The organism is Pigmentiphaga sp. NML080357 (assembly GCF_002188465.1).
In the GTDB taxonomy this organism is placed as follows: domain Bacteria; phylum Pseudomonadota; class Gammaproteobacteria; order Burkholderiales; family Burkholderiaceae_B; genus Pigmentiphaga.
The window spans coordinates 57,324-114,418 of record NZ_NINW01000041.1; the positions used below are offsets into that span (position 1 = coordinate 57,324).

Genomic DNA, 57,095 nt, shown 5'->3' on the forward strand with positions numbered 1-57,095 from the left:
CTCGCTGTTCGTCAATGCCGCGGTCTGGGGTCTCCTGATCACCGGCCGGCTGTATGCGGCGCAACAGGGCTCGGGCCTGCAGGCCGCGCTGGCGGGACTCATCGAGAAAGGCGGGGAGCCCCTGGTGCGGCGCGCGGTGGATGCGGCCATGCGCATGCTGGGCGAGCAGTTCGTCGCCGGCCGCAGCATCGACCAGGCGCTGGACCGCGCCCGCGGGCAGGAAGAACAAGGCTACACCCACTCGTACGACATGCTGGGCGAAGCGGCCGTGACCGACGCCGATGCCCAGCGCTACATGCAGGCGTACGAGCACGCCATCCATCGCATCGGCCAGGCCTCGCGCGGCAAGACGCCCTACGACGGACCCGGCATCTCGATCAAGCTGTCCGCACTGCATCCCCGCTATGCACGCAGCCAGCGGGAACGGGTACTGGACGAAATGTATCCTCGCCTGCTCGCGCTGGCCCGGAGCGCGCGGGGTTACGACATGGGCCTGAACATCGACGCCGAAGAAGCCGCGCGCCTGGATCTTTCGCTGGACCTGCTGGAGCGGCTCTGCGCCGATGCCGGACTGGCCGGCTGGCATGGCCTGGGCTTCGTGGTGCAGGCCTACCAGAAACGCAGCCTGCGCGTCGTCGACCATCTCGTTGCCCTGGCCCGCGCCAGCGGGCACCGGCTCATGGTCCGCCTGGTCAAGGGTGCGTACTGGGACAGCGAAATCAAGCTCGCCCAGGTCCAGGGCCTGGACGACTATCCGGTCTATACCCGCAAGCCGCATACCGACATCGCCTATCTCGCGTGCGCGCGCAAGCTGCTGGCCGCATCCGACGCCGTGTTTCCGCAGTTCGCCACCCACAATGCCCACACCCTGGCGACGATCTACCACCTCGCGGATCCCGGGAGCTTCCGCCCTGGCCAATACGAGTTCCAATGCCTGCATGGCATGGGCGAACCGCTCTACGAGCAGGTCGTCGGCGCTCCTTCGGATGGCGGGCTGGGCCGCCCCTGCCGCATCTACGCGCCGGTCGGTCCGCACGACACGCTGCTGGCCTACCTGGTGCGGCGGCTGCTTGAAAACGGCGCCAACACCTCCTTCGTTCACCGGATCGCCGACCGCGAGATCCCGCTCGAGGTCGTGCTCCAGGACCCGCTGGCGTCCGTGCGCGACATCGGCGCAAGCGGCGGCGACATCGGCACCCCGAATCCGCGCATACCGCTTCCGCGCGATCTCTACGGCGCGGAACGCGCAAATTCGCGAGGACTGGACTGGTCCAGCGAAGCCGTCCTGCTGCAGCTCTCGCACCGGTTGGCGGGTGCCGGATCGCGAACCGCTGTCGCTCGCCCCATGCTGGACGACGACGTCGCACCCGCATCGCGCCGCGAAGTCCGCAATCCGGCCCATCGCGCCGACGTGGTGGGCCACGTGCAGGAAGCCTCGCCTGCCGACGTCGATGGCGCCCTCGACCGCGCCGCCCATGCATCCCGGCTGTGGCAAGGCACCGCCCCTTCCGAGCGTGCGGCCATCCTGGAACGGGCGGCCACGCGTATCGAGGACGACAGCGCAGCCTGGATGGCGCTGCTGGTGCGCGAAGCCGGCAAGACCCTGCCCAATGCCTCGGGCGAAGTCCGCGAGACCGTCGACTTCCTCCGGTACTACGCGGCCGGGATACGCGCCGGCTTGGACCATGCCTCGCATCGCCCCCTGGGCATCGTCGCCTGCATCAGCCCCTGGAATTTCCCGCTGTCCATTTTTACCGGACAGGTCGCGGCGGCGCTCGCCGCGGGCAACGCGGTTCTGGCCAAGCCGGCGGAACAGACGCCGTTGATCGCGGCCCGCGCCGTGCAAGCCTTGCGGGACGCCGGCGTTCCGCCCGGCGCACTGCAATTGCTGCCCGGACGCGGCGAAACCGTCGGGGCCCGGCTGGTGGCCGATCCCAGGGTGCAGGGCGTCCTGTTCACCGGCTCGGTGGCGGTGGCTCGCGGCATCCGCGCCGCGCTGTCGGAGCGCCTGGGCAGCGACGGACGGTCCGTACCGTTCGTGGCGGAAACGGGAGGCCTGAACGCCATGGTCGTCGATTCGTCGGCGCTGGCGGAACAAGTAGTGGCCGACGTGCTGGAATCCGCCTTCGACAGCGCCGGCCAGCGCTGCTCCGCGCTACGGCTGCTCTGCGTCCAGGAAGACATTGCCGACCGTGTGCTCGCCATGCTGCGCGGCGCCATGAACGAATATCGCATTGGCCGGCCCGACCGCCTCGCCACCGATGCGGGTCCCGTTATCGACGACGAGGCCCGCGACGACATCGAGCGCTACATAGCCGGCATGCAGGCGGCCGGCCGCCCTGTCTTCCGGGCCTGCCGCATGGACGCGGCGGAATGCCGGCACGGCAGCTTCGTCGTGCCGGCGCTGATTGAACTGGATCGGCCGGAAGCGCTGCGCCGCGAAGTGTTCGGGCCTGTCCTGCACGTGGTGCGGTTTCCGGCGCGCCAGCTCGACAGCCTGCTGGACCGGATCAATGCGCTCGGCTATGGCCTGACGCTCGGCCTGCACACGCGCATCGACGAAACCGTCGCGCTGGTCGTGGAACGGGCGCGGGTGGGCAATATCTACGTGAACCGCAACATGGTGGGCGCGGTCGTGGGGGTACAACCGTTCGGCGGCGAGGGGCGCTCGGGAACCGGTCCCAAGGCGGGCGGCCCTCTCTACCTGCTGCGCCTCCTGTCCACGGCGCCACGGGATGCGGCCTTGCGCGCCATGGCCCGCCGTCCCCCGGCGCCCGCATGGCTACGTCCGCCATCGGGGCATCCCGCCTTGCCGGCTCTGCAGGCCTGGGCGCGGGAGCGCGGCATGGGGGAACTGGCAGCCCGCTGCGAGGTGTTCGCGGCTCAAGCGGCCGGGCTGTCCGCAATCGCGCTTCCCGGCCCCACCGGCCAGCTCGATGTGTATGCGCTACGCCCGCGCGAGGCGATATTGTGCGTGGCGGACGAAGCTCCCGACATGCTGGTGCAGCTGGCCGCCGTCCTCGCCACCGGCGCGTCGGCGCTCTGGCCCTCCAATCACCAGGCGGCCGCCTTGCACGCGTCGCTGCCCGCGCCAGTCGCGCAGCGGATCGCCGTGGTGGATCCCGCGTCGGCCTCGTTCGACGCGGCGTTGGTGCATGCGGTGGGCAACCGGCTACGTTCGGTGATGCGCCAGCTCGCCCGGCGCGAAGGCGCGATCGTGCCGGTCGTGGACCTCGCGCCCGGCGATGCGGACGTCCCGCTGGAACGCCTGCTCGTGGAACGCGCCATCAGCATCAATACTGCCGCGGCGGGCGGTAATGCGAGCCTGCTGGCATCGGAATGACCGGCAAAGGCGCCCGCTGCGGGGGGCCCCATCCGATAACGAAAAGAAACGAACCGAAAATCTGCCGGCGTGGTATGTTGTAATCGTCACGCACCTTCCATCCCGCGGTCGATTGCCGCCTAGGAGGAGGAAAGCGGGACCCGGGCCGTCGCGGGACGCAACGCGCCGACGGGTCGCGCCGACCGAAGGTATGCATACGAAGGCTCCAACAGCCCAGGCCCGTCCCGGCCCGTCTTACCGGGCCCCGCGGCCCCTTACTCGCCCATTCCACGCCCTCCCCCCGCGGCAGTTCCCCCGACGCTCAGCTTTACCCCTCTTCGCTGCTTCCCGGCCGGTCTACCCGACTCGGCCTTCACGGCGCCTTGCGACGCGGACCTGCGTCGCGCCTACCCCTTGCGCGCCTCACTTCAGACTGCGAGTGCATCATGAGCGCACATCCCATCGATACCGCCGTCACCCTGGACGACAAATACACGCGGCCGCGCGGCCGCGTGTACATGACCGGCACCCAGGCGCTGGTGCGCCTGATGCTGGCGCAAAAGCAGCGCGATGAAGCGGCCGGGCTGAACACGGGCGGCTTCGTCTCCGGCTACCGGGGCTCGCCGCTCGGGTCGGTCGACCTGGAAATGTGGAAGGCGGCCCCGCACCTGGAGTCCCACCGGATCAAGTTCGTGCCCGGACTGAACGAAGAACTGGCCGCGACCTCGGTTTGGGGCACGCAGATGGTCAGCCTCGACCCGAAGGCGACGGTCGACGGCGTATTCGCCCTCTGGTATGGCAAGGGACCGGGCGTAGACCGCTGCGGCGACGTCTTCAAGCACGGCAACATCGCCGGCTGCTCCAGGCACGGAGGCGTCGTGCTGGTGGCGGGCGACGACCATGCCTGCAAGTCCTCCACGCTGCCCCACCAAAGCGAGCACGCTTTCATCGCCGCCATGATCCCGGTCCTGAATCCGGCCGGGGTGCGCGAATTGATCGAGTTCGGCCTGCACGGCTACGCGATGTCGCGCTACTCGGGCTGCTGGATCGGCCTGAAGGTGGTCAGCGACACCGTGGAGTCGTCCACCTCCATGGACATCGATCCCATGGCTGTCGAGATACGCGTGCCCGACACCTATCCGATTCCCGACGGCGGGTTCCACATCCGCTGGCCGGACCCGCCACTGGAACAAGAGAACCGGCTGCAGCGCGAGCGCCTGTATGCGCTGCTGGAATACGTGCGGCAGAACGGGCTGAACCGCCAGGACTGGGAGGCGCCCGGCGCCAGGCTCGGCATCGTGACCACCGGCAAGAGCTATCTCGACGTGCGCGAGGCACTGTCCATGATGGGCATAGACGAGGCCGCGGCCCGGGACATGGGGCTGCGCCTCCTGAAGATAGGCGTTTCCTGGCCGCTCGAACCGGAATGCATCTGCGAATTCGCCGAAGGGCTGGACGAAATCCTCGTGGTCGAGGAAAAGCGCCAGATCATCGAATACCAGATCAAGGAGCACCTGTACAACGCCGCCATCGCCGCGCGGCCGCGAGTGGTCGGCAAGTATGACGAAACGGGCGAATGGGTGCACGTCCCGCACGACGGCATCCTGCTCTCGCCCAACGGCGAACTGACGCCGGCGGCCATCGCCGGCGTCATCGCCTCGCGCATCGCCAAGGTCATCGGCGCCGAGGCCCTCGGGCCGAGCGCCCGGCCGTATCTCGCCGCCCGCAAGCCGGCGGAGGGCTTCACCCGTCCCGCTCAGGGGACGCCGCAACGCCTGCCCTATTTCTGCTCGGGCTGTCCGCACAACACTTCCACCAAGGTGCCCGAAGGCTCGCGCGCGGTGGCCGGCATAGGTTGCCACTACATGGCACAGTGGATGAACCGCCGGACCGAAACGTTCACACAGATGGGCGGCGAAGGCGCGACCTGGATCGGCCAGGCCTTCTTCACGGATACGCCGCATATCTTCGCCAATCTGGGCGACGGCACCTATTCCCACTCGGGGTCGCTGGCGATCCGGGCCGCGGTGGCCGCCGGCGTCAATATCACCTACAAAATCCTCGTCAACGACGCGGTGGCCATGACCGGCGGACAACCGGTGGAAGGCGCGCCCACGGTCCCGCAGATACTGCAGCAGATGGTTGCCGAGGGCGTGCCCCACCTCCGCCTGGTCGGCGACGATCCCGACGCGCTGGCCGAGCTGCCCGGACTGCCGGCGGGCATCGCCATCAGCCATCGCGACAAAATGGACGATATCCAGCGCGAATTGCGGAACAAGCCCGGCGTGTCGGTCATCGTCTACGTGCAGACCTGCGCCGCGGAAAAGCGCCGTCGGCGCAAGCGCGGCAAGCTCGCCGACCCGCCGCGCCGGGTCGTCATCAACGAAGAAGTCTGCGAGGGCTGCGGCGACTGCGGCGTACAGTCCAACTGCGTGTCGATCCAGCCGCTCGAAACGCCGCTGGGCCGCAAGCGCACCATAGACCAGAGCTCGTGCAACAAGGATTACTCGTGCCTGAAAGGCTTTTGCCCCAGCTTCGTCACGGTCGAGGGGGGGCGCCTGCGCAAGCCCGCCAGAAGCGCCGCGCCGCTGCCTACCGGCCTTCCGGCGCCGCGGATACCGGGACTGCATGAACCCTGCAACATCGCCATCACAGGCGTGGGCGGCACGGGCGTCATCACGATAGGCGCGCTGATGGGCATTGCCGCGCACCTCGAGGGCAAGGGCGTGGTGGTGCTCGACATGGCCGGGCTCGCGCAGAAAGGCGGGGCCGTCATGTCGCACGTCAGGCTGGCCGCCACGCCCTCGGCCCTGCACGCCACTCGCGTGCCGGCGGGCCGGGCCGATCTCATCCTCGGATGCGACCTGATGGTGGCCGCTTCGCTCGACGCTCTCGACATGATGTCGCCGGTGCGGACCCGGGCGGTGATCAACGCGGACGTAGCCCCCACCGGCGCGTTCACCCAGGATCCGGACTGGGCGATTTCGCCGCAGGCGATGCTGGAACAGGTCCAAGGGGCGACTCGCCACCTGGAGTCCCTCCAGGCCGGCGCCCTGGCGACCGCGCTGATGGGCGACTCCATCGCCACCAACGTCTTCATGCTGGGCTACGCGTGGCAGAAGAGCTGGATCCCCCTGGAGGAAAGCTCGCTGATGCGCGCCATCGAACTCAACGGCGCGGCGGTCGAGATGAACAAGGCCGCCTTCGCGTGGGGCCGCCAGGCCGCGCTCGACCCGGCGGCGGTCGCGGTGGCGGCAGGCCTGCGCCAATCCGGCACGGTGGTGATGATGCCGCCACGCACCCACTCGCTGGACGCGCTGCTCGCCGACAGGACGGCGCGCCTGACAAGCTATCAGCACGCGGCGTACGCCCGCCGCTACGAAGCCTTCGTGCGCGAAATCGCCGCCCAGGAAGCGGCGCGCACCGGCGGCACCCGCTTCGCGCGCGAAGTCGCCATCAGCCTCTACAAGCTGATGGCCTACAAGGACGAGTACGAAGTCGCCCGCCTGTTCGTCGGCACGGGATTCTTCGACCGCCTCGCCCGCCAATTCGAAGGCGGCTACAGCCTGCGTTTCCATCTCGCCCCGCCGCTGTTCGCCCGGCGCGACGCCCACGGCCACCTGATGAAAAAGGCGTACGGCCCCTGGATGCGTCATGCCTACGCGGTGCTGGCCAAGGCCAGGTTCCTGCGCGGCACGCCTTTCGATCCCTTCGGCTACACGGCCGAGCGGCGCGCGGAACGGGCGGCCATTCCCGACTATCAGGCGTCGATGCGGCGGGTGGCGGCCAAGCTCGCGCCTGAACGCCTGGAGACGGCGCTCGAACTGGCTCGCCTGCCGCAGGAGGTCCGGGGCTACGGACATGTGAAGGCCGAACAGGCGAGGCAAGCCGAGCTGCGTCGGCGGCAATTGCTCGCGCGCCTGGAAGCCGAGCCTGACACGCGGAACCGGCCGGCCCCGCATGAAGCGGCCTGACCGGGCAAAGAACGAAAAACGACTGAGGAGGCTCGCATGGCACGCTTGAACGGACCGGACTTCGGCCTGAACGACACGGTGGACATGCTGCGCGAGATCGTGCGCGGCTTCGCGGCCGGCGAGATCGCACCGCGCGCGGCGGCCATCGACCGCGACAACGAGTTTCCCGCCGACCTGTGGAAGAAAATGGGAGACCTGGGCCTGCACGGGCTGACCGTGGCGGACGAGTACGGCGGGACCGCGCTGGGCTATCTCGCCCATATCGTCGCCATGGAAGAGATCTCGCGCGCGTCGGCGGCCGTCGGCCTTTCCTACGGCGCGCATTCCAACCTGTGCGTGAACCAGCTGCACCGGCACGGCACGGCCGGCCAGAAAGCCCGCTACCTGCCCAAGCTCGTGGCGGGCGAACACGTCGGCGCCCTGGCGATGAGCGAACCCGGCGCGGGGTCGGACGTGGTAAGCATGCGGCTGCGCGCCGACAAGCGCGGCGACCGCTACGTGCTCAACGGCTCGAAGATGTGGATCACCAACGGCGGCGATGCCGACACGCTGATCGTCTATGCCAAGACCGCCCCCGAGGAGGGCGCGCGCGGCATTACGGCCTTCATCGTCGAAAAGGGCTTCGCCGGACTGAGCTTCGGCGCCAAGCTCGACAAGCTGGGCATGCGGGGCTCCAACACCTATCCCGTGTTCTTCGACCACTGCGAGGTTCCGGAGGAAAACGTCCTGGGCGGCGTAGGCGACGGCGTGCGGGTCCTGATGAGCGGGCTGGACTACGAGCGAGCCGTGCTGGCCGGCGGGCCGCTGGGCATCATGGCCGCCTGCATGGACGCCGTGCTCCCCTACCTGCACGAGCGCAAGCAGTTCGGACAAAGCATAGGGGAGTTCCAGCTCATGCAGGGCAAGGTGGCCGACATGTACACCGCCTGGCAGGCGTGCCGGGCCTATGTCTACGCGGTGGGACGCACGTGCGACGGCCCCGGTCCGGGCCGCGCGCTGCGAAAGGACGCCGCGGGCGCCATCCTGTACGCGGCCGAGAAGGCAACCTGGATGGCGGGCGAAGCCATCCAGGCCCTGGGCGGCAACGGCTACATCAACGACTATCCGACGGGGCGCCTGTGGCGCGACGCCAAGCTCTACGAAATAGGCGCCGGCACGAGCGAGATCCGGCGCATGCTAATCGGCCGGGAGCTGTTTGCCGAATCTCGTTGATCCTTCCAGGGGAGCCACACGCCATGCACGATGCTCTGCCAAGCAGGATCGATACGCGCAGCGCCGAATTCCAGGCCAATGCCGCCGCCATGAAAACGCTGGTTGCCGACCTCCGGGCCAAGGCCGCGCAAGTGTCCCTCGGGGGCGGCGAGGCGGCGCGCGCCCGGCATACCGCCCGCGGCAAGCTCCTGCCGCGCGATCGGGTACGGCAGCTGCTCGACCCGGGCTCGCCGTTCCTGGAAATCGGCCAGCTGGCGGCGTGGGACATGTACGAGGGCGAGGCGCCCTCGGCAGGGCTGATCGCGGGCATAGGCAGGGTGCACGGCGTCGCCTGCATGGTGGTGGCCAACGATGCCACCGTAAAAGGCGGCACCTACTACCCCATGACGGTAAAGAAACACCTGCGCGCGCAGGAGATCGCCGAGGCCAACCGCCTGCCCTGCATCTACCTGGTGGACTCGGGCGGCGCCTTCCTGCCCAGGCAGGACGACGTGTTTCCCGACCGCGACCATTTCGGGCGCATTTTCTACAACCAGGCAAACATGTCCGCGCAGGGTATCGCGCAGATCGCGGTCGTCATGGGTTCGTGCACGGCCGGCGGCGCCTACGTGCCGGCCATGAGCGACGAAACCGTCATCGTCAGGAACCAGGGCACGGTCTTCCTCGGGGGTCCGCCGCTGGTGAAGGCCGCCACCGGGGAGGAAGTGAGCGCCGAGGACCTCGGCGGCGGCGACGTGCATACGCGCATCTCGGGCGTGGCCGATCATCTTGCCGAGAACGACGCCCACGCGTTGCACCTGGCGCGCCGCATCGTCGCCAACCTGAACCGGCCTCCGCCGGCGCTGCCGGCCTCGGACGGCATCGAGGAGCCACGCTACGATCCCGCGGAAATCCATGGCATCGTCCCGCAGGACACGCGCAAGCCCTACGACGTGCGCGAGATCGTCGCCCGGCTGGTGGACGGATCTCGTTTCGACGAATTCAAGGCCCGCTACGGGCCGACCCTGGTGACCGGCTTCGCCCGCCTCTACGGCATGCCGGTCGGCATCCTCGCCAACAACGGCATCCTGTTCTCGGAATCGGCGCTCAAGGGGGCGCATTTCATCGAGCTTTGCGCGCAGCGTTCCATCCCCCTGCTCTTCCTGCAGAACATCAGCGGCTTCATGGTCGGGCGCAAGTACGAAAACGGCGGCATCGCCAAGGACGGCGCCAAGCTGGTGACCGCCGTGGCCACCGCCCGGGTGCCCAAGCTCACGGTGGTCACGGGCGGCAGCTTCGGCGCCGGCAACTACGGCATGTGCGGCCGGGCCTATTCGCCGCGCTTTCTGTGGATGTGGCCCAATGCCCGCATCAGCGTGATGGGAGGCGAGCAGGCCGCCTCGGTCCTGGCCACCGTGCGGCGCGACGCGCTGCAGGCCCGCGGCGAGTCGTGGAGCGAGGCCGACGAGGCCGCGTTCAAGGAGCCGATACTGCGGCAATACGAGACCCAGGGCCATCCCTACTACGCCACCGCGCGGCTCTGGGACGACGGCGTGATCGACCCGGCACAGACGAGGCGCGTGCTGGGCCTGTCGCTGTCGGTGGCGCTGAACGCGCCCGTTGCGCCGACGCGCTTCGGCCTGTTCCGCATGTAGAGGCTGTCCATGTTCGAGAAGATATTGATCGCCAACCGTGGAGAAATCGCCTGCCGCGTCATCCGCACCGCGCGCGCCCTGGGCATATGGGCGGTGGCCGTGCACTCGGATGCCGACCGCGATGCCCGGCATGTGCGCATGGCGGACCAGGCAGTGGCCATCGGCACGGACGCGGCACGCCGCCCGTATCTCGATATCGGCGCGATCCTCGACGCCGCGCGGCGGACCGGCGCCCAGGCCATCCATCCCGGATATGGCTTCCTGTCGGAGAACGCGGAATTTGCCGATGCCTGCGCACGATCGGGCATCGCATTCATCGGGCCGCCCGCCGAAGCGATACGCGCCATGGGCAGCAAGGACGCGGCCAAGGCGATGATGGAGCGGGCCGGCGTCCCCGTCACGCCCGGCTACCATGGCGCGGACCAGGACGCCGCCCTGCTCGCCGAGCAGGCGGCGCGCATCGGCTATCCGGTGCTGATCAAGGCGAGCGCGGGCGGCGGCGGCAAAGGCATGCGCCGGGTCGACCGGCCCGCCGATTTCGCGGGCGCGCTTGCCTCCTGCCGGCGCGAGGCCGCGGCCGCCTTCGGCGACGATCGCGTGCTGGTGGAAAAATACATCGAACGGCCGCGCCACATCGAATTCCAGGTCTTCGGTGACAGCCACGGCAACTACGTCCACCTGTTCGAACGCGATTGCTCGGTACAGCGGCGCCACCAGAAAATCCTGGAGGAAGCGCCCGCCCCCGGCATGACGGCGCAGCGGCGGGCCAGCATGGGCCATGCCGCGGTGGAAGCCGCGCGCGCGGTCGGCTATGTCGGCGCCGGCACCGTGGAATTCATCGTCCGCCCCGACGGCGAGTTCTATTTCATGGAGATGAACACACGGCTCCAGGTCGAGCATCCGGTGACGGAAATGATCACCGGGCTGGACCTGGTCGAATGGCAGTTGCGCATCGCCGCCGGCCAGGCGCTGCCCTTGCCGCAGGAAGCCATCCCGCTGCGCGGGCATGCGCTGGAAGCACGCATCTACGCAGAGGATCCGGACAAGGACTTCCTTCCCTCGACCGGCATGCTGCGCCGCCTGGCCGAACCTCGCACCGGCCCCGATGTCCGCGTGGACTCGGGCGTCGAGCAAGGCGACGCCATCACGCCGCACTACGATCCCATGATCGCCAAGCTCATCGTGCGGGGCGACGACCGCCCGCAGGCGCTGGCGCGCATGCGCCAGGCGCTTGCCCAATACCGCATCGCGGGCGTGGCCAACAACGTCGACTTTCTCTCGCGCCTCGTCGCCACGCCCGCTTTTGCGCAGGGCGATATCGACACCGGCCTCATCGAGCGCGAAGCGGCACTGCTCTTCGCCCCCCGCCAGCCGCCGGAAGAAGCATGGCTGGCCGTGGCGCTGGCCGAAGTCCTGCGCGCCCGCGCCGCGGCCTCCCCGCTTCGTCGTTCGCCGTGGGAGCCGCACGATGGCTGGCGGCTGAACGGTCCGGCCGAGCGCCGGATGCGCCTGCGCCATGGCGGCTCCGAGCGGGCGGTACTCGTGCGTACCGCGGAAGCGGGCTATGAACTGGAGCTCGATGGCAGGACGATAGCCGCACGCGGCGAACTCGATTCCCAAGGAGAACTATCCGCGACGCTCGGCGCGGATACGTTCCGCACCACGGTGCTGGCCGAGGGCAGCGACCGCCTGGTGTTCCTGGCGGGGCGGACGTGGCGCCTGGCCGATGCCGAGTCGCTGCCAGGCTGGACGGGCGGCGACGAAGCCCCGGGTGGACTGAGCGCGCCCATGCCCGGCAAGGTCCTCGCCGTCCTTGCCGAGCCCGGCCGTCTGGTGGAACCCGGCCAGCCCCTGCTGATCCTGGAAGCAATGAAGATGGAACACGCAGTCGCCGCGCCCCGGCGCGGCAAGGTGGTGGCCTTCCGCGTGGCACCGGGCGACCTCGTGGCCGAAGGCGACGAACTCGTGGATTTCGAGACGGAACCTGCGTAACCCGTCCGGCCGGGCAGGCAAGACCGCGCCCTTCCGGCGCGGGTCTCAAGCGGACGCGGCGGGTCCGGGGGCCGTGCGGCGCCGCCGGACCCGCGCGGCGTAAAGCCTGCCGGCCGCCAAGCCGATCACGGCGGCAACGGAAGAAGCCAGCAATACCCCGAGCTTGGCGGCCCCCAGCATGTTGGAATCGTCGAATGCCAGCGTCGCAATGAAAATCGACATCGTGAAGCCGATGCCGGCCAGGCAGCCGACCAGCAGCACGCCGGTCCACGACATCCCGGGCGGCAAGCTGCCCCAGCCCAGGCGCACCGCGAGCCAGCTCGCCGCCATCACCCCGAGAGGCTTGCCGATGACCAGCGCCACCGACACGCCGAGCATCACCGTCATCGAACCCGGCTGGCCGAGATCCACGCCATCGAGGCTCACGCCCGCGTTCGCCAGCGCGAAAAGCGGCATCACTCCATAGGCTACCCAGGGATGCAGGGCCATCTGCACCCGCGTAACCGGAGGAATGAGTTCGCGCTGCGCCCAGCGCAACTCGCGCACCTGCCCGGCAATGCGATGGGCGTCCGCGGTGCCGGACCGACCCAGGAAGTCCGCGGCCCTGCGCAGCATCTCCAGCGGCGATTCGTGGCTGCGCGTGGGCAGGACGGGCGTCATCAGGCCCAGCACCACGCCCGCGAGGGTCGGATGCGCGCCGGTCTTGAGCAGGCCGATCCACAGCACCGCGCCGGGCAGCACGTAGGCATAGGCGGAACCGGCGCCTACCCATTGCAGGCCCAGCACCAGCAGGATGCCGGCGGCCGCCACGGCCAGCCCGCTGTAGTCGAGTCCGCCCGAGTAGAAGGCCGCGATGATCAATACGGCCACGATATCGTCGATGATGGCGAGCGCAAGCAGGAAGATCCGCACATTGCCGGGTATGGACTTGCCGAGCAAGGCCAGCACGCCCACGGCGAACGCGATGTCGGTAGCCGTGGGAACCGCCCACCCGTGGCTCTGCGGCGCCTGCCCGTTCAGCGCAAGGTAGATCAGGGCGGGCACCGCCACGCCGCCCAGCGCCGCGGCCAGCGGCAACGCGGCCTGGCGCAGGCCGGCGAGGGCGCCCTCGTGGATCTCGCGCCGTATCTCCATGCCGACGACCAGGAAGAACACCGTCATCAGCGCGTCATTGATCCAGAAATGGAGCGATTGCGAGACGACGGCATCGCCGATGCCAAAGGTCAACGGCGCATGCCAGAAGGCGTGGTAGCTGGCGGCGAACGGGGAATTCGCCCAGACCAGGGCGGCCGCGGCCGCCACCAGCAGCACGATGCCGCTGACGGCTTCGATGTGGAGGAAGCGTTCGAGGGTGAGCAGGGCCTTGGCGGCCAGATCTTGTGCGCGCGGCACGGGCCGGCGGGGAACATGTCGGTTCATGGAAATATCCAGTCAATACCCGCATCGGCGGCCCGACCGATGCCATGAACCTGTTCCGGGCATGTACAGCCGGAACACCCGGCGCTATTTTATACGACTGGCTGCCTCATACGACTGGCTGCCGCAACGGATCGAAAAGGAGGCCCGATCATGAAAGCCGTCAAGCTCGCCGCGCCCGGAGGACTCGATCATCTCCATCTGGCCAACCTGCCCGACCCGGGCGCGCCCGGTCCCGGGGAAATCCGCGTGCGCCTGCACGCCAGCTCGCTCAATTACCACGACTACCTCGTCGCCCAGCGCACGGATGCGAAGTATTTCGGCCGCATCCCGATGGCCGATGGCGCCGGAGAGGTCGAGGCGATCGGCCCCGACGTGGACGAATTCGCCGTCGGCGATGCCGTGGTCTCCACCTTCTTTCCCCACTGGCTGGACGGTGAGGCCCAGGTCGGCAATTTCTCTACCGTCCCGGGCGACGGGGTGGACGGCTACGCGCGCGAATGCGTCGTGCGCCCCGCCCACTGGTTCACGCGGGCGCCGAAGAACCTCGATCACGCCGAGGCCGCAACCCTCACCACCGCCGGCCTGACGGCATGGCGGGCGCTCGTCTGCGACGGCCGGCTCAAGGCCGGCGACACCGTGCTGGCGCTGGGCACCGGGGGTGTCTCGATATTCGCGCTGCAACTGGCCAAGGCCATGGGCGCGGCGGTCATCGTCACGTCGTCGTCCGACGAGAAGCTGGAGCGGGCACGCGCACTGGGCGCCGATCACACCATCAACTACAAGGCTGACCCGCAATGGGGCGACACGGTCCGCAGGCTCACGGGCGGGGGCGTCGACCACGTGATCGAGGTGGGCGGCCCCGCCACCTTGGCTCAATCCATCAAGGCCGTCCGCATTGCCGGCCACATCTCGCTCATCGGCGTACTGACCGGCGGCAGCGGCGACATCCCCACCGCTGCGCTCATGGCCAAGCAGGCGCGGCTGCAGGGGCTCATCGTGGGCAGCCGGCGCCAGCAGCAGGACATGGTGCGCGCCATCGAGGCCATTGGGTTGCGCCCCGTCATCGACAAGCGCTTCGGCCTGGACCAGCTCGCCGATGCGTTCCGCTATGAAGCGTCGCAAGCGCACTTCGGCAAGATCTGCCTGCAGTTCTAGATCGTGAATCCGTAAGCGCGAACGGCCGGGAAACAGCCACTGACGGAGGCGCCCATGCCGACTCTTCCCTATGCCATTCTCGAGGCCCCTTCTACGCTGGGCTTGGCGACGGACGGCGTAGAGCACTTGCCCGGCCGGCTCCTGGGCCTCGGTCTTGCGGAGCGCATCCGTGCGCGCCGCGCTGGGCGGCTGGCGGTCCCCCCCAAGCACCCCGTCCCCGATCCCCAGACCGGCGTCCTGAATTCCCAGGCAATTGCGGCGTGGTCGCCCAAGCTTGCCGACGCCGTGGAAACGATGCTTGACGCGGGCGAATTTCCGGTTGTACTGGGGGGCGATTGCACGATCGTGCTGGGCTCGATGCTCGCGTTCCGGCGGCGCGGCCGCTATGGCCTGCTCTTCATCGACGGCAACGCCGATTTCTTCCAGCCCGAGGCGGAGCCCAACGGCGAGGGCGCCTCGATGGACCTTGCCCTGGTCACCGGCTACGGCCCGCCGCACCTGACCGACATTGAAGGCCGCTGCCCCCTGGTCCGTCCCGAAGATGCCGTCGCGTTCGCGTATCGCGATCATGAGGACCAGGAGGAGTACGGGAGCCAGCCGCTCCCCAAAGACCTCAAGGCGATCGACCTTCCCGCCGTGCGCGCGATGGGCATCGAGGTCGCGGCGCGCGCGGCGGTCGACCACCTGACGCGAAAGGAACTGGACGGTTTCTTCATCCATCTCGACGCCGATTGCCTCGACGACGCCATCATGCCGGCTGTCGACTTCCGCGTGCCGGGCGGGTTGTCGTGGGCCGAGCTTGGGGCCGTGCTCCGGGTTGCCTTGGCGAGCGGCAAGGCAGCCGGCATCGAGATCACTATCTACAATCCGCGCCTTGACGAGGACGGCGGCGCCGGACGCGGCCTGGCCGACGTGCTGGCCACAGCGCTCGGAACGGCAGCGCCATGAACACGGCGGGCAAAGCCCGCTTTCCGGCGCGGCCGGACGTATTCCGAAAGGCACATCATGAGCCGGCATGCGCCGCTTGCACTTTGTTTCAGTCACGCCTTGCGCCCGCCGCCCGCCGGCGGAAGATACGGAGAAAGCGTTGCCAAGGAGCGAGCATGACCTACGAGTTCTGGTACTGGAACGGCATACCCGGACGCGGCGAGTTCGTCCGCCTGGCCCTGGAAGCAGGCGGCATCCCCTACCGGGAGTGCGCGCGCGAGCAGGGCGTGGAGACCTCCGACCTGGTGGCCGACATGACGGCGGACCGCCCTCATCCGCCCTTTGCGCCGCCCTATCTCGTCGCCGGCGACATGACCATATCGCAGACCGCCAACATCCTCCTCTTCCTGGGAGAACGCCACGGCCTCGCCCCGGCCGACCTGGCTGGGCGGCTATGGGTCAACCAGATCCAGCTCACCATCGCCGACATGGTGGCCGAGGCCCACGACGTGCATCATCCGATCGCCTCGGAGCTCTACTACGAAGAGCAGAAGACCGAAGCCCGGCGGCGGGCCGAGCATTTCCGCGAACATCGCATGCCGAAGTTCCTGGGCTATTTCGAACGCGTGCTGTCCCGGCCGGGCGGCTGGATCGCGGACGGCGGGCGCTGGACCTACGCCGACCTCTCCCTCTATCACCTGGTCGATGGCCTGCTCTACGCCTTCCCCAAGCGCATGTCGACGCTGGCGCGCGATTATCCGCAGGTCATGGCGCTGCATGAGCGCGTAAGCAATCTGCCCGAACTGCAAGCGTATCTGACGAGCGGCCGCCGCCTTCCATGGGGCGACGGCATATTCCGCCACTACCAGGAACTCGATGGCAACTAGCGGCGTTTGCCCGACCGGCACGACAGCGGGTACCCTTGGGCATCGCCTTTGGTCCGCATGTCCATGCCATTCTTCGCCTCCCGCCTGCTGCTCGCCGCCACCGCGCTGGCCGTCCTGCCCGCGCACGCCGAAAGCTTCATCCGCCGCCTGCTCGACAAACCGGTCCCGGGCGGCGTCGCGGTCGTTCCCCTGGGGGACGCCCCGACCGCACCCGTAGTGACCTATCGCGACCGCAGGACGATGGTGCTGCGCGAGGATGCCGGCGAGTGGATCGCCGTCGTCGGCATTCCGCTCGACGCCCAGCCGGGGATCCAGCAGATCTCGGTACAGGGGGAAGGCGGATCGCGCGCGCTGGATTTCCAGGTGCGGGACAAGACCTACGCGGCGCAGCACATCAAGCTCAAGAACAAGCGGCAGGTCAATCCCGATCCGGCGGACCTGGCCCGCATCGAAAAGGAAATGGCCGAGCAGGTCGCCGCCTACCGGACGTTCGGGGCCCACGGACCGAGCAACGTCATGTTTGACCGCCCGGTGAACGGGGGACGCCTCTCCAGCCCCTTCGGCCTGCGCCGGTTCTTCAACGGCGAGGCGCGCAACCCCCATTCCGGCCTGGACTTCGCCGTCCCCGCAGGAACGCCGGTCAGGGCGCCGGCCGCCGGGAAAGTAATACTGGTGGGAGATTATTTCTTCAACGGCAAGACGGTCTTCCTCGACCACGGACAGGGGCTCATCAGCATGTTCTGCCACCTGTCGGCGATCGACGTGCAGCCGGGCCAGGAAGTCGCGCGCGGCGGCGCCGTAGGACGCGTGGGCGCCACCGGACGCGCGACGGGCCCTCACCTGCACTGGAATGTGAGCTTGAACGACGTCCGGGTCGACCCCGCGATATTCATCGGCGCGTTCAAGCCCTGAAGGGCCGCACGGGCGGCCCCCGCGCGGCCGCTATTTGGCCATGTCGCGGGCGCGCTGCGCGAGACCCGGATTCTGTTCCACCGCCTGGCCGATACCGTTGAACTCGTCCACGGTCAGGCCTTCCGCGTGCACCGCGTCGACCATCTTCTCGTCGGCTTCCTTGTGCACCTGCTGCTGGGCGGCGGAATCCGGCGCCGCATGCAGCTTGGGCGTGTACTCCTGCGAGATCATCGCGACCTTTTGCGCGGCACTGACGAACTTGCGCAGTTGATCGTCGGAAACGCCCTGCGTGGGCAGGGGCTGCGACGGAGCGACGCCTTGTGAAGGGGCCGGCGCGGGGGCAGGCGCGGGCGCCTGCCCGGCCGGCTGGGCCAGGGCAGCCGACGCCATTGCGATCAGGCAGGCCCCCAGGGCCGGGACATATGCTCGTTTCATGGCACTCTCCAATTGGGTTCCTAGTACCCCCATGGTGCCAAAGCCTGGGAATCCGCAGGTTGCGGTGTGTATGCGTGGAAGGCGGCCGTGGCCTCACACCCCGTTACATGCCGCGCCTGGGCGGCTTGCCGGCCACGCGCGGACGAGCCGGTACGCGGCGCGGCATGCGGGTGCGCGCGGCGCGAGGCCCGCAATTCCCATGGCGGCCAGCCGGCGGCGGGTGCCGCGCCACCGCTTACATTTGGTGGCGTATGGCCGGCAGGCCGCCGCTAATGCATGCCTGCCGACGCATCCTTGGCTGCGGGACGGCTCGTGCGGCCGATGGAGGTCGCGGGGATCCAGGCCGTTGCCGCCATGACCAGGAGCGAAATGGCCAGTACCGCCCAGAACGTCAGGTGCAGGGAATGCTGCATCGCCTGCTGGATGGCGGGGCTCGCGCCCGCCGCGGACTCCAGCGCGCCCTTCAGTTGTTCCGAAGTGATGGGCGTATCCACCATCGCGCGGGCCAATCCGAAATTGAACACGGCGCCCAACGCGGTCGCGCCTATCGTGCTGCCCAGATTGCGCGCGAAGATGTTCGAGGCCGTAGCGCTCCCGCGCTCGGAGACGTCGACGATCTCCTGGATGAGCACTAGCGAGCACACGCCCATGAACCCCATGCCGAGGCCGACCACCAGCGACCCGGCGCCGGCCAGCACCGGCGAGTTGTCCGGCGCGAGCAGCAGGAACGCACAGGCGCCCAGCGGAACCAGGATACTGCCGGCGATCATCATGGTGCGCAGACCATAGCGGGGAAAGACCTTGGCGGCCACCGTGGAACCGACAGGCCAGCCCACCATGATCATGGTCAGCGCCAGACCCGCCACCACGGGCGTGCGATGCTGCACGCCCTGCACGTACATGGGCAGGAACGTCGTCAATCCCATGATGACCATGCTGCCCAGCAACATGGCGGCATTGGCCGCGGCGACCGGCCGCCTTCCCCACAGCGCGAACGACACCATGGGGTCCGCCGCCCGCCGCTCCTGCAGGACGAACAGGACGAGGAGGACGACGAAGGCGCCCAACGCGATCCAGGCCCGGGTCGCCTGCCCATCGCCCGCATCGGTCAATGCGATCATCAGCGCGGCCACGGCGGCGGTAAAGAGCGCGGCGCCCGGCACGTCGATGGACATCGGGCGCCGCTCGCGATGCTCATGGAGGAAGAACACGAATCCGGCAGTGGCGAGCAGGGCCAGCGGCAGGTTCATCCAGAATATCCACGACCACGAGAACTGGTGGATGATCAAGGCCCCGAGCATGGGCCCGAGGACCCCGGATATCGCCCAAACGCTGGCGAGATAGCCCTGTATCTTGCCGCGCTCTTGCACCGGATACAGGTCTGCGACGATGGTCATGCCCACCGGCTGTATCGCGCCGGCGCCGATGCCCTGGATCAGCCGGAACACGATCATCGAAGGCATGGACCAGGCAAAGCCGGCCAGGACCGATCCCAGCAGGAACACGGCGATGCCGGCCAGCATCATGGGCTTGCGGCCGTAGATATCGGACAGCTTGCCGAACACCACCGTCATCGCGGTCTGGGTCAGCAGGAACGAGGCAAATACCCAGCTGTAGAGCTTCAGTCCCCCGAGATCGGCCGCGATCTGCGGCATGGCGGTGGCGACGATGGTCGCCTCGATGGCGATCATGAACATCGAAGCCATCACCGACGCGATGACCAGGGGACGCGAAGAACGTGTAACGGAGGAAGACACGATGGGAATCCGTGCGGGTGGAAGGGGACAGGGCACAACCTGGCGAGTGTAGAGCACCGGGGGATATCCCGGAAACATGCGGAGTCAGGCGTTTGTCAGGAAACCGGGCGCCGCGCTTGGTCGGCGTCATCATCCTGGTATACGCTTGGGCGGCACGCACTGCGCACGGGCCACGCCCGCATCGTAACGTTCCACCGCGCCAAGGAGATACGCATGTCGATCACCAAGCCCCATTTCGCCGCACTGGCCCTGAGCCTGTTCATCGGCATCCCGGCCGCCCAGGCCCAGCTCCTGGATTCCGTCAAAGGCGCGCTGGGCGGCGGCCAGCAGTCGGGCGGCGGGGAAGGTTCGCTGCTCGGCGGACTGGGCGGCGCGTCGCTGCCCTCGCTGGGATCGGTGGGCACCGGCAACATCGCGGGCGTCCTGGGCTATTGCGCCAAGAACAATTACCTGGGCGGCGGCGCCGCATCGGTCAAGGACAAATTGCTGGGCAAGCTTGGCGGAGAACGGCAAGCCAGCGCGGACCCCGGCTACCAGGAGGGCCTCAGCGGCATCCTGGGCGGCAACAGTGGCAAGAAGGTGGAACTCGGCGGCGGCGGGCTCAAGCAGCAGATCACCGAAAAGGTCTGCGACCAGGTCCTGGAGTATGGGCAATCGCTGCTTTGAAGACGCGAACAAAGGAGCCGCTATGCGACATCACGACGCCAGCAAGTTGACGCAACGGTGGAACGCGCCCCCGGGCAGTCCTCCTCCTGCCCCGCTACTCGTGGAGGATTCGCTACCCGACGCCGAGAACAGGATCGGCACCCAGGCGAGCCTGCGCAGCGCCGCCGATCCGGCCGTGCTGGTCTACGCCACCTTGCGCGAACGGGTTTCTCTCGAATTCACCGCGGAGATCACGGGTTTCAGCAACGGCGCTTCGCAATTCGACGGGATGGCGATAGGCGACAGCATCTCGTTCGACGAAAGCTACGTCGTCCGGTTCGGTGCGGACAGCCCCGGCAACGCCTAGCGAGCGGCCCCCGGGGCGCCTCAGGGCACGTGGCAGACCGCTTCGATGTTGTATCCGTCCGGGTCCAGCACGAAAGCGGCGTAGTAGTCGGCGTGGTAGCGCGGCCGCAGGCCCGGGGGGCCGTTGCTGCGGCCGCCCGCCGCGAGCGCCGCGCGGTAGAAGGCATCCACTTCGTCGCGGCTGGCGGCGCGAAAGGCGACATGGGACGGCGGGTCGAGCACCTTGCCCAGCGCGATGAAAAAATCGCCGGCCGGATCCTCGCCCACCACTCTGGCCTTGTGTCCGAACACCGCCATGTCGGATTCCCGTTTCCTGGCCTCGTATCCCAATGGCGCGAGCGCCTCGAGATAGAAAGCCATGCTGCGATCGAAGTCAGCGCTGGTGCGCGACCTGGTCACCGAGATTGCGCCGCCCAAGGAACGATTGTTCGCCGGAGAAGACGACGATGACGAGTGATCGACTCGGCGCCATGCATACGCTCCGCTTTCCGGGACGAGGCGCGGCATGAGCGAGCGCAAACGCGACGGCATCGTGGAGGGCGGCGGCGAGCGCCTGCGCATCCTGTCCTCCGCGCACCTGGCCACCGGTCCGCATGCCGAGCTGTCCGAGCTGGAGTTCGGCCTCATCATCGCCCACAACGCCTTCAGCCGCTGGGTGGTGCGCTGCATGGCGGCGGCGGGCGAGGCCGAACTCGCCATCACCGACGTACTGGTGTTGCATCACGTGCATCACCGCAAGCGCGGCAAGAAGCTCGCCGACATCTGCTTCACCCTCAATTACGAAGACACGCACGTCATCAATTATTCGCTCAAGAAACTGGCCGGCATGGGCCTGGTGCGCGGCGAGAAGATCGGCAAGGAGGTCTTCTACGCCACCACCGCCGAAGGCGCCGCCCTGATCGAGCGTTTCCGCGACGTACGCGGCCGCTGCCTGCTTCCCAGTATCGAAGGCGAACTGGCGGACGATGCCTCCCTGTCCGACGTGGCGCGCCGCCTGCGCATGCTCTCGGGCCTCTACGACCAAGCCGCGCGCGCGGCCTCATCGCTATGACCGCTTCCTCCCGTCCCTCCCTCCCCGACGATGCCCGCTGGGAATTCTGGATCGATCGCGGCGGCACTTTCACCGACGTGATCGGACGCCGCCCGGACGGCTCGCTGACCACGGCCAAGCTCCTGTCGGAGAATCCGGGCCGCTACGAGGACGCCGCCGTGGAAGGCATCCGCCGGCTGCTCGGACTCGCGCCCGGCGAACCGGTCCCCGCCGAACGCATCGAGGTGGTCCGCATGGGCACCACCGTCGCCACCAATGCGCTGCTCGAGCGCAAGGGCGAACGCGTGCTGCTGGCAGTCACCCGCGGTTTTCGCGACGCGCTGCGCATCGCCTACCAGAACCGGCCGCGCCTGTTCGATCGCGAGATCGTGCTGCCCGAGCAGCTCGCGAGCCGCGTGGTGGAAATCGACGAGCGGCTGGCGGCCGATGGCAGTGTCGCCGCACCGCTGGACGAGCGCCAAGCCCGCGCCGAATTGGCCGATGGGCGCGCCCAGGGCTACCACGCCGTCGCCATCGCGCTGATGCACGGCTATCGCAACCCCGCGCACGAACTGCGCCTGGCGGATATCGCACGCGAGCTCGGCTACACCCAGGTCTCGGTCTCGCATGCCGTCTCGCCGCTGATCCGCTTCATCGCCCGCGGCGACACGACCGTCGTCGACGCGTATCTATCGCCGGTACTGCGCCGCTACGTCGACCGTGTTTCCGCGGCGCTGCCCGGGGTGAGGCTGCAATTCATGCAATCGAGCGGCGGCCTGACCGACGCGCGCGCCTTCCAGGGCAAGGACTCGGTATTGTCCGGCCCGGCGGGCGGCATCGTCGGCATGGCCGGCGTGTCCGCCGCGGCGGGTTTCGACCGGGTGATCGGATTCGACATGGGCGGCACCTCGACCGACGTTTCCCACTATGCGGGCGAGTACGAGCGCACCTTCGACACGCTGGTGGCGGGGGTACGGCTGCGCGCGCCCATGATGAGCATCCATACCGTGGCGGCCGGAGGCGGCTCCATTCTGCGCTTCGACGGCACCCGGCTGCGGGTGGGTCCGGAATCGGCCGGCGCCGACCCCGGGCCGGCCTGCTACCGGCGCGGCGGGCCGCTGACCGTCACCGATGCCAACGTGATGCTGGGCCGTATCCAGCCGGCCCACTTCCCCGCCGTGTTCGGTCCCGACGGCAACCAGCCGCTCGACGCCGAGGTGGTGCGTGCGCGCTTTGCCGAGCTGGCCGAGGAAGTCTCCCGCGCCACCGGCCGTCCCACCACGCCCGAATCGCTGGCGCGGGGATTCCTCGAGATCGCGGTCACCAACATGGCCAACGCGATCAAGCTGATTTCCGTCCAGCGCGGCTACGACATCACCCGCTATACGCTCACCACCTTCGGCGGCGCGGGCGGGCAACACGCATGCGCCGTGGCCGACGCGCTCGCCATGCCGCGCGTGCTGATCCACCCGCTCGCCGGCGTGCTTTCCGCCTATGGCATGGGCCTGGCGGTCGCCACCGCGGTGCGCGAGCGCTCGGTCGAACGACGCTTCGATGCCGCGGGCCAGGCCGAAGTCCGCCGCGTGCTCGACGAACTGGGTGCGGCAGCGCGCGACGAGCTGCTGGCCCAGGGCTGCGGCAGGGCCGACGTGCGGATAGCCAAACGTGTGTACCTGCGCTATGAGGGCACCGACACCGCCCTGCCCGTCCCGCTGGGCGAAGCGGCCACGATGCAGGCGGATTTCGAGCGTACCTACCGGCAACGGTTCGCCTTCCTGATGCCGGACCGGGCGCTCGTGATCGATTCGGCCGTGGCCGAAGCCACGGCCGACACCGGCCCGCAGGGCTCTCGCGCCGCGAGCTTCGTCCGGTCCGCGCGCCAGGCCGGCACCCGGCTGGAGCCCGCGGGCCGCGTCGCCGTGCACGCCGACGAGCAGTGGCAGGACGCCCCGCTCTACGCCGCGGCGGACCTGCGGGCGGGCGATGCCGTCGAAGGCCCCGCCATCATTTCCGACGCCAACGCCACCACGGTGGTCGACCCCGGCTGGCGCGCCACGGCCTCGGCCGGCGGCGACATCGTGCTCGAACGCTCGCGCCCGCGCCCGCAACGCCGCGCCGTCGGCACCGAGGCCGACCCGGTCATGCTGGAGATCTTCAACAATCTGTTCATGTCCATTGCCGAGCAGATGGGCTGGCGCCTGCAGAACACCGCGCACTCGGTCAACATCAAGGAGCGGCTGGACTTCTCGTGCGCGATCTTCGACGCGCAAGGCGACCTGGTGGCCAACGCGCCCCATATCCCGGTGCACCTTGGATCCATGGGAGCCAGCATCCGCGCGGTCATCGACGCCAGCCGAGGCACGCTGCAACCAGGCGACGTATATGTGCTCAACGACCCGTATGCGGGCGGCACCCACCTGCCCGACGTCACGGTGATCACGCCCATCTTCGACGAGGCCGGCACCAAGGTGCTGTTCTACGTCGGCTCGCGCGGCCACCACGCCGACATCGGCGGCCTGACTCCGGGATCCATGCCGCCCGATTCGCGCACCATCGACGACGAAGGCGTGCTGATCACGAACTTCCTCCTGGTGCGCGACGGTCGAATGCGCGAGACGGAAATGCGCGAGCTCTTGGCCAATGCGCGCCATCCCGCCCGCAACATCGACCAGAACATCGCCGACCTGCGTGCCCAAGTGGCCGCCAACGAAAAAGGCCGCGAGGAGCTCATGGCGATGGTGCGCTACTTCGGCCTGGACGTGGTGCAAGCCTACATGGGGCACGTGCAGGACAACGCCGAAGAGTCGGTGCGGCGCGCCATCAGCCGGCTGCGCGACGGCCGGTTTGCCGTATCGCTCGACAACGGCGCACAGGTCCGCGTGGCCGTCACCGTGGACCACGCCGCACGCAGCGCCACGCTGGACTTCACCGGCACCTCGGCGCAGTTGCCCAACAACTTCAACGCCCCCCGCGCAGTGACGTCGGCCGCGGTGCTCTATGTCTTCCGCACCTTGCTCGACGAAGACATCCCCATGAACGCCGGAGGCTTGAAACCGCTCACCATCGTGGTACCGGAAGGCTCCATGCTCAATCCGCGCTATCCGGCGGCCGTCGTGGCCGGCAACGTCGAGACTTCCACCTGCGTCACGAACGCGCTCTACGGCGCGCTGGGCATCATGGCCAGCAGCCAGCCGACCATGAACAACCTGACCTTCGGCAACGCCCGCCATCAGTACTACGAGACCATTTCGGGCGGGTCGGGCGCGGGCGGCAGATTCGACGAGGGCGGCGCCCTGGTCGGCGGGTTCGACGGCACCTCGGTCGTGCAAACCCACATGACCAATTCCCGGCTGACCGACCCCGAAGTGCTGGAATTGCGTTTCCCGGTTCGGCTGGAACGCTACGAGATCCGCCACGGATCGGGAGGGACCGGACGCTGGCGTGGGGGCGACGGGGGGGTACGCACGCTACGGTTCCTGGAGCCCATGACGGTGTCGCTGCTGGCCAACGGCTGGCGCCATCCGGCGTTCGGACTGGCGGGCGGCCAGCCCGGCGCGCCGGGACTGGCGCGCGTGCTGCGGACCGACGGCCGTGTCGAATCGCTGGACCATGCTGACCGGGCCGAGCTGCAAGCGGGCGACAGGGTGGAAATCGAAACGCCGGGCGGCGGAGGCTACGGCACCGCGTGACGCTGCGTCCCCGGCGTCTCGCCGGGCCCTCTCAGGCAGCTGCCGTCGCTATTTGGACCGTTCCCGGTCGAGGTCCTGCACCTGGCGCCGAGGGTCCTCGTTCTTGAATCCGCCATAGCTGCTCTGGCCGGGATCGGCGCTGCGGCTGCGGATCTTGTCGCCGTGCTTCTTGGCATGCGCCCCGGTGTCGGGTTTCGCGAGCCGGTCTGTGCCGGGTTGCTTCGTATCGGTCATGATGCTCTCCCTGACGAACGAAGCGGCTACGCCGCAAGCACCGTTCCCAGGAAAGCGGGTTCTGCCCCTGCCATCGCCTCGAGGCAACATAGACGAATCCTAGGGGCGTATTTCATTTAATCAATTGGCCGCGCAGGAGAGTACCCACTATCATGGCAAGCATTTGCCATAACTACGACGTTGGATGGACCCCATGCTTCTGGGAGTATTGCTGGTCTGGGTGGCCTGTGCGCTGTTGGTCGTGTACACGGTAGAACGCAAGAGAAAAAAACAAGACGCCGCGTAACCCATCCCGCCGGGGCGGTAACCATTCCCGCATCCGCCCGCATCCTCTCGTTACAAGCAGCCGACGGCAAAGCTGGCGAGCAGCCGCGACTCCGGCACGCCTCCCGAATGGCAGGCGAGGCGAAGAATCGCCGCATTGAGAAAGCAGACGATCAAGAAGGCAACGAGTACACGCAAGAACCGTTTGAGCAACGGTCGTCCGGGCTCGGCGTAGGAGCTTTCCATAGCATTTTTGTTATTGATTCTAATTGCTAAATACGTTACAGCATCCTGCATTTATTCGCAATTATGGGGCTAACAACAATAGCCTAGGACCGGACCCCGAAAACCTCTTTCTCCAGCACGCTCCTTCAACCGCTGGCCGCAATGGCCGCGTCACAAAGTCTCCCTAAGCTGCGCCGCTTTCGGGAGAAAAGTATGTCAACGCGTTACATGAAGTCCGGGCGCGGTACTGTTGCCGCCGTGGCTCTTGCCGTCCTGTCCACGCTGGCCGCCTGCGGCGGCGGAGACGGCGACCCGGCCGTCGCCCCCGGCACGCCGGGTACTCCAGGCACGCCGGGCGAACCCAAGCCGTCCACCCTGCGCATCGGCATCCTGCCCGACACCCAGGGCGGCGACGCCGGCGTGGCCCTGTATCCCATGAAGGCCATCCTGGACCTGTACGAACAATCCGGCGTCAACGTCGTCCTGGCCGTGGGCGACCTGGTGGAGAACGGCACTCCCGCCGAATACGCGCAATGGCGAAGCATGGCAGAACGCTACAAGGGGAAGATGACCATCCTGCCCATCATGGGCAATCACGATCCCAAGGGCATCGACCAGGACTGGTACGACACCGTCGAGGACTTCATCCCCGCCGACGCCCAGCACATGCCCGGCTCGGCCAACAAAAACTATGCGCTGGTGCGCGAGAACGTGCTGTTCATCAACATCTCGTACGGCTGGATCGAACGCGCGTACGATTTCGTGGAAAGCATGGTGAAGGAACACGGCGGCAAGGTCGACCACATCATCCTGCAGACCCACAACTCGTTCGCCGGCAATCGCTACGGCCTGGTGCGCGAGAATATCGTCGACGGCAGCCTGGCCATCGTCAACGACGCCAAGTTCCGCGAAGCCTACGACAAATACCGCAAGCTGTTCGCCGAGCACGACGTGATCTACGTCTCGGGCCACGAACACCACTATGCGCGCAGCTTCATCCGCGACGACTCCGACCTGGGCTTCCAGCAGATCATCTCGGGCGACGCCGCCTACAAGGGCTATGAGACGCGTTTCGGAGAGCACGAGCGCATCCAGAGCGTGCTGATGCACAAGGTGCAACACGAAGATACCGGCTTTGTCGACGCCAACGCGTCCATCTTCACCGTCCAGGGCAAGATGCTGGACTATCGCTCCTACTTCGCGGCCCATTCAGTTACCGATAACGATCATGGCGCGAAGGAACTGGCTTCGCCCCAGTGGAAGCTGCTCGATCGCTTCGTCCGTTCGAAAGAGCGCTGCGAAAAGCTCGTGTTTCCCGCCAGCGTGCCCATGGACATCCAGCGCAACAGCATCTACGACCCCTCGTATCGCACCAGCTATTGCGTCTCCTCCAGCGGCGAGCGCGCCCGCCTGCTGGACGGCACCAACCGCGCATTCAACCGCTACGACACCCGCACCCGCGGCATGAGCGCCACGCCCGGCTATTCGTACGCCACCAGCAACATGGAAATGCTGTCGATGATGTACCGCTACATGTTTATCAGCGACGAGAGCTTCAGCCGCAACCTGAACAACAGCCAGCGCGCCCGGTTGGTGAACGAAGGCACGCCCGACGAGGAAGTCGAGGTGCGCGAGACGACCATAGACCTGAAGAAGCTGGTGGCGCTGAACTGGCAGAAGAGCGGCGGCGATACCGTCTCCGACGTGTTGTGGGTAAGCGGTATCGCGGGGCAGACCGGCACCTACATCGATCCTTGGGGCCGCGTGAAAGACATCACCGCGCAAACCGGCCTGCCCGGCAGCTATGGCGACGGATCCGAGAACGGCAAGCTGCCGGTGCAATTGCCCGCGCATGCGACCCGGCAGTGGGAACTGAGCGCCGACCAGAGCGGCGACACTTATGTGCTCGAATTCGCGCTGCCCGCCGGCCGCGATGCCGCCGCCACGGCATTGGCGCGTCGCGATGCGGAAGGCAAATGGGCCGCCCTGGCCCGGCCGGCGTGCGTCAGCAAGCTGCCCTACCAGGCGGCGTTCCTGACCGGCCTGCCCGGCGATATCGACGCTTCGTGCGCGGGCGCCGTGGTGGTCGGTTACGACGCGGCGAAGTCGGCCTACTGGGCACGGCTCAACGTGGAAGGCGCGTTCGCGCTGATAGCGAAGTAAGGCGGAAGGCGAAACTCCGCTACGGAAACGTGCCGCCAAGCGGCACATGCCACGGCGGGGTTTCGCTGCGTTCAGTCCTCCTCGAGCGGCGTAGCCGGGCCCGCCCTTCGGGGCCGGCGCGTCACCACCAGGATGCCGCCGGCCGCGATCAGTCCCGCCCCCACGTAGCTCCAAGCATCGAGCATCTCGCCCCAGAACACCCAGCCGAACAAGGTGGCCCAGATCAATCCCGAATAGTCGAACGGGGCCACGACGGCCGGGGGCGCAAGCCGGAAGGCATGCGTGATGAAGGTCAGGCCCAGCGTGCTGAAGGTCGCCAGTCCAACCATTCCGGCGAATTGACGCATGTCGATCGGCTGCCACACCCACGGCTGCAGCAGCGCGCTGGCCGCCACCTGGGCCACGACGATGTAGAAAGCGGTGGTGGCCAGGCCTTCGCGGGAACTGATGCGGCGCGCGCTCAGCATCATGACCGCATAGCCGACGGCCGCCAGCAGCGGCAGGACGGCGGCCGGATGGAACCCGCCCCACCCTGGCCGCACGACCACCAATACGCCGGCAAAGCCGGCCAATACCGCGCACCATGCCGAAGCGCCGACGCGCTCCTTGAGCACCACGACCGACAGCAGCGTCACGAAGAGGGGGGCCGAGAAGGCGATTGCCGTCGCCTCGGCCAGGGGAATGTGGGTCAGGCTCAGGTAAAAGCAGAATGCCGCCGCGACGTTGATGGCCCCGCGCGCCAAGTGGAGAAAGGGATGTGCGGTGAAGAGAGCCTGAACGCCGCTCGTGCGGATGGCGATCAAGGCCACGACCGGCGCGGCGATCAGTCCGCGCATGAAGACCAGCTGCAGGGGGGAGAAATGCTCGCCCAGCCACTTGGCGAAGCTGTCGCTGACGGTCAGGCAGAAGCAGCCGAAAAGAATGCAGCCTATGCCCCGCGCGATCGCGGGCTGTCTCGTATCGAATGCGGCGGCAGGCAATAGGGGCCCCGATATGGTCACGATTCCAGCCCCTATCATAGTGGGCGCGGCCGCCTCCCTCGGGATGGCCCTTGGTACACTCCCCGACTCAGCGAACCAGCGACGATCGACGCACCCGCCTCCCCATGACCTCCAGGATCCAAAGCCGCCCAAGAACGAAACCGGCCGAAGAGCGGCGCGACGACCTGATGAACGCCGCGCAGGAGCTGTTCCTGCGGCAAGGGGTCGCCTCGACCACGATCGAGCAGATCACCACCGCGGCCGAGGTCGCGAAAGGGACCTTCTACCTGCACTTCACGTCGAAGGAAGACGTACTGGCCGCGCTGCGCCAGCGATTCATCGAGGATTTCGTGGAGGGACTCAAGACTGCCACCGCGAAACGTCCCAAGAAAGACTGGAAAGGCAAGTTGTCGACCTGGGCGCAAGCCAGCATCACGGGCTATCTCGACGCGGTTCCCCTGCACGACGTCGTCTTCCACGAGTTCCACCCCCATGCGCGCGAACAGCACAACGACAACCTGGTCGCGGACCATCTGGCGGCGCTGCTCGCCGATGGCGCCGCCGACGGCGCCTGGTCGGTGGACCATCCGCGCCTGACCGCCGTGTTCCTTTTCGCGGGAATACACGGGATCGTCGACGACGCGCTGCTTGCTCCGCCGCCCATCGACCGGAAGCGGCTGATACGCAAGGCCCAGGAGATCTGTTTCAAGGCGGTAGGCCTGGCCGCCGATTGAACGCCGCCGCGGATACCATCCGCTGTTGAAAACGATTCGCAATATCACTTGACTTATGACTGGCAGTCAGTCATATTTTTTCGCACATCGCGAAAACGAGGTGATCATGGGCGGCAACCTACTCATGTTGGCGGGAACGGTCCGGACGGCCATCGCGGCCAGCGTACTGCTCGGCCTTGCCATTACCGCGGGATATGTCCTGCAGGGTCTTTTCCTGGCGTCGGCCCTTGCCGCGCTTTTCCGGGGCAGCTCCTTCGCGGGCGTGGCGCCATGGATCGCCGCCTTCGTTGCCGTCGTCGCGCTGCGTGCCGCCCTCGTCTGGGCCAGCGAGATGGCCGCGCAGGCCACGGCGCAAGCCACGAAGGAACGCCTGCGCGGGCGGCTCATCGCCAAGCTCGTCGAACTCGGCCCGGGTTATCTCCAGCGCCGCCAGACCGGCGAACTCCTGGCCACCGTCGTCGACGGCGTGGAAGCGCTGGAAGCCTACTTCAGCCGGTACCTGCCCGCGATCTTCATCGCCGCCATCGGCTGCCTGGGCGTCATCGCCTGCCTGGCCGTCGTCGACTGGCGCTCGGCGCTCATACTCGCCGGCTTCGTCGCGGCGCTGCCGCTCGCGGACCAGCTCTGGCTCCGCTGGCGCCGGCCGAAATCGTCCGGCGTCTTCGCCGCCATGGGAGCCTTCGCGGCGTATCTCCTGGATAGCCTCCAGGGCATCGTGACCTTGAAGGCGTTGGGCGCGGCGTCACGGCGGCGGACCGCGCTGGCGCACCACGCGGCCGAGCTGCGGCGCGAATCCATGGCCACACTGGCGGTCAACCTGATGCGATCGGGGTTCACCGGGCTGCTGACGCTCGGCGGCATCGCCACAGTACTCGTCTTCAATGCGCAACGGGTGGCAATGGGAGAACTCGCCCCCATCGCCCTCTTCATGACGCTTTTTCTCGCACGCGAGGCCTTCCGCCCGCTCGAGCGCCTGGAGAAGGAATTTCACACCGCCTGGTCGGGAAGCGGCGCGGTCGCGCCGATTGCCGAGCTGCTCGACGCGGCGCCCCTGGTCCGCGATCCCGCCTTGCCGGCCAGGCGGCCCGAGCGCTTCGACATTGCTTTCGAAAACGTCGGCTTTTCTTACGGACAGGGACGCGCCGCCCTCTCGTCCCTCGCGTTCTCGGTGGCGGAAAACGAATTCGTCGCGCTCGTCGGCTCCTCGGGCGCCGGCAAATCGACGATCGTCTCGCTGCTCCTGCGCTTCTTCGATCCCCAATCCGGCGCCATCGTCATAGGCGGCACGAACATCCGCGACCTGTCGCTCGGCGACCTGCATGCGCTCGTCAGCGTCGTCTCGCAGGACACCTACCTCTTCCACGGCACCATCGAGGAAAACCTCCGTATGGCCAGGCCGGATGCCAGCCGCGAGGAAATCCGGGCCGCGGCGAAGGCCGCGTATGCCGACGATTTCATCATGGACCTGCCGAGCGCCTACGAAACGCCGGTAGGCGAGCGGGGCGCCTACCTGTCCGGCGGGCAGCGGCAACGCATCGCCATCGCCCGGGCGCTGCTGAAGCAGGCGCCGATCCTCGTCCTCGACGAAGCAACCTCGAGCGTCGACCCCGCGAGCGAACGAGCCATCCAGGCGGCCCTCGACACGCTCGTCGGCCAGCGCACGACGCTGGTCATCGCCCACCGCCTTTCCACCATCCGCAAGGCCGACCGGATTCTCGTGCTCGACGACGGCCGCATCGCCGAGGAAGGCCGCCACGACGATCTGCTCCAGCGCGGCGGCCTCTACGCAAGACTCGCTCTCGCTCAAGGAGAAACCGCATGAACACGCTGTCGCTCGACCCGGGGCGCACCCCGGCCAAGGCCGCTCCCGACGGTCTCCGGGGCCTGATCCCGCTCGTTTCCCGGCGCAAGCTCGTCTTCGCGCTGACCGTCGTCTCGGGCATCCTCGCCCAGGCAGCGACGGCGACGAGCCTGGCGATAGGCGCCTGGCTCGTCGGCCGGGCCGTGACCGGGACGAGCCCCGCGGAACTCGTCTCCCACGCCTGGATGCTCGGCATCGCCGTCCTCATCGCCAGTCTCGCCCGATGGTGGCAGGCGCACGTGTCGCACGAGCTGGCCTTTGCGCTCATCGAGGTGCTGCAAGTGGGCATCTACGACGGCCTGGAGCGCGCCGCGCCCGGCGCCGTGCTCGGCCAGCGCACCGGCGAACTGGCCTCGGTCGCGACCGGCGACGCCGAGACCATGGAGTGGTTCTATGCGCACCTGCTCGGCGACTACGTCGGCGCCATCGTCGTGCCCCTCGCCACCCTGGTCGCGCTGGCGTTCATCCATCCGCTCGTTGCCCTCGCCTTGCTGCCCTTCCTTCCGCTCGTCGCCTCGGTGCCGTTCTGGCTCGCCCGACGCGCCGGCGAGCAAGGCCGCGCCCTCAATGCCGCGCTGGGCCGCCTCAACGCGGATGTGGTCGAAGGCATCCAGGGCCTGCGCGAACTGGCCATCTTCGGGCAAACCGGCGCCTACCTGCAGCGTATCGCCGACGGCACCCGCTCGGTGGCTGCGGAACAGTATCGCTACGGCGCGCGTTCCGGGCTCGAGCAGGCGGCCATCGACGCCTTGCTCGCGCTCGCCGTCCTGGCGTCGGCGGTCGTAGGCGTGCTGCTGTCCTCGTCCGGCCGGCTCGACATGGCCGCCCTGCCACTCATCCTGGTGCTGGCCGGCGCCACGCTGGCCCCCCTCACCGAGGTCACCCAGACCGCGCGCAAGCTGGGCGAACTGCGCGCCGGCGCGCGCCGGATCCTCGCCATCTTCCACCAGCGGCCGCAGGTCGCGGACCATGGGTCGAAACCCGCTCCCAAAGAGGCCTCGGTGCGATTCGACAGCGTCCGCTTCGGCTATGGCGGCGGCCGCGGGGCCGTGCTGGAGGGCGCGTCCTTCACCATTCATCCCGGCGAGACGGTCGCGTTGGTAGGGCGTTCGGGCGCAGGAAAAAGCACGTGCGCCAACCTCCTGCTCCGTTTCTGGGACGCCGATGCCGGCGCGGTGCGCATCAGCGGCGTCGACGTCCGCGATCTCCCGCTCGCCACGCTGCGCCAGCAGGTATCGGTCGTGCCGCAGGACGTCCATCTGTTCAACGAGACAATCGCCGACAACATCCGCCTGGGGCGCCCGGACGCCACGCAACGCGAGATCGAGGAGGCCGCCCGGCTCGCCCAGGCGCACGATTTCATCATGCGCTTGCCGCACGGCTATGACACGCCATGCGGAGAACGCGGGGCGCTCCTGTCCGGCGGGCAACGCCAGCGCATCGCCATCGCCCGGGCCCTGCTGCGCGGATCATCCGTCCTCATCATGGATGAAGCGGTGTCCAACCTGGATACGGAAAACGAACGAGCCCTCCAGGCCGCGATGGCGGAAATCCGCCGTCATCGCACGGTCCTGGTCATCGCGCACCGGCTTTCCACCATCCGCGGCGCCGACCGCGTCCTCGTGCTCGACGGCGGCCGCATCGCGGAACAGGGCACCCACGAAGAGCTGGCCGCTCGCGGCGGGGTTTATGCAAAGCTGATCGCCACGCCGGAAGCCATGCAATGAGCCCGCTCCACGCCGCACGTGCAGCCTGGCCGCCCTACTGGCCCGGCACGGCCGCATCGACGCCCAGCATCTCGCGCAGCGCGATCCGGCCCGGCGGCGTCAGCGTCAGCGCCCGCGATCCCGGCGTACGCCGCAGCCATCCCCGTTCGCAAAAGGCGGCCAGCATCCCGACGCCCAGCGGACCGGCCACGTGATGCGTGCGTTCCGTCCAGTCCAGGCACAGTCTCGCCAGCCCTCGCCGCGTAGGCCGCAACGCCCCCACGTCCAGCCCGATGCTGCCGAACCAGCGCATTCCCGCCGGCGTGACTTCACAGCGCTTCTCGGGCAGCGCGACCACATAGCCGCGCTGCTGCAATCCATGCATCACCGCCACGCCCAGCTGCCCAGCGAGATGGTCGTAGCAGCATCGCGCGAATTGCAGGGACCGCGCCTGGCGGCTCGGCGGCGGCAGGCGCGGAGGTCTCGCGGCGCTGATGGCGGCAAGCTGCTCCAGCGCCTGGGCGACCTCCGGACCGCTCAGGCGATAGTAGCGGTGGCGCCCCTCGGTCTCGACGGTCAACAGCTGTCCTTGCACGAGGCGAGTCAAATGGGCGCTGGCCGTCTGGGCCGTCACACCCGCCGCATGGGCGAGTTCTCCCGCCGGGCGGGCGCTGCCGTCGAGCAACGCCATCAGCATGGCGGTACGGGCCGGTTCGGCGATGAGGAAGGCGGTGGCGGCGATGTTGGCATGTGCGGGCATGGCGAAACTCCGGTCTTTCTTCCGATAGCGTAGCGCCATCCGGCGTTGCGACGTTTCGACGCGGAACGAAGCATCGAAGGCGGCGGACGGCGTACATTGGCCTCATGGACGACCGACATCCTTCTCCGCCACCGCCATCCCGCATCAAGGGCGACCAGGCGCCATCGCGTTCGAGGCGGACACTGTTCACACTATGCCTGGCGGTCCTGGTCGCGCAAATCGACACCTCGGTAGTCAACCTTGCCGTAAGGCCCATAGGCGTCCATTTCTCCGCCAGCGTCGCGCAATTGCAGTGGGTGGTGGACAGCTACAACCTGGTCTATGCTTCGCTGCTGCTGACGGGCGGACTGCTGGCGGACCTGTACGGACGGCGCCTGACCTTCATGCTGGGCACCGCGCTTTTCACCGCCGCGTCACTCCTTTGCGCCGCCGCGCCGACCGTGAACCTCCTGATCGCCGGCCGCGCGATGACCGGGCTCGGTTCGGCATTGATGCTGCCGGCGTCGTTGGCGATCATCCGGATAGCCTGGCCGGACCCGGCACGCCGTGGCCGCGCACTCGGCGTCTGGGCCGGATGCAACGGCGCGGCGCTCGCGATCGGCCCGACCCTGGGCGGCTTCCTGGTGGCCAGCCATGGCTGGCGTTCCGTGTTTCTCATCGTCGTGCCGCTGGGCGCCGCAGCCTTGGCGCTGGCAATGCCGACACTGGACGAATCGCGCGGCGAGCGCCGGCGATCGTTCGACGGGCCGGGCCACGCCTGCGGCATTCTCGCCCTGGGCGGCCTGGCGCTGGCCGCGATCGAAATGGAGCGCTCCTGGCTGGTCGCCGCCGCCTTGCTGGTCCTTGCCCTGCTGAGCCTGGCCGGTTTCGCATGCCTGGAGGCCAGGCAAGGCGCCCGCGCGCTGGTGCCCCTCGACATGTTCCGCCTCCGAGCGTTCCGCGCCGCGCTGGGTGCCACCGCGGGCATGACCTTCGGCATGTACGGCGCGTTGTTCCTGGTGCCTCTGACCTGGCAGGGAACCGGCCGTCTCTCTTCCGCAGAGGCCGGCGTCGCGCTGTTGCCGATGGCGCTGGCCTTCGTGCTCGTCTCGCCACGATCCGCCGCCTGGGCGCGACGGCACGGCGAACGCCTGCTCACCAGCGGCGGCGTGGCGACGATCGGCGCCGGCCTGTTGCTGCTCGCGATGACGGCAGGCGCCCGGAGCCTGGCCTGGCCCGAGCTGGGGCTCGTTCTCACCGGCATCGGCATGGGTTGCGCCACGGGTCCGCTGATGGGCATGGCCGTCTCGGCGGTCGCGGCAGAACGGGCGGGCACTGCCGGGTCGCTCGTGAACGTGGCGCGCATGGCTGGCGCCACGCTGGGCGTGGCGGTGCTGGGCACCTTGTACGGGATATCGGACGGCGGCTACGCGGGCCTGCGGGACGCCATGCTGGCGGGAGGCCTCGTTCCGCTGGCAGGAGCGCTGGCCGCCTGGATTGGGGGACGGCGCTGACGCAGCCGCTGCGCGAGTCGAGGCGGGCCGGCGCTGTCCCAGGACTTCGATCCCCTATATCATCGCCAAAGACGCCGGGCCGTCCGATCCTGCGGGCCACCCTCGGCCCGCCCCTACCCGAGAATGCCGATGGCTGCCAGCGAACCGACCCCGCCCCAGGAAATATCGCGCGGCTCCCTGACGATCGCCGCCCTGTCGACGATCGTCGAATGGTACGACTTCACGCTGTACCTGTACTTCGCGACGGTGCTCTCCAGAGTCTTCTTCGGTGGAGGCGACACCTCGCTGCTGGCCGCGCTGGCGGGCTTCGCCGTCTCCTACTGCATGCGTCCTTTGGGCGCCATGGCGTTCGGGCACATCGGCGACCGCTTCGGCCGCCGCAAGACGCTGCTGCTGTCCATGGCGCTCATGACGGCGGCCATGCTGGCCACCGCCTTGCTGCCCGCATTCGACCGGATCGGCGCGGCCGCCGGCGCGCTGCTGCTCGTTCTTCGATGCCTGATGGCCTTCTCGGTAGGCGGCGAATACACGGGCGTAGTGGCCTATCTCCTCGAAGGCGCGAGACGGGACAGGCGGGGCCTCGTCACCTCCCTGGCATCGGCGGCCAGCGAAGTAGGCGCGCTCCTGGCGGTCGCCGTCTCCGCCCTGACCGTGGCGCTTCTGGACGGACCGGAACTCGACGCGTGGGGATGGCGCATTCCCTTTTTCGTCGGCGCCGCCCTGGCGGCGGGCATATGGATCGCCCGCTCGGCCATGCAGGAGTCGCCGGACTTCGAAAGGCAACAGCGGCAAGGAACCATTCCCCGCTCTCCCCTGCGCCACACGCTGACCCACCATCGCATGGCCTTGCTGCGTACCTTCGCCATCTCGGCGCTGGGATCCATCACCTACTACGTCGGCATCACCTACGTGCCGGCCTTCCTCACCTCAGCCGGCGGGCGGACGGAAGGCGAATCGCTGTGGCTGTCGACGCTCGCCGCGCTGGCCGTCATCCTGATCACCCCGGCAGCCGGCGCATTGTCGGACCGCATAGGGCGCAAGCGGGTGCTGATGGGATTGGCGATCCTGGGCGCGGTCCTTCCGCTGTTCATGTTCGCCCGCATGGCGCATGGCACCTACCTCCAGGTTGCGCTGGGCGCCGTCGTCCTCGCCCTGGTGGCCGGAGGCGTCAGCGCCGTCGGGGCTCCCGCCACGGCCGAACAATTTCCCGGCGAGGGTCGCCTGAGCGGACTGGCCCTCGGCGCCACCGCGGCAACCGCGGTATTCGGCGGGCTGACGCCGTTCCTCGCCGAGCTGCTGGTCAACACCACGGGATGGACGGCGGCGCCGGGATTGATGATCTCTCTGGTCGCGGTTGCGGTGCTGCCCGTCCTCAACGGAATGCCGGAAACCAGTCCGATGACGGCGTCGTCGTCGATGGCGAAGCGCTTGCGGCTCCGTTCGGAAGCGCGGCTGCCGGACGACTAGCGGCCGATGATGCCTACGAGAACGACCGCCATCCATTCCTTGGCGCCGAACTGGCAGCGATCATCAAGCCCCCCCGGCAGCGGGGCTGGACCCGCTCTAATGCATCGGCCAGGCGAACCAAGCGGCGCCTGCATTCGCCAACGCAGCGTGCGCCCGCCCCGTCCCCCTGACGTTCGCCTGCCTAACGGCATGGCTTCATGCAGCCTCCTCATTCTGTCTGCCTGCGGCCGACCGCGATCCGATAAGCGCCCAGGGCCGTCAAGGTCAGGAATATCTGGACCACTGCGCAGGCTATCGCCGGATCGGAGCCATGGCCGACCAGCGTGGTCCCCAGCGCCCCCGCCGCCATTTGTCCGAATCCGTACAGCCCCGCCGCCGACCCCGTCAGCCCCGGCGCCACGGAAAGCGCACGCGACAGCGCCGCGGGGCTGGACAGGCCGCACCCCACGGTCAGCGTGAAGGTGATGGCGATCAGCAGCGGGACATTGAGCCAACCCATGGACTGCACGCCCAGAAACACCACGGCCATGACCAGGCTCAGCCCGGCACCCAGATAAAGAAAGAGCTCGGTCTTGAAACGGCCGACCAGGCGCCGGGTCAGCGCCGAGCCCATGCTGGCGCCGACGATGGTGACCGCCGCGAACCAGCCGATCTGCGATATGGCCAGGTCCAACTGGTCGTGCACGATATAGGGTGCCGTGGCCAGGTAGGGATAGAGCGCCGTGCTCGAACATGCGCCGCCCACGGCAAACCCGAGGAACCGCCTGTTGCTCACCAATTGACCGTAATCCTTCGCGATCCTGCCGAAGGCCAGGGAAGAACGGTCCAGGTTGGTCTCGGGCAGCAGCCGCCAGGCGCACAGCACCATCACGCCGGCAATGCATACCAGGAAAACATAAACGGCCCGCCAGCCAAAACTGTCCGCCAGGAACGAGCCGAGTATGGGCGAGATGCCCGGCCCCACCAGCGTCAGCAGATTCAGCAGCGCGAGGTCTTTCGTGGCGCGCTCCGGCGTGGAGATGTCGCGCACGATCGACCGGCCCAGGGTGATGCCGGCGGCGCCTCCCAGCGCCTGCGCCAGGCGCGCCGCCAACAACCACTCGAGCGAAGTCGCGAACAGCGCGAAAACACTCGCGACAAGGTACAGGCCCAGCCCCGCCAGGAGCGTGGGCCTGCGCCCGATGGTGTCCGAAATGGGACCATAGATCAGTTGCCCGAATGCCAGGCCCAGGACGTACAGCGTGATGGTCTGCTGCATGCCGGAAGGGCTGGCCCCGAGATCGGCCCCCGCGAGCGGCAGGGCCGGCATGAAAATGTGCATGGCCATCGTGCCGCTGAGGGTGACCAGCACCAGCAGCCACAGCGGGGCACGGACGACAGGCGAGAAGGGTTGCCGCAGGTTTTTCATGGCTGCGCATCGAAACGGCGCGCGATCTTCTCCAGTGCGTGGCGGGTGATCCGCAGCTCGTCGGCCGTAAGACCGTCGAGCATGCTCGCCTCGATCTCCATGCTTTTCGCCACGATCCGCGCGGCCAGGCGCCGCCCCTGAAGGGTAAGGCGGATGGACTTCGCACGACGGTCCTCTTCCGCCGTCTCCCACTCCACCAGCCCCATCTCGCGCAACTGGGACAGGATCCGCACCAGCGAGGATTTCTCCAGGGACAGGCTCTCGGCCAGGTCCTTCTGGCGCACCGCCGGGACGCGCGACTCGTAAAGGGCGAGCAAGGGCGCGCGCGTGGCGTCGGTGAGCCCCATCTCCTTGAAGTGCTGATCGACCGAGCGGCGCCATTTGCGGTAGACCGCGCCGACCAGGCGGCCGAAGCGGGAGCGGACGTACTCGTCGTCCCGGGGTGGACTGGACAAATTAGGTTGCATGCGAACTATTTTCTCGCAAAAATGGTTCGCATGCAACCTAATCGCGTTCAGCGTCCCAGTCGCGAAGCCGTAAACGCCTTGTGGTTTTCGATCTCGCGATAGACGTCGCCATCTTGCCGGCCCTTGAGCGTCTCGTCGCCGTCCACACGCCAGTGCATCAACCTCATGTCGCCGGGCTTCCAGCCCTTCTCGCAGGCGCCGAGGCGCTTCATGTGTGTGAAGACCAGGTCACGGCGCTGGGCGGACCCGCTTCGGTCCGTAACGGCGGATTCGGCGCGAGTCTCGTCGCGGCTCAAGAACAGCGTGGCGTGCCGGATATCGATGTTGTGTGCGGTGGGAGAACGGCCAGTGCAATGCATGGCCCAGGAAAGCGTATTGCCCGAGAATTCCGGCCGCGGATCCTCGCAGCTTTCTTGGCGGCGAGCGGCGCTCGCCTGTCGTTCCCTAACCTCGAGCTCATGGAGCGCACGGCTGGCCCTGGCGTCGAGGCAGACATTCCAGACTTTCCGGACCTCGAGCGTCCTCCCTCCATCCCTGACCGTGGCGGTCTGGGACATCTGCCATAGCCCTTCGTTGCGAGCCGGCAGGTTTGGGGGAAACTCGAACGCGAATGCGGTGGCGCACGAGCCGGCTGCCAGCGCCGAGACGAGAGCGCGCGGAAAGAACCCCGGCCTCCTGTGCACATCGCCCCTAACCTGCGGCAGTTGTTTCACCATATCTATGAGCCTCAGTATCCGGCGGCCGTCTTGCTGCGCCGCTCCTCGGCATTTTAGTCGTCGAGAAACTGCATGCGCCGAAGAAGACCGGCGGCGGTCCGTATCGAAGCTTCCACCGTGCCCGGGTACTGTCCCGGCGCGCTCGACGGTACACTGCCTCACGCCGGCACTCGGCCACGGGAGGATCGCATGGGTATTTTTGGTTTTCTCAGGAAGAAAAAAATGCCGCCGACCATCGAAGCCGGCATGGCCTCGCAGGCCGAGGACTTCATCGCCGCCTTCTCGGCCGACGGCTCGCCGATAGACGCCTCGAAGCTGGACTACTCCGCCGCCTCGCTAACGCTGGTCGACCAGGTTCTGGACGACTTCTACCGACGGCAGGCGCCGCTACCCGACGACCTGCACTTTCTCGCGTCGGCCTACGTCTTCGAAACCGCCCGCCGCGAATTCGGCGGCCGCTACATGCGGGGGGATGACGACAACCCCTTCGTCCTCGTCATCGAACCGGGCGACGCGCAGATCGGCGTCTTCGTCATGGGCAAGGTCAAGGGGCGTGCGGTCAACGGTCCGGAAGACAGCCTGCCCTTTTTCTACGAAGGGATCGCGCCGCTGGTCACACGGGGCGAAAGCGCCACGCTGATCTAGCGCGGTGCCAGCCTTTGGCAGGCGCTGACGAACGTCGAGGCCCGCTGCACGGGCGGATCAACGGCTCTCGCTCGCTTGCCGGTCATCGCAAAGCGCGGCCGGCCCGGCGGCACATTCGGCCAGCGCCGGCTTTGCCGGTTCATCCGCATAGCTGATCGCGTACTCCAGCAACGCGACGACCTGATCGGGGCGCTCGCGCTGGCCCAGCGCATAGAAGGCCACGAGATAGAAGCAGCAGGCAAGGATCAAGGGCGTCCACAGGAAAAAATTGCTGTTCTCCTTGAGTAAGGTGCTGGCCGATACCGAGGCGGCCGCCAAGGCTGGAAACAAACCCAGCTTGCGCAGATCCCCTGCCAGCACCGCCGCACGCCCGTCGAAGGAAGACCAGCGGTGGCGATACTGCAACAGCCCGTACTCCAGCGTCGGCTTGTCGAAGGCCCACAGTCTCTCGAGAAACGCGGCATCGCCATGCAACTCGCTCTTGAGCGTCGCGAAGATGGCGGCAAAGCGCTGTCGGCGATGGCGCCACACCGCCTGCGTGACGCCGGCGGCAACCGTCGCCAGATAGAGGATGGCGAATAGCAGACTGAGGAAGTAAATGGCGTAAACCGGCACGGGAACGCCCTGTACGGGGCCCTCGGATGCAAAGCGGTACCACGCCGCGACGGCCACGAAGACGAGGATGCTGGCAATGAATCCGCCCATCAGCCAGTTTTCAGCGCGCTGCATGCGCCGTGATGGCGCAAACGTGGCGTCTCCTTTGGCAGAGCCCGTCATTTCCTCCAGAAGCTGGAACAGGGCATCCAGCTTGTCGCTGCGAAGCATGTAGTCACCTCCCGATTGGACAAGCCCCTAATCTTACTTAGAGGCTGCCCCGTTTCCGGTACGTCCACGGCGCGACAGGCGCCGGCAGCGCCCACAGGCCACGCCGCTCCGCCTTCGCCTCGCCCTGCAGGTCGACCAGCGCGCGTTCCGCGTTGAACTTGGGATAGACCCATGCATACCCATGGCGCAGCATCGTTTCTTGCACGCTGCCGTGGCCGCAATCGACATCGCCCAACGTGCGGCCATAGCGATCCTTGCCTCTGCGCAACAACCGGGCCGGCGCGCCGACGGGACACAGCGCCCGCAGGAAATCACGCGACGAAACCCCGCTGGCCTGGCCGATTTCCGGTGCATCGATCCGCTCCAGGCGCACCGGGATGCTTTTCTTTTGCAAAGGACACTGCAGGCGCATCGTGTCGCCGTCATGAACGGACGCCACAGTGCAGACCTGGGCCGCGACGGCGCAGGGCAAGGCAAGGGCGAGGACGGACATGGCTTGCCGGACGATGGATGCCATGGACAGCGAGGGGAAATGCGCGGGGGAGTTCGAGAAGGAGCGGGGGGACATCAAACAATGCTACGCGGGGTCGGGACCAAGAGTGGCGATCTTACCAAGGACAAGGGAAGAGCTCTCGTGTCCTGGAAAGCCACACAAATATTATGGTGCCGGGGCCGGAATCGAACCGGCACGCCTTGCGGCGGGGGATTTGCAGTCGCGGCCACTGTACCGGCGACATAGGCTAGATGCCCGCATACCATTCATAGCCACGATCCTCCCAATATCCTCCTCGCCACCCGGTATGCGGCCCAGGGCAGCGCCCCGCCATTGCCCGATGGCGCTCCCTCCTTCCACGCAGTCGTGCCGGGTGATCCGGGTGCGCTACGGCATGCCTTTCAGGTCGGCGAGCGACAGGCTTAGCGGCTGCTGGTGAGCCAATGGCGCGGCGCAGGGCTTTGCCCTGCGTAGACCTGCATGGCCGGCAGAGCGGAACACGGAATGCGCCGCTACGATGACGCCACAGCTCTTAATCTCAGCTGTCCAGCCCGCCCATTAGCACGTACTTCACTTCGACGTATTCCTCGATACCGTAGAAGCTGCCTTCGCGCCCGTAACCGGATTGCTTGACACCGCCGAATGGCACTGACGCCGTACCGACCGACCCTGAATTCAGGATCACCATGCCTGCCTGGATATCCCGGGACATGCGGAATGCCCGCCCGACGTCCCGCGTATAAACATAGGCCACCAGCCCGTATTCGGTATTGTTGGCTCTTTCGAGCACCTCATCCTCGCAGCCAAAACGGTAGACGGGAAAGACGGGCCCGAAGATTTCGGTACGGGCTATCGCCATTTCGTCATTCAGGTCGGTCAGGATAGTCGGCTCGTAGAACAGCCCGCCCTTGGCATGGGGCTTGCCTCCCAGCGGTGTCGACGCCCCCCGCCGCCGAGTGTCTTCAACCAACCGCGCTACCTTGTCGAAGCCCGCCTGATTAATGAGCGGGCCGACGACGAATTCCTGTTGCATTCCGCTGTCCACGCGCACCTGGGCAACTTTTTCGGCCAGGGCGGCAACGAAGCGGTCATGTATGGCCTCCTGCACATAGATGCGGTTGGGCGAAATACAAACTTGCCCCGAATTCCTGAGCTTGGCGGCCACCAGGCCCGCCACGGCCTGCTCCAAGTCGGCATCGTCGAAGACGATGAACGGCGCGTTGCCTCCCAGTTCAAGCGTCATCTTCTTCAGTGCGCGCCCGCTGGCAGTCGCCAGCAGCTTGCCTACCGCGGTGGACCCTGTGAAGGAAATCTTGCGGATGCGGTCGTCCTGTGTAAACAGTTCCCCGATGGCTTGCGGGTTTCCTGTCACCATCTCGAATACGCCCTCGGGGATGCCCGCCTTGCGGGCGTACTCCAGCAGTTTGTATGCCGTCAGCGGCGTTTTCTCGGACGGCTTGATCACCATCGTGCAGCCCGCCGCCAGCGCCGTGGCTACCTTGCGGGTAACCATCATGAAGGGAAAGTTCCAGGGCGTGATGGCTGCAGTGGGTCCGACAGGCTCTTTCACGACCAGAACAGCGGCATTGCCGGCGTGCGACGGAATGGTGTCGCCATACACCCGTTTGGCTTCTTCGGCATACCACTCGATGAAACCGAGCCCGTAGTCGATTTCACCCAGGGCTTCGGCGAGACACTTGCCGTTTTCATAGACCATGATTTCGGCGAAGACTTGCTTATCAGCGCTTACCAGTTCGAACCAGCGGCGAAGCATGTCGCCGCGTTCCTTCGCCAGGGTGCGCGACCAGCCGGGGAAGGCACGGCAAGTTCGGTCTATGGCGGCCTTGACCTCGGCGACGCCCATGTCGGGGGCTTGCCCGACGATGGACCCATCGGCGGGATTGTTGACGTTGATCATGATGTTTGCAGCTCCAGTTGTTGCCACTTCGGGCCGAGCGAAATGCGGCGGCCGGCGTTTGAATAATAGTTATCGGTAAACTGGAGATGAATGGCTTTCAGTCTATTATTCTTGCCTAATCCTATGAATTCTGAAATTTCGAAGCAGTCCCAGAAAACTATCCGTCCTGGTCTGGGGAGGGCCTGGCGGTGAGTGCAGCAGACAACGCCGCCACACGGGGCGCGCGCACCCGGGACAGGCGCTTGGCGGCCATGCTGGAACGCCTGGCGCCTTGCGAGGGATACAACCTGAGTGCCCTGCCCGATGTCAGGTTCTTGCGGTCCAACCGTCCCTTGTCCGCCGTGCCGGTACTTTACGACCCTGGCATCGTGTTCGTGTGCCAAGGCAGGAAGCGCGGGTATTTTGGCGACCAGGTCTACCTGTACGACGACCAGCACTATCTGGCGGTTTCGGTGCCCGTGCCGTTCACCATGGAAACCGACGCCAGCGCCCGGGAACCGCTGCTGGCGATCTACATGCACCTCGACTTGAAGCTGGCCGCGGATTTGATGTTGCAGATCGACCAACATGGCGGGATAGAACCCGGGCAACCGCGCGGCCTGATGTCCACGCCAATGGACTCGCGGTTATGCGAATCCCTGGTGCGTTTCCTGGAGGCCATGAGTCGCCCCCTCGAATCCCGGATACTCGGTCCGGCACTGGTTCGGGAAATCTACTTCCATGTGCTCACCGGAGAACAGGGCGCTTCGATGCGGGCGGCGCTGGCCATGCACGGGCAGTTCGGCAAGATCGCCCGCGCGCTGCGCCGCATCCACGCGTCGTTCAACGCCGATTTCAGCGTCGAACAGCTGGCGCGAGAAGCGGGAATGAGCGTGCCCACCTTCCATACGCACTTCAAGGCGGTAACCCATACTTCGCCCCTGCAGTACGTAAAGTCGATACGCCTGCACCAGGCCCGCCTGTATATGGTGCGCAATGGCATGACGGCCGCGGCGGCAAGCGCCGAAGTCGGCTATGACAGCCCCTCTCAGTTCAGCCGTGAGTTCAAGCGCCTGTTCGGGCGCAGCCCAGTTGAAGAAGTCAGGCGGATGAAGGCGGACTTCGCCGTTCCGCCCGCCCATGCGGCTTCTGTGTATGTGTCGTCACATTGAGAATCTGACCGCCGATCGCCATTCAACGCGAGACAGCGTCGTGCAACAACTCGCGCGGGCCAGCTGTCATCCATGGGGAGAGCTTGCGTTTCTTGATTCGCCATCCGTCTTCAGTGCGCACCGCGGTCCACCGGTTGGCGACGCGGAAAATCTTGTGCCCTGCGAAAGTCCATGGTTGGGCGACTTCGATTCCAGTGCATTGCAGGGCGCACCTAAAGATAAAAAAGCCGCTCTGCATTGCAGTAGCGGCTTTTCAAATTCTGGTGCCCGGGGCCGGAATCGAACCGGCACGCCTTGCGGCGGGGGATTTTGAGTCCCCTGCGTCTACCAATTTCACCACCCGGGCAGGTTCCGGCACGAGCGACCGGAAGGAGGGAAGCCCTAAATTATACCCACAATTTAGGGTACTCTGTGCCCTCATCAACCAGGAGCAAGCCATGGCTCACGCAAGCGCCCGTCACATCCTCGTATCCACCGAAGCCCAGTGCAATGAATTGAAAGCCGCGATCAAGGGCGGCGCCGATTTCGCCGATGTGGCACGCCAGCACTCGAGCTGCCCTTCCCGCGCCGCCGGCGGCGATCTCGGTACCTTCGGGCCCGGCCAGATGGTGCCGGAATTCGACAAGGTGGTGTTCAGCGCCCCCGTCAATGTCGTCCAGGGGCCGGTCAAGACCCAGTTCGGCTATCACCTGGTGGAAGTCACCAGCCGGCAGGACTGAGGGCAACCGGGCGGGACCGCCGCGCCATCGAGGCGGGGCCGTCCCCCTCACGAAGGGCCCGGCGGAGTTCCCGCGGATAGGCCAGCCCCGGGGCGGGTTATCATGGCTGGTTTTCCGTAGATTTTTCAAGCCCTTAGCCGTGCCCGAGCTGACTCTCGACGATTTCGATTACGACCTTCCGCCCGAGCTGATCGCGCAAGCCCCCGCCGCCGACCGCACCGCCAGCCGCCTCCTGCACCTGGACGCCCAAGGCGGCCTGCACGACCGCCAGTTTGCCGATCTGCCCGGGCTGCTGCGCCCGAACGACCTGCTCGTCTTCAACGATACCCGCGTCATCAAGGCGCGTCTCTTCGGCGAGAAGCGCAGCGGCGGCAAGGTGGAGGTGCTGGTCGAGCGGATTACCGAACCCGACCGCGCGCTGGTGCACCTGCGCGCCAGCAAGTCGCCCAAGGCCGGCGCGGTGATGCGCTTGGCCGGCGCGTTCGAGGTGACCATGCTGGGACGCGAAGGCGATCTGTTCGACCTTCGCTTTCCCGGTCCGGTGCTGGAACTGCTGGCCGAGCATGGCCAGACGCCCCTCCCCCCTTACATCACGCATGCGCCGGATGCCGGCGACGATAGCCGTTACCAGACCGTCTACGCCCGGGAACCGGGCGCCGTGGCGGCGCCTACGGCCGGGCTGCATTTCGACGAACCCCTGCTCGACACTTTGCGCACGCAGGGCATCCATACCGCTTTCGTCACGCTGCACGTGGGCGCGGGCACGTTCCTGCCGGTGCGGGTGGACAAGCTGTCCGAGCATGTGATGCATAGCGAGCTGTATACGCTTCCGCAGGCGACAGTGGAGGCCATCGCCCGGGCCCGCGCCGCGGGCGGCCGGGTGATCGCCGTGGGGACGACCAGCGTGCGGGCGCTGGAGTCGGCCGCGGCCGCCCATTGGCCCTTGCGCGAGACCCGAGGGGATACCCGCCTTTTCATCACGCCCGGCTTCGAGTTCCGGGTGGTGGACGCCCTGATTACCAATTTCCATCTGCCCAAGTCGACGCTGATGATGCTGATCTCGGCCTTCGCGGGCATGGAGCCCATCCGCCGCGCCTACGCGCATGCGGTGGCCCGGCGCTACCGCTTCTTCAGCTACGGCGATGCGATGTTTATAGAACGATGAACGGACTCAAATTCGAACTGCTGGCCACCGAGGGCCTGGCACGGCGCGGCCGCGTGACACTGAACCACGGCGTGGTGGAAACGCCCATTTTCATGCCGGTCGGCACTTATGGCACGGTCAAGGCGATGGCGCCCAACGAGCTGGTGGAGATCGGCGCGCAGATTGTGCTCGGCAATACGTTCCACCTGTGGCTGCGGCCCGGCACGCAGATCATCGATGCGCACGGCGGCCTGCATGGCTTCATGCAATGGCACAAGCCCATCCTGACGGACTCGGGCGGCTTCCAGGTGTTCAGTCTGGAGGGGCTGCGCAAGATCACCGAGGAAGGGGTGCGGTTCGCCTCTCCCATCGACGGCGCGCGGCTGATGCTGACGCCCGAGGAATCGATGCGCATCCAGCGCAGCCTGAATTCCGACATCGCCATGGTGTTCGACGAATGTACGCCCTACGCCATCGATGGCCGCCCGGCCACCGTGGACGAGGCGGCCACGTCGATGCGGATGTCGCTGCGCTGGGCGCGCCGCTCGCGCAATGAATTCGACGCGCTGGAGAACCCCAATGCCCTGTTCGGGATCGTCCAGGGCGGGATGTACGAGCCGCTGCGCGACGAATCCCTGGCCGGCCTGGTGGACATCGGTTTCCACGGCTACGCGATCGGCGGCCTCTCGGTGGGCGAGCCCAAGGAAGACATGCTGCGCATCCTGGCGCACGTGGCGCCCCGGCTGCCGCAGGACGCCCCCCGCTACCTGATGGGCGTGGGCACGCCGGAGGACCTGGTCGATGGCGTGGCCGCCGGCGTGGACATGTTCGACTGCGTGATGCCGACCCGCAACGCCCGCAACGGCTGGCTGTTCACCCGCTACGGCGACGTGAAGATCCGCAATGCCCGCTATCGCGACGACACCCGTCCCCTGGATGAAACCTGCGGCTGCTATACGTGTCGAAACTTTTCGCGGGCGTATCTGCATCACCTGTTCCGGTCGAACGAAATCCTGGGCGCACGGCTCAATACCATCCACAACCTGTACTACTACCTGAACCTGATGCAGGAAATGCGCGACGCCATCGCCGGCGGCGTCTTTGCCGCCTGGCGCGCGGAATTCGCGGCAAACCGCGCCCGCGGCGTCTAGAATGCCCCCTCTCGGCTCCACCGCGTCCAACCAGGCGCTCGCGGCCACTGGTCAGCACGGTGGAATCGATGTGGGTTATCCCTAGAAAGGGCCTGGATCCGCCCCAGGCGGCCTGGGCTACAATTTTGAGTTATTTTCGACGCAAGTCCTTGATTCCGGAGAAGAAATGCTGACAACCAACGCGCTCGCCAACGTCCTGGCGCAAGCTCCTGCGGCCGGCGGTGAAGGCGCCCTGATGGGCATGCTGCCCATCGTCCTGATGTTCGTGATCCTCTATTTCCTGATGATCCGTCCTCAGATGAAGCGCCAGAAGGAGCACAAGAACATGGTGGCCGCGCTGGCCAAGGGCGACGAAGTCGTCACGGCGGGCGGCATCCTCGGGAAAGTGGCCCAGGTCAACGACACCTACATCTCGATGGAAATTTCCCGCGACGGCGACAAGGCGGTGGAAGTCCTGGTCCAGAAGACCGCGGTCCAGACCGTCCTGCCCAAGGGCACCATCAAGGCTCTGTAAGCCGGGCGCTCGCGTCCGTGCCGCGTGGCGGCACCGATGCACTGCCGGGGGCGGGCGCCAGGCGCCGGCCCCTTTTTCGCATTTCGCGGCATGGCCCCCAGCGGGCCGCGGCGCCGGTGCGCCAGCCTTCCGAGGTTTGATTACCGATGAATCGCTATCCTCTCTGGAAGTACATCATGATCGCCGTGGTGATCGTGATCGGCTTCATCTACACCTTGCCGAACTTCTTCGGCGAATCCCCCGCCGTCCAGGTCTCCAGCGCCAAGTCGACCGTCAAGGTCGACAATTCCATGATGGAACGGGTGGAGCAGACCCTGCAGGGCGCGGGCATTCCCAACACCGGCCTCTATTTCGAGCAGAACGGTCCGGTGGGCACGGTGCGGGTGCGCCTGGCCTCGCCCGACCAGCAGCTGCGCGCACGCGACCTGCTGGAAAAGACCCTGAATCCCGATGCTTCCGACCCGAGCTACGTGGTCGCGCTGAACCTGCTGTCGGCCTCGCCCGCCTGGCTGCGCGCGCTGCACGCGCTGCCCATGTACCTGGGCCTGGACCTGCGCGGCGGCGTGCACTTCCTGCTGCAGGTCGACATGAAGGGCGCGCTGACCAAGCGCTACGACGCCATGACGGGCGACGTGCGCTCGCTGCTGCGCGACAAGAACATCCGCCACAACGGCATCGACCGCGTCGGCCAGACCATAGAGATCAAGCTGCGCGACGCCGCGACGCGCGATGCCGCGCGCGACGTGCTGCGCAACGGCCTGCCCGACCTGCAGCTGACCGACCAGGACGCCGGCGGCGACTTCAAGCTGGTGGGCGCGCTGAGCCCGCAGGCCATCAAGACCGCCCAGGACAACGCGCTGCGCCAGAACATCACCACCCTGCACAACCGGATCAACGAGCTGGGCGTGGCCGAGCCGGTGATCCAGCAGCAGGGCGCGGACCGCATCGTGGTGCAATTGCCCGGCGTGCAGGACGTGGCCAAGGCCAAGGACATCCTGGGCCGCACCGCCACGCTGGAAGTCCGCCTGGTCGACGATTCGCCCGAGGCCACGAGCGCCCTGGCGAGCGGCACGGTGCCCTTCGGCCTGGAGCGCTATACCGACCGCGACGGCCGCCCCGTACTGGTGCGCCGCCAGGTCATCCTGACCGGCGAGAACCTGCAGGACGCCCAGGCCGGTTTCGACGGCCAGACGCAGCAGCCCGCCGTGCACCTGACGCTGGACGCCAAGGGCGCCCGCATCTTCCGCGACGTGACCCGCGACAACGTGGGCAAGCGCATGGCCATCCTGCTGTTCGAGAAAGGCAAGGGCGAGGTCGTGACCGCGCCCGTGATCCGGACCGAGATCAGCGGCGGCCGCGTGCAGATTTCCGGCAGCATGACCACGCCGGAAGCCAACGATACCGCCCTCCTGCTGCGCGCCGGCTCGCTGGCCGCGCCGATGGAGATCATCGAGGAACGCACCATCGGCCCCAGCCTGGGCGCGGACAACATCCAGAAGGGCTTCCACTCGGTGGTGTACGGCTTTGCCGCCATCGCGATCTTCATCATCCTGTACTACGGGCTGTTCGGCGTGTTCTCGGTGATCGCGCTGGCGGTGAACCTGCTGCTGCTGATCGCGCTGCTGTCCATGCTGCAGGCCACGCTGACGCTGCCCGGCATCGCGGCCATCGCGCTGACCCTGGGCATGGCGATCGACGCCAACGTGCTGATCAACGAACGGATACGCGAGGAGTTGCGTAACGGCGCGGCGCCGCAACAGGCCATCCACCTCGGTTTCGAGCGGGCCTGGGGCACCATCCTGGACTCCAACGTGACCACGCTGATCGCCGCCGTGGCACTGCTGGCCTTCGGTTCGGGGCCGGTGCGCGGCTTCGCCATCGTCCATACGATAGGCATTCTGACCTCGATGTTCTCCGCCGTCGTCGGCGCGCGCGCGCTGGCCAACCTCTGGTACGGCCGCCGCAAGAAGCTCGCCAAGATATCGATCGGCCAGGTCTGGAAACCCAAAGAGGTCTGAACACCATGGAATTTTTCCGCATCCACAAGACCATCCCGTTCATGCGCCATGCGTTGGTGCTGAACATCATCAGCCTGGTCACCTTCCTCGCCGCGGTGTTCTTCATCGCCACCAAGGGCTTCCACCTGTCCATCGAGTTCACCGGCGGCACGGTCATGGAAGTGGCCTATCCGCAGGCGGTGGAGCTGGACAAGGTCCGCGCCACCGTCGCGCAGAAAGGGTATAGCGACTTCCAGGTGCAGAACTTCGGCACCTCGCGCGACGTGATGATTCGCCTGCCCAACATCGAGGGCAAGACCTCGACGCAGCAGAGCAACGAAGTCATCGAGGCCCTGAAAGCCTCCGACCCGAGCGTGGAACTGCGGCGGGTGGAATTCGTCGGCCCGCAGATCGGCAAGGAGCTGGCCCACGATGGCCTGCTCGCGCTGCTGTTCGTGGTGATCGGCATCATGATCTACCTCGCCTTCCGCTTCGAATGGAAATTCGCGGTGGCCGGCGTGGTGGCCAACTTGCACGACGTGGTCATCATCCTGGGCTTCTTCGCGTTCTTCCAGTGGGAGTTCTCGCTTCCCGTGCTGGCCGCGGTGCTGGCGGTGCTGGGTTATTCGGTGAACGAATCCGTGGTCATCATGGACCGTATCCGCGAGAACTTCCGCAAGCAGCGCAAGGCCACGGTCAAGGAAGTGATCGACAGCGCCATCACGGCCACCATCTCGCGTACCATCATCACCCACGGCTCGACCCAGATGATGGTGATCGCGATGCTGATCTTCGGCGGCCCGTCGCTGCACTACTTTGCGCTGGCCCTGACGATCGGCATCTGGTTCGGTATCTATTCTTCGGTGTTCGTGGCCGCGGCCATCGCGATGTGGCTGGGCGTCAAGCGCGAAGACCTGGTCAAGCCGCTCAAGAAGGATACGGGGGAAGTCGTCGGTTGACCGGCGGTCGCTTTCGACTTCGACCTCGGACTCTGCACGCCCGGCGCCGCCGGGCGTTTTTCATTGCAGCCGCCGCTATCCCCTAGGCATGGAGCTTCGGATGAATCCGCGATTCGACCTTCTGACCCTGCAACTGCTGCGCAGGGTGGACGAGACGGGCAGCGTGGCGCGTGCCGCCGAATCGGTCCACCTGACGGCCTCGGCTGCCAGCAAGCGCATCCTGGAGCTGGAGTCCCAGCTGGGTATCGCGCTCCTGGTCAGGCGCCCCGAAGGCGCCCGGCTGACCGCGGCCGGCCGCGCCGTCGCCCAGCGCACGGAGCGCGTGCTGGATGAACTGCGGGCACTGCAGGGCGATCTTGCCGGCTTCTCGGCCGGGACCTCGGGTACCGTCCGGATCGCCTCCAACACGTCCGGCATGTGCGCCGGCCTCGCCGACCAACTGGCCCGCTTCGCGGCCGACTTCCCCGCCATACGGATTTCGGTGACGGAAGCCACGAGCGCCGCGGTCGTGGAAGCGGTGGCCAACGGCTCCGCCGACCTGGGCATCGCCCATGCCAGTGCGCAGGCCGGGGCCTTGCGCAGCATGCCGTACGCGCGCACGCCGCTCGTGCTGGCCGTACCGTCAGGGCACGAACTGGCGGAAAGAACATCGGTGAGCCACGAGGAAACGCTGCGGTTCCCGCACATCGCGCGCGCCGCCGGCAGCGCGCTGGCGCAATTCTCGGGCCCCGTCGAACCCGACCCTACCCGCATGCCGCCGGTGGCAACCCAGGTAACCAGTTTTCCGGCGGTATTTTCGCTGGTGAGCGCCGGGCTGGGCGTGGCCGTCGTGCCGGCCGCGCCGGCGGAATGGCACGTGCCCGCGAATGTACGGCTGGTGCCATTGTCCGACGATTGGGCCAGCTTCGAATTGCGCCTGGTCATCGACCCGGGCGTCGTCCCCTCCCCGGCCACCGCGCGCCTGTTGCAGGTGCTGCAGGCCGGCTCCTGAGCAACCGGCGCACGCGGCGGCCCACGGCTGTCCGCCGGCATGCGCCGCCGGGGAGAGACCCCTGCGGGGCGATCAATCGATCGTGACCGCCGCGTCCCGCACGACCTTGCTCCATTTCTTCTTGTCGGCCGCGATCAATGCCGCGAACGCGTCGACCGAGTCGGCCGCTGGCTCGTAGCCGTTGCCGATCAGCTTCTGCCTAACCTCCGGTCTCGCCACGTAGGCCTGCATCGCGGCATTCCATTTCCCGACGACTTCGCGCGGCGTGCCCTTGGGCGCGGCGACCCCCCACCACTCGTCGGCCACATAGCCCGGCAGGCCGGCCTCGGCCACAGTGGGCACGTCCGGAAAGCTCGCCGCGCGCGCGGCGCCGGTGGTGGCCAGCAACTTGACCTTGCCTGACTTGATGTACGGAGTGGCCGGTCCCAGGATCGCGAACATCATCGAGATCTGCCCGCCCAGCAGATCGTTCAGCGCCGGGCTGGTGCCGCGATAGGGAACGTGCCGGATGTCGATCTGCGCCATGGATTTGAACAGCTCGCCTGGCAGGTGGCCCGCGGCGCCATTGCCCGCCGAGCCGAAGGTCAGCATGCCGGGCTTGCTCTTGGCCAGGGCGATGAGCTCCCGGATGGAATCCACGTTCAGCGAGGGGTGCACCAGCACGCCGAACACGGTCGCGGCCACCCGGCTGACCGGCGTGAATTGCGCGTCAGGATCATAGGGCAAGGACTTGTACAAGCTGGGATTGATTGCCGAGACGCCCGCTGTGGTCATCAGCATGGTATAGCCGTCGGGCTTGGCCGAGGCCACCGCGGCGGCCCCTATGGCGCCGCCCGCGCCTGGCCGGTTCTCGACGATGACGGGCTGGTGCCATTGCCTATCGAGTTCGCGGGCCAGTTCGCGCGCCAGGATGTCGGTGCCGCCCCCGGCGGGAAACGGCACCACCAGCCGGATCGGGCCGGAAGGATAGGGCTCGCCCGCGTGGGCCGGATTCATGCAGGCGAGCGCGAGGCCGGCGGCCAGCAGCGTTCGGATCGGTTTCATGCGTGGACTTCCTTGGCTGATTCGGTATGGAGCGCTTCGAGCGTGGACTCCGGGAAATAGACGGTCCCGGCGAACAGCCGCCGGGCGGTGCGCAGCAGGCTTGCCGAGCGGATGTCGACGCCGCCCGCGCCCTGGAAGGCATCGATATCCACGTGCAGGATGCCCGCCGGATGCTCGATCGCCACCTTTCCCGCGGCGGCGGCCCCGGCGACGCGCGCCGCGACGGACCCTGGTACCTGCGCGGCGGCGCCCAGGCACACCGCGCCGGTCACGGCGAACGAGGTATGGCAGGTATAGGGCATGAAGTACCTGGCGGCGACCGTGCCGCCGCTGCGCGCCTGGGCCACCGTCACGAGCTTGGGCATTTCCAGCCGCGACACGTCGCCCAGCCCCATCGCCCGGCCGGCCGCGCAGCGCACGCGCTCGACGCGGGCCAGCAGTTCGGGTTGGGCATTGATGGCCTCGGCCGTTTCGTACCCGGTCATGCCCAGCGCCGCGGCTTCGACGATGGCCATGGGGACGGCCGCATCGATACAACTGACCTCCAGGCCTTCCATCCTGTCGACCGCGTTGCCGGTGGGAAGCAGCTTGCCGGTCTTGGCGCCGGCCACATCGCAGAAACGCAGCCAGACGGGGGCCGCCGTACCGGCCACGCCGTCGATCGCGGCATCGCCGGCGTAGACCGCGCGGCCGTCGCGCGTGCATACGGTCGCCACGATACGCTTGCCGGTATTGACATTGAAGATCGCGACCTCCGTGGATGCGCCGGAGGCCGGCACCAGCCCTTCGTCGATGGCGAAAGGACCGACGGCGGCCAGCATGTTGCCGCAGTTCACCGAATAATCGATAGTGTTCTTGTGCACGCATATCTGCGCGAACAGGTAGTCGACGTGCACGTCCGGCCGGTCGCTGCGCGAAATGATGGCGACTTTGTTGGTGAGCGAATCGATGCCGCCGATGCCGTCGATGCGGCGCGGTTCCAGCGCCCCCATGAGCCGCAGCAGCGCGGCATCGCGGCGGGGGCCCGGCGGGGGCAGGTCTTCGGCCAGGAAGAACGGCCCCTTGGACGTGCCGCCTCGCATCAGGACGCAGCGCAGTCCCAGCTGATCGGAAAATGCTTGCATGGTTTTCCTCCTTGCGGCGAAGTCTGGCCCGCCCCCGCCTCCGCTGGCAAACGAACATTTGGCGCGGGGGACGCGAAAAAATTTCGCGCCCCCGGGGGTGCCCGGCGCCGGTTCGGCTTGCGCATACTGGCGGCCATGCACTCTTTCGATCTCTCGATAACCTCGGCGAGCGGCGTCGCCGAGGCCTTGCGCCGCGGCACGCTGCCGCCCGCCGAACTGGCCCGTGCCATCGTCGATCGCCATGCCGAACTCGAACCCGCGCTGCGGGCCTGGAGCTGGTTCGATCCGCTGCGAATCGAACAGGCCTATCGCAGCCTTGGAACTGCCGATGCCCTGCCCTTGCTCGGCGTGCCCGTCGGCATCAAGGACATTATCGACGTGGCAGGCATGCCGACCGGCCTCGGCCTGCCGGGTCCGGCCGCCGGCACGGCGGCGCGCGACGCGGCCTGCGTCGCCATGCTGCGTGCGGCGGGAGCCGTGCCGGTCGGCAAGACCGTCACCGCGGAGCTGGCCTTCTCTCATCCCGGTCCCACCCGCAATCCCCATGCCGCCGGCCATACCCCCGGCGGCTCCTCCAGCGGATCCGCCGCCGCGGTGGCGGCGGGCATGGTGCCGCTCGCGCTGGGCACGCAAACCGGCGGGTCCGTCATACGGCCCGCCGCGTATTGCGGCGTCGTAGGCGTCAAGAGCTCGCTGCATGCCGTGCCGTCGGCCGGCGTGGCGCCCGTCGCCGACAGCCTCGACTGCGTCGGCTGGTTCGCCCGCTCGGTGGAGGACGCCGCCATGGCGGGACGAGCGCTGCTGCCCTGGACGGGAGAAGCGCGCCCTCGCGCCCGCCATTGGCGCGTGTTGCGGCTGGACGCCGAAGCGCTCGGCCCGCTCGCCCCCCAAGCCCGGCAGGCCCTGGAAGATGCGGCCGCCGCGCTGTGCGAAGCCGGGCATCGAGTCGTTCCATCGGCAATGCCGGAACGCCTGCAGGCCCTGGCCCGCTGCCACCGTCGCGTCATGCTGTACGAGCTCGCGCGTTCGCTGATGCCTGTCGCCCGCACACGGGGGCACGAGCTGAGCGCCGTACTGCGCGAGGCGATCGACACCGGCCTTGCCATCGGCGCCGGCCAGTACCGCGAGGCCCTGGCGCAGGCCGCATCGGAACGGACGTCTTTCAGCCGTGAGCTGGAGGATTACGATTTCATCCTGACCGCGAGCGCGGCGGGAGAAGCGCCGGCCGGCCTCGGCCATACCGGGGACTCCACTTTCAACCGGGTATGGTCGGTACTGGGGTGGCCCGCCATTCATCTGCCTACGGCATGGTCCGGCAACGGACTGCCGCTGGGCGTGCAACTGGTCGCCCGGCATGGGGAGGACGAGCTCCTGCTGTCCTACGCCGCCCTGGCTCATCCGCTGCTCGATCGGCGCGCGCGGGCGATGCCTGGCCGGAGTCGTCCGGCGTAAGCCTGGGCCGGCGAATGCGTGCCGCCGGCTATCGCGCCACGCCGACCCGGTGCGCCACCGCCACGAGCGAAGCCACGAAAGGCTCGACCAGCCGGGGCACTTCGCGCCCCTTCTTGGTAATGCGGTAGAAATCGATCTCGACCGAAGGCCGCTGCAGCCGGGCCACCTCCACGCCCAGGCGCAGACAGGTGGGCAAGGCGAAAGACGGCACGAATCCGATGCCAAAGCCGCCCGCGGCCATGGCGATGATGGTCGGCATGCTTTCGTAGGCAGGCCGCTCTTCGTGGGCTCGCCCGATTCTTTCCAGGTAGGCGTCGATCAGGCCCTGGCTCGGATCGGCCGATGCGAGAATGGGCAGGGTGGGCAGTTGCGCCCAGCTCGTGGTAGGCAGGCCGCCGTCGCGGGCGGGCTTGAGCTTGAGCACGCCGGGCCGGGCGATGCAGAGCAAATGGCACTTGAACAGCGACAGCCGTTCGGTGGCCGAAGCCGGGTTGGGCTGCGCGCAAAAGCCGACGTCCACTTCGCCGCTTTCCACCATCGCCAGTATCCGTTCCTTGTTGACGTCGCGCAGCCGGACCGTGACCTCGGGCTCGGCCTTCGCGAAATGCTCGCAGACCTCGGCAAGAAAGCTGGCGGCGACCACGGGCGCCACCGCCACGGTCAGCACCCGCTTCGCATGGGCGCTGATCTTGCCCAGCGCCAGGCAGGCGTCCCCGAACTCGGCCAGCATGCGTTCGACGCGGGGCACGAGTTGCAGCCCCGCGGGCGTCAGCGAGACGGCTCGCGTCGTCCGATCGAACAGGCGGCAATCGAACTGGGTCTCGAGGTCGCGCATCATCGCGCTCAAGCCGGCCTGGGTGATGTGCAGCTGCTCGGCCGCGCGCGTAAAGCTCTGCAATCGCGCCAGGCACAGGAAAGCCTTCAACTGACGGGTGGAGACATTCATAAAAAGTGCTTGTTAGTTAACAAGACTTCGTGACTTTACTTGTTAAACAGCCCACCGTCTAATGGCGCCCATCAGGAGGCGGAGACACGGACGCGCCGCCATTTCCACCCTGCGGCAGAGCCATGACGGAATCCCCGAACACGACATTGATCGAGCTGCTTCACACCGAGGCGCTATACCTCGACGAA

47 protein-coding genes and 2 tRNA genes (2 of these 49 cut by a window edge) are annotated in these 57,095 nt (G+C 67.4%); 30 read left to right on the forward strand and 19 right to left on the reverse strand.

Annotated features, from left to right (window positions below; translation table 11 throughout):
• From putA to CDO44_RS18940, 5 genes are all read left to right on the forward strand, one after another.
• Positions 1-3,343, forward strand: the 3' portion of a protein-coding gene (gene putA, locus CDO44_RS18920; RefSeq protein ID WP_087781844.1) for a trifunctional transcriptional regulator/proline dehydrogenase/L-glutamate gamma-semialdehyde dehydrogenase. It extends 398 nt beyond the left edge of the window; 3,343 of the gene's 3,741 nt are visible here — the last part of the coding sequence; its start codon lies off the left edge, out of view; the stop codon is at positions 3,341-3,343.
• A gap of 425 nt (positions 3,344-3,768) precedes the next feature.
• The gene (locus CDO44_RS18925) at positions 3,769-7,296 is read left to right on the forward strand and encodes an indolepyruvate ferredoxin oxidoreductase family protein (protein ID WP_087781845.1); all 3,528 of its coding nucleotides are present in this window, start codon (positions 3,769-3,771) and stop codon (positions 7,294-7,296) included.
• A gap of 36 nt (positions 7,297-7,332) precedes the next feature.
• The gene (locus CDO44_RS18930; RefSeq protein WP_198951393.1) at positions 7,333-8,508 is read left to right on the forward strand and encodes an isovaleryl-CoA dehydrogenase; all 1,176 of its coding nucleotides are present in this window, start codon (positions 7,333-7,335) and stop codon (positions 8,506-8,508) included.
• A 23-nt stretch (positions 8,509-8,531) separates the two neighbouring features.
• Positions 8,532-10,142 (forward strand): carboxyl transferase domain-containing protein, encoded by a 1,611-nt coding sequence (locus CDO44_RS18935; RefSeq protein ID WP_087781846.1) that lies wholly within the window; start codon positions 8,532-8,534, stop codon positions 10,140-10,142.
• A gap of 9 nt (positions 10,143-10,151) precedes the next feature.
• Positions 10,152-12,134: an acetyl/propionyl/methylcrotonyl-CoA carboxylase subunit alpha gene (locus tag CDO44_RS18940; RefSeq protein WP_087781847.1), complete on the forward strand. Its 1,983-nt coding sequence runs from the start codon at positions 10,152-10,154 to the stop codon at positions 12,132-12,134.
• Positions 12,135-12,179: 45 nt separating this feature from the next.
• Here the strand turns inward: CDO44_RS18940 and nhaA are convergent, their stop codons facing one another.
• Positions 12,180-13,553, reverse strand: coding sequence for a Na+/H+ antiporter NhaA (gene nhaA / locus CDO44_RS18945; protein ID WP_198951394.1), 1,374 nt, complete (start codon positions 13,551-13,553; stop codon positions 12,180-12,182).
• 150 nt (positions 13,554-13,703) lie between these two features.
• Between nhaA and CDO44_RS18950 the strand changes: the two genes are divergently transcribed.
• From CDO44_RS18950 to CDO44_RS18965, 4 genes are all read left to right on the forward strand, one after another.
• Positions 13,704-14,708, forward strand: a complete 1,005-nt coding sequence (locus CDO44_RS18950; RefSeq protein WP_087781848.1) for an NAD(P)-dependent alcohol dehydrogenase — start codon at positions 13,704-13,706, stop codon at positions 14,706-14,708.
• Positions 14,709-14,762: 54 nt separating this feature from the next.
• Positions 14,763-15,656 (forward strand): arginase family protein, encoded by an 894-nt coding sequence (locus tag CDO44_RS18955; protein WP_087781849.1) that lies wholly within the window; start codon positions 14,763-14,765, stop codon positions 15,654-15,656.
• Positions 15,657-15,811: 155 nt separating this feature from the next.
• Positions 15,812-16,522, forward strand: a complete 711-nt coding sequence (locus tag CDO44_RS18960) for a glutathione S-transferase (RefSeq protein WP_087781850.1) — start codon at positions 15,812-15,814, stop codon at positions 16,520-16,522.
• 57 nt (positions 16,523-16,579) lie between these two features.
• Complete coding sequence (locus CDO44_RS18965; protein ID WP_198951395.1) at positions 16,580-17,434, forward strand: peptidoglycan DD-metalloendopeptidase family protein; 855 nt, start codon at positions 16,580-16,582, stop codon at positions 17,432-17,434.
• 30 nt (positions 17,435-17,464) lie between these two features.
• Here the strand turns inward: CDO44_RS18965 and CDO44_RS18970 are convergent, their stop codons facing one another.
• Both CDO44_RS18970 and CDO44_RS18975 read right to left on the reverse strand, forming a co-directional pair.
• Complete coding sequence (locus CDO44_RS18970; RefSeq protein WP_087781851.1) at positions 17,465-17,869, reverse strand: DUF4168 domain-containing protein; 405 nt, start codon at positions 17,867-17,869, stop codon at positions 17,465-17,467.
• 269 nt (positions 17,870-18,138) lie between these two features.
• On the reverse strand, positions 18,139-19,704 hold the full coding sequence (locus CDO44_RS18975; RefSeq protein WP_144389554.1) for an MDR family MFS transporter: 1,566 nt from the start codon (positions 19,702-19,704) through the stop codon (positions 18,139-18,141).
• A gap of 135 nt (positions 19,705-19,839) precedes the next feature.
• Between CDO44_RS18975 and CDO44_RS18980 the strand changes: the two genes are divergently transcribed.
• Both CDO44_RS18980 and CDO44_RS18985 read left to right on the forward strand, forming a co-directional pair.
• A complete protein-coding gene (locus CDO44_RS18980) occupies positions 19,840-20,292 on the forward strand; it encodes a DUF2501 domain-containing protein (RefSeq protein ID WP_087781853.1) in 453 nt (150 codons plus the stop codon).
• Positions 20,293-20,314: 22 nt separating this feature from the next.
• The gene (locus tag CDO44_RS18985; protein WP_087781854.1) at positions 20,315-20,638 is read left to right on the forward strand and encodes a hypothetical protein; all 324 of its coding nucleotides are present in this window, start codon (positions 20,315-20,317) and stop codon (positions 20,636-20,638) included.
• A gap of 20 nt (positions 20,639-20,658) precedes the next feature.
• On the opposite strand, the gene CDO44_RS18990 is transcribed toward CDO44_RS18985, so the two are convergent.
• Positions 20,659-20,997, reverse strand: coding sequence for a VOC family protein (locus CDO44_RS18990; RefSeq protein WP_233146268.1), 339 nt, complete (start codon positions 20,995-20,997; stop codon positions 20,659-20,661).
• 145 nt (positions 20,998-21,142) lie between these two features.
• Between CDO44_RS18990 and CDO44_RS18995 the strand changes: the two genes are divergently transcribed.
• Positions 21,143-21,688, forward strand: a complete 546-nt coding sequence (locus CDO44_RS18995; protein WP_087781856.1) for a winged helix DNA-binding protein — start codon at positions 21,143-21,145, stop codon at positions 21,686-21,688.
• Positions 21,685-25,356 carry a hydantoinase B/oxoprolinase family protein gene (locus CDO44_RS19000; RefSeq protein WP_087781857.1) on the forward strand — a complete coding sequence of 1,224 codons (3,672 nt, stop codon included), beginning with the start codon at positions 21,685-21,687 and terminating at the stop codon, positions 25,354-25,356. Before CDO44_RS18995 ends, CDO44_RS19000 begins: the two co-directional genes overlap by 4 nt.
• A 48-nt stretch (positions 25,357-25,404) precedes the next feature.
• Here CDO44_RS19000 and CDO44_RS28145 read toward each other — a convergent pair whose 3' ends face one another.
• Together CDO44_RS28145 and CDO44_RS27660 are read right to left on the reverse strand one after the other, a co-directional pair.
• A complete protein-coding gene (locus CDO44_RS28145; protein WP_087781858.1) occupies positions 25,405-25,590 on the reverse strand; it encodes a hypothetical protein in 186 nt (61 codons plus the stop codon).
• A 336-nt stretch (positions 25,591-25,926) separates the two neighbouring features.
• On the reverse strand, positions 25,927-26,100 hold the full coding sequence (locus tag CDO44_RS27660; RefSeq protein ID WP_158213338.1) for a hypothetical protein: 174 nt from the start codon (positions 26,098-26,100) through the stop codon (positions 25,927-25,929).
• 192 nt (positions 26,101-26,292) lie between these two features.
• Between CDO44_RS27660 and CDO44_RS19010 the strand changes: the two genes are divergently transcribed.
• The gene (locus CDO44_RS19010) at positions 26,293-28,242 is read left to right on the forward strand and encodes a metallophosphoesterase (protein WP_233146269.1); all 1,950 of its coding nucleotides are present in this window, start codon (positions 26,293-26,295) and stop codon (positions 28,240-28,242) included.
• 71 nt (positions 28,243-28,313) lie between these two features.
• On the opposite strand, the gene CDO44_RS19015 is transcribed toward CDO44_RS19010, so the two are convergent.
• Positions 28,314-29,261 (reverse strand): DMT family transporter, encoded by a 948-nt coding sequence (locus CDO44_RS19015; RefSeq protein WP_087781860.1) that lies wholly within the window; start codon positions 29,259-29,261, stop codon positions 28,314-28,316.
• Positions 29,262-29,347: 86 nt separating this feature from the next.
• On the opposite strand from CDO44_RS19015, the gene CDO44_RS19020 reads away from it, so the two are divergent.
• From CDO44_RS19020 to CDO44_RS19030, 3 genes are all read left to right on the forward strand, one after another.
• Positions 29,348-29,956 carry a TetR/AcrR family transcriptional regulator gene (locus CDO44_RS19020; protein WP_087781861.1) on the forward strand — a complete coding sequence of 203 codons (609 nt, stop codon included), beginning with the start codon at positions 29,348-29,350 and terminating at the stop codon, positions 29,954-29,956.
• Between the two features lie 106 nt (positions 29,957-30,062).
• Complete coding sequence (locus CDO44_RS19025) at positions 30,063-31,778, forward strand: ABC transporter ATP-binding protein (protein WP_087781996.1); 1,716 nt, start codon at positions 30,063-30,065, stop codon at positions 31,776-31,778.
• Positions 31,775-33,544 (forward strand): ABC transporter ATP-binding protein, encoded by a 1,770-nt coding sequence (locus tag CDO44_RS19030; protein ID WP_087781862.1) that lies wholly within the window; start codon positions 31,775-31,777, stop codon positions 33,542-33,544. The genes CDO44_RS19025 and CDO44_RS19030 overlap by 4 nt, the downstream gene beginning before the upstream one ends.
• Before the next feature lie 34 nt (positions 33,545-33,578).
• Here CDO44_RS19030 and CDO44_RS19035 read toward each other — a convergent pair whose 3' ends face one another.
• Complete coding sequence (locus CDO44_RS19035) at positions 33,579-34,283, reverse strand: helix-turn-helix transcriptional regulator (protein ID WP_087781863.1); 705 nt, start codon at positions 34,281-34,283, stop codon at positions 33,579-33,581.
• Positions 34,284-34,387: 104 nt separating this feature from the next.
• Here CDO44_RS19035 and CDO44_RS19040 point away from each other — a divergent pair, with 104 nt between their 5' ends.
• Positions 34,388-35,776, forward strand: a complete 1,389-nt coding sequence (locus CDO44_RS19040) for an MFS transporter (RefSeq protein WP_087781864.1) — start codon at positions 34,388-34,390, stop codon at positions 35,774-35,776.
• Between the two features lie 129 nt (positions 35,777-35,905).
• Complete coding sequence (locus CDO44_RS19045) at positions 35,906-37,243, forward strand: MFS transporter (protein WP_087781865.1); 1,338 nt, start codon at positions 35,906-35,908, stop codon at positions 37,241-37,243.
• 208 nt (positions 37,244-37,451) lie between these two features.
• Here CDO44_RS19045 and CDO44_RS19050 read toward each other — a convergent pair whose 3' ends face one another.
• Genes CDO44_RS19050 through CDO44_RS19060 form a run of 3 tightly spaced genes read right to left on the reverse strand, consistent with a single transcriptional unit; the run spans position 37,452 to position 39,834 of the window.
• Entirely contained in the window at positions 37,452-38,651 is a 1,200-nt protein-coding gene (locus CDO44_RS19050; RefSeq protein ID WP_233146271.1) for a multidrug effflux MFS transporter, read from the reverse strand.
• Positions 38,648-39,118: a MarR family winged helix-turn-helix transcriptional regulator gene (locus CDO44_RS19055; RefSeq protein WP_087781866.1), complete on the reverse strand. Its 471-nt coding sequence runs from the start codon at positions 39,116-39,118 to the stop codon at positions 38,648-38,650. Before CDO44_RS19055 ends, CDO44_RS19050 begins: the two co-directional genes overlap by 4 nt.
• 47 nt (positions 39,119-39,165) lie before the next feature.
• Complete coding sequence (locus CDO44_RS19060; RefSeq protein ID WP_087781867.1) at positions 39,166-39,834, reverse strand: DUF3617 family protein; 669 nt, start codon at positions 39,832-39,834, stop codon at positions 39,166-39,168.
• 222 nt (positions 39,835-40,056) lie between these two features.
• Between CDO44_RS19060 and CDO44_RS19065 the strand changes: the two genes are divergently transcribed.
• Positions 40,057-40,479: a hypothetical protein gene (locus CDO44_RS19065; RefSeq protein ID WP_087781868.1), complete on the forward strand. Its 423-nt coding sequence runs from the start codon at positions 40,057-40,059 to the stop codon at positions 40,477-40,479.
• Positions 40,480-40,536: 57 nt separating this feature from the next.
• Here the strand turns inward: CDO44_RS19065 and CDO44_RS19070 are convergent, their stop codons facing one another.
• From CDO44_RS19070 to CDO44_RS19085, 4 genes are all read right to left on the reverse strand, one after another.
• Complete coding sequence (locus tag CDO44_RS19070; RefSeq protein WP_198951396.1) at positions 40,537-41,304, reverse strand: hypothetical protein; 768 nt, start codon at positions 41,302-41,304, stop codon at positions 40,537-40,539.
• Positions 41,305-41,341: 37 nt separating this feature from the next.
• Positions 41,342-41,872: a thermonuclease family protein gene (locus CDO44_RS19075; protein ID WP_087781869.1), complete on the reverse strand. Its 531-nt coding sequence runs from the start codon at positions 41,870-41,872 to the stop codon at positions 41,342-41,344.
• A gap of 93 nt (positions 41,873-41,965) precedes the next feature.
• A tRNA-OTHER gene (locus CDO44_RS27665) sits at positions 41,966-42,036 on the reverse strand.
• Between the two features lie 299 nt (positions 42,037-42,335).
• A complete protein-coding gene (locus tag CDO44_RS19085) occupies positions 42,336-43,715 on the reverse strand; it encodes an NAD-dependent succinate-semialdehyde dehydrogenase (protein ID WP_087781870.1) in 1,380 nt (459 codons plus the stop codon).
• Between the two features lie 251 nt (positions 43,716-43,966).
• On the opposite strand from CDO44_RS19085, the gene CDO44_RS19090 reads away from it, so the two are divergent.
• The gene (locus CDO44_RS19090) at positions 43,967-44,866 is read left to right on the forward strand and encodes an AraC family transcriptional regulator (RefSeq protein WP_087781871.1); all 900 of its coding nucleotides are present in this window, start codon (positions 43,967-43,969) and stop codon (positions 44,864-44,866) included.
• A 261-nt stretch (positions 44,867-45,127) separates the two neighbouring features.
• Here CDO44_RS19090 and CDO44_RS19095 read toward each other — a convergent pair.
• Positions 45,128-45,212: transfer RNA gene (locus CDO44_RS19095), tRNA-Leu, on the reverse strand.
• Between the two features lie 73 nt (positions 45,213-45,285).
• Between CDO44_RS19095 and CDO44_RS19100 the strand changes: the two genes are divergently transcribed.
• The 7 genes from CDO44_RS19100 to CDO44_RS19130 all read left to right on the forward strand — a co-directional run bounded on the left by CDO44_RS19100 (position 45,286) and on the right by CDO44_RS19130 (position 52,341).
• A complete protein-coding gene (locus CDO44_RS19100; RefSeq protein ID WP_255407808.1) occupies positions 45,286-45,585 on the forward strand; it encodes a peptidylprolyl isomerase in 300 nt (99 codons plus the stop codon).
• Positions 45,586-45,724: 139 nt separating this feature from the next.
• Positions 45,725-46,750: a tRNA preQ1(34) S-adenosylmethionine ribosyltransferase-isomerase QueA gene (queA, locus tag CDO44_RS19105; protein WP_233146272.1), complete on the forward strand. Its 1,026-nt coding sequence runs from the start codon at positions 45,725-45,727 to the stop codon at positions 46,748-46,750.
• Complete coding sequence (gene tgt, locus CDO44_RS19110) at positions 46,747-47,880, forward strand: tRNA guanosine(34) transglycosylase Tgt (RefSeq protein WP_087781874.1); 1,134 nt, start codon at positions 46,747-46,749, stop codon at positions 47,878-47,880. The genes queA and tgt overlap by 4 nt, the downstream gene beginning before the upstream one ends.
• Before the next feature lie 166 nt (positions 47,881-48,046).
• On the forward strand, positions 48,047-48,394 hold the full coding sequence (gene yajC / locus CDO44_RS19115; protein ID WP_087781875.1) for a preprotein translocase subunit YajC: 348 nt from the start codon (positions 48,047-48,049) through the stop codon (positions 48,392-48,394).
• 146 nt (positions 48,395-48,540) lie between these two features.
• Complete coding sequence (gene secD, locus CDO44_RS19120; protein ID WP_087781876.1) at positions 48,541-50,412, forward strand: protein translocase subunit SecD; 1,872 nt, start codon at positions 48,541-48,543, stop codon at positions 50,410-50,412.
• A 5-nt stretch (positions 50,413-50,417) separates the two neighbouring features.
• The gene (gene secF, locus CDO44_RS19125) at positions 50,418-51,350 is read left to right on the forward strand and encodes a protein translocase subunit SecF (protein ID WP_087781877.1); all 933 of its coding nucleotides are present in this window, start codon (positions 50,418-50,420) and stop codon (positions 51,348-51,350) included.
• Positions 51,351-51,450: 100 nt separating this feature from the next.
• On the forward strand, positions 51,451-52,341 hold the full coding sequence (locus tag CDO44_RS19130; protein ID WP_158213339.1) for a LysR family transcriptional regulator: 891 nt from the start codon (positions 51,451-51,453) through the stop codon (positions 52,339-52,341).
• Positions 52,342-52,413: 72 nt separating this feature from the next.
• Here the strand turns inward: CDO44_RS19130 and CDO44_RS19135 are convergent, their stop codons facing one another.
• Positions 52,414-53,385, reverse strand: coding sequence for a tripartite tricarboxylate transporter substrate binding protein (locus CDO44_RS19135; protein ID WP_087781879.1), 972 nt, complete (start codon positions 53,383-53,385; stop codon positions 52,414-52,416).
• Entirely contained in the window at positions 53,382-54,509 is a 1,128-nt protein-coding gene (locus tag CDO44_RS19140; protein ID WP_087781880.1) for a 4-oxalomesaconate tautomerase, read from the reverse strand. Before CDO44_RS19140 ends, CDO44_RS19135 begins: the two co-directional genes overlap by 4 nt.
• Positions 54,510-54,644: 135 nt before the next feature.
• Here CDO44_RS19140 and CDO44_RS19145 point away from each other — a divergent pair, with 135 nt between their 5' ends.
• A complete protein-coding gene (locus tag CDO44_RS19145) occupies positions 54,645-55,961 on the forward strand; it encodes an amidase (RefSeq protein WP_144389555.1) in 1,317 nt (438 codons plus the stop codon).
• 28 nt (positions 55,962-55,989) lie between these two features.
• Here the strand turns inward: CDO44_RS19145 and CDO44_RS19150 are convergent, their stop codons facing one another.
• Complete coding sequence (locus tag CDO44_RS19150) at positions 55,990-56,907, reverse strand: LysR family transcriptional regulator (protein ID WP_087781882.1); 918 nt, start codon at positions 56,905-56,907, stop codon at positions 55,990-55,992.
• Between the two features lie 122 nt (positions 56,908-57,029).
• Here CDO44_RS19150 and CDO44_RS19155 point away from each other — a divergent pair, with 122 nt between their 5' ends.
• Positions 57,030-57,095, forward strand: the 5' portion of a protein-coding gene (locus tag CDO44_RS19155) for an aromatic-ring-hydroxylating dioxygenase subunit beta (RefSeq protein WP_087781883.1). The gene runs 435 nt beyond the window's last position; the window shows 66 of its 501 coding nt (coding positions 1-66); it begins with the start codon at positions 57,030-57,032; its stop codon lies beyond the right edge, outside the window.

What these genes read in the sequence shown, in the direction of transcription:
- CDO44_RS18925 (WP_087781845.1), top strand. Translation starts at nt 3,769, where the DNA reads ATGAGCGCACATCCCATCGATACCGCCGTCACCCTGGACGACAAATAC.
- CDO44_RS18930 (WP_198951393.1), top strand. Translation starts at nt 7,333, where the DNA reads ATGGCACGCTTGAACGGACCGGACTTCGGCCTGAACGACACGGTGGAC.
- CDO44_RS18935 (WP_087781846.1), top strand. Translation starts at nt 8,532, where the DNA reads ATGCACGATGCTCTGCCAAGCAGGATCGATACGCGCAGCGCCGAATTC.
- CDO44_RS18940 (WP_087781847.1), top strand. Translation starts at nt 10,152, where the DNA reads ATGTTCGAGAAGATATTGATCGCCAACCGTGGAGAAATCGCCTGCCGC.
- nhaA (WP_198951394.1), bottom strand. Translation starts at nt 13,553, where the DNA reads ATGAACCGACATGTTCCCCGCCGGCCCGTGCCGCGCGCACAAGATCTG.
- CDO44_RS18950 (WP_087781848.1), top strand. Translation starts at nt 13,704, where the DNA reads ATGAAAGCCGTCAAGCTCGCCGCGCCCGGAGGACTCGATCATCTCCAT.
- CDO44_RS18955 (WP_087781849.1), top strand. Translation starts at nt 14,763, where the DNA reads ATGCCGACTCTTCCCTATGCCATTCTCGAGGCCCCTTCTACGCTGGGC.
- CDO44_RS18960 (WP_087781850.1), top strand. Translation starts at nt 15,812, where the DNA reads ATGACCTACGAGTTCTGGTACTGGAACGGCATACCCGGACGCGGCGAG.
- CDO44_RS18965 (WP_198951395.1), top strand. Translation starts at nt 16,580, where the DNA reads ATGTCCATGCCATTCTTCGCCTCCCGCCTGCTGCTCGCCGCCACCGCG.
- CDO44_RS18970 (WP_087781851.1), bottom strand. Translation starts at nt 17,869, where the DNA reads ATGAAACGAGCATATGTCCCGGCCCTGGGGGCCTGCCTGATCGCAATG.
- CDO44_RS18975 (WP_144389554.1), bottom strand. Translation starts at nt 19,704, where the DNA reads ATGTTTCCGGGATATCCCCCGGTGCTCTACACTCGCCAGGTTGTGCCC.
- CDO44_RS18980 (WP_087781853.1), top strand. Translation starts at nt 19,840, where the DNA reads ATGTCGATCACCAAGCCCCATTTCGCCGCACTGGCCCTGAGCCTGTTC.
- CDO44_RS18985 (WP_087781854.1), top strand. Translation starts at nt 20,315, where the DNA reads ATGCGACATCACGACGCCAGCAAGTTGACGCAACGGTGGAACGCGCCC.
- CDO44_RS18990 (WP_233146268.1), bottom strand. Translation starts at nt 20,997, where the DNA reads ATGGCTTTCTATCTCGAGGCGCTCGCGCCATTGGGATACGAGGCCAGG.
- CDO44_RS18995 (WP_087781856.1), top strand. Translation starts at nt 21,143, where the DNA reads ATGAGCGAGCGCAAACGCGACGGCATCGTGGAGGGCGGCGGCGAGCGC.
- CDO44_RS19000 (WP_087781857.1), top strand. Translation starts at nt 21,685, where the DNA reads ATGACCGCTTCCTCCCGTCCCTCCCTCCCCGACGATGCCCGCTGGGAA.
- CDO44_RS28145 (WP_087781858.1), bottom strand. Translation starts at nt 25,590, where the DNA reads ATGACCGATACGAAGCAACCCGGCACAGACCGGCTCGCGAAACCCGAC.
- CDO44_RS27660 (WP_158213338.1), bottom strand. Translation starts at nt 26,100, where the DNA reads ATGGAAAGCTCCTACGCCGAGCCCGGACGACCGTTGCTCAAACGGTTC.
- CDO44_RS19010 (WP_233146269.1), top strand. Translation starts at nt 26,293, where the DNA reads ATGTCAACGCGTTACATGAAGTCCGGGCGCGGTACTGTTGCCGCCGTG.
- CDO44_RS19015 (WP_087781860.1), bottom strand. Translation starts at nt 29,261, where the DNA reads ATGATAGGGGCTGGAATCGTGACCATATCGGGGCCCCTATTGCCTGCC.
- CDO44_RS19020 (WP_087781861.1), top strand. Translation starts at nt 29,348, where the DNA reads ATGACCTCCAGGATCCAAAGCCGCCCAAGAACGAAACCGGCCGAAGAG.
- CDO44_RS19025 (WP_087781996.1), top strand. Translation starts at nt 30,063, where the DNA reads ATGGGCGGCAACCTACTCATGTTGGCGGGAACGGTCCGGACGGCCATC.
- CDO44_RS19030 (WP_087781862.1), top strand. Translation starts at nt 31,775, where the DNA reads ATGAACACGCTGTCGCTCGACCCGGGGCGCACCCCGGCCAAGGCCGCT.
- CDO44_RS19035 (WP_087781863.1), bottom strand. Translation starts at nt 34,283, where the DNA reads ATGCCCGCACATGCCAACATCGCCGCCACCGCCTTCCTCATCGCCGAA.
- CDO44_RS19040 (WP_087781864.1), top strand. Translation starts at nt 34,388, where the DNA reads ATGGACGACCGACATCCTTCTCCGCCACCGCCATCCCGCATCAAGGGC.
- CDO44_RS19045 (WP_087781865.1), top strand. Translation starts at nt 35,906, where the DNA reads ATGGCTGCCAGCGAACCGACCCCGCCCCAGGAAATATCGCGCGGCTCC.
- CDO44_RS19050 (WP_233146271.1), bottom strand. Translation starts at nt 38,651, where the DNA reads ATGAAAAACCTGCGGCAACCCTTCTCGCCTGTCGTCCGTGCCCCGCTG.
- CDO44_RS19055 (WP_087781866.1), bottom strand. Translation starts at nt 39,118, where the DNA reads ATGCAACCTAATTTGTCCAGTCCACCCCGGGACGACGAGTACGTCCGC.
- CDO44_RS19060 (WP_087781867.1), bottom strand. Translation starts at nt 39,834, where the DNA reads ATGGTGAAACAACTGCCGCAGGTTAGGGGCGATGTGCACAGGAGGCCG.
- CDO44_RS19065 (WP_087781868.1), top strand. Translation starts at nt 40,057, where the DNA reads ATGCCGCCGACCATCGAAGCCGGCATGGCCTCGCAGGCCGAGGACTTC.
- CDO44_RS19070 (WP_198951396.1), bottom strand. Translation starts at nt 41,304, where the DNA reads ATGCTTCGCAGCGACAAGCTGGATGCCCTGTTCCAGCTTCTGGAGGAA.
- CDO44_RS19075 (WP_087781869.1), bottom strand. Translation starts at nt 41,872, where the DNA reads ATGTCCCCCCGCTCCTTCTCGAACTCCCCCGCGCATTTCCCCTCGCTG.
- CDO44_RS19085 (WP_087781870.1), bottom strand. Translation starts at nt 43,715, where the DNA reads ATGATCAACGTCAACAATCCCGCCGATGGGTCCATCGTCGGGCAAGCC.
- CDO44_RS19090 (WP_087781871.1), top strand. Translation starts at nt 43,967, where the DNA reads ATGCTGGAACGCCTGGCGCCTTGCGAGGGATACAACCTGAGTGCCCTG.
- tgt (WP_087781874.1), top strand. Translation starts at nt 46,747, where the DNA reads ATGAACGGACTCAAATTCGAACTGCTGGCCACCGAGGGCCTGGCACGG.
- yajC (WP_087781875.1), top strand. Translation starts at nt 48,047, where the DNA reads ATGCTGACAACCAACGCGCTCGCCAACGTCCTGGCGCAAGCTCCTGCG.
- secD (WP_087781876.1), top strand. Translation starts at nt 48,541, where the DNA reads ATGAATCGCTATCCTCTCTGGAAGTACATCATGATCGCCGTGGTGATC.
- secF (WP_087781877.1), top strand. Translation starts at nt 50,418, where the DNA reads ATGGAATTTTTCCGCATCCACAAGACCATCCCGTTCATGCGCCATGCG.
- CDO44_RS19130 (WP_158213339.1), top strand. Translation starts at nt 51,451, where the DNA reads ATGAATCCGCGATTCGACCTTCTGACCCTGCAACTGCTGCGCAGGGTG.
- CDO44_RS19135 (WP_087781879.1), bottom strand. Translation starts at nt 53,385, where the DNA reads ATGAAACCGATCCGAACGCTGCTGGCCGCCGGCCTCGCGCTCGCCTGC.
- CDO44_RS19140 (WP_087781880.1), bottom strand. Translation starts at nt 54,509, where the DNA reads ATGCAAGCATTTTCCGATCAGCTGGGACTGCGCTGCGTCCTGATGCGA.
- CDO44_RS19145 (WP_144389555.1), top strand. Translation starts at nt 54,645, where the DNA reads ATGCACTCTTTCGATCTCTCGATAACCTCGGCGAGCGGCGTCGCCGAG.
- CDO44_RS19150 (WP_087781882.1), bottom strand. Translation starts at nt 56,907, where the DNA reads ATGAATGTCTCCACCCGTCAGTTGAAGGCTTTCCTGTGCCTGGCGCGA.